The sequence below is a fragment of the Chromobacterium sinusclupearum genome, from assembly GCF_002902845.1.
Taxonomy (GTDB): domain Bacteria; phylum Pseudomonadota; class Gammaproteobacteria; order Burkholderiales; family Chromobacteriaceae; genus Chromobacterium; species Chromobacterium sinusclupearum.
This window is the reverse complement of record NZ_PPTF01000020.1, coordinates 70,454-114,641: the sequence shown is the minus strand read 5'-3', so window position 1 is coordinate 114,641 and position 44,188 is coordinate 70,454. Positions and strand designations below refer to the sequence as shown.

The window sequence follows — 44,188 nt, the reverse complement described above, 5'->3', positions numbered from 1 at the left end:
TGAGAACCTCCTGCGCAGAAAGGGAAACCGCCCTGCTAGCTACGCCAGCAGGGCGGTTGAGTCGGGCTGACCATCACATTAGCCCCCGCAGGCGGGGGCTTGGCATGGCACGCAGCGTAATGATCAGCGGGTGATCGGCTTGTAGCGGATGCGTTTGGGCTTGGCGCCTTCTTCGCCCAGGCGTTTCTTCTTGTCGGCTTCGTATTCTTGATAGTTGCCGTCGAAGAAGGTCCATTGCGATTCGCCTTCCGCCGCCAGGATATGGGTGGCGATACGGTCCAGGAACCAGCGGTCGTGCGAGATCACGAACACGGTGCCGGCGTATTCCAGCAAGGCGTCTTCCAGCGCGCGCAGGGTTTCCACGTCAAGATCGTTGGACGGTTCGTCCAGCAGCAGCACATTGCCGCCTTTCAGCAGCGTCTTGGCCAGATGCAGACGGCCGCGTTCGCCGCCGGACAGCATGCCCACCTTTTTCTGCTGGTCGGCGCCCTTGAAGTTGAAGCGGCCCAGATAAGCGCGGCTGGACATTTCAAACTTGCCGACGGTCAGGATGTCGGCGCCGGCGGCTACGTCTTCAAACACGGTCTTGTCGCCGTCCAGGCCCTCGCGGGTTTGCTCGACGAAGGCCATTTGCACGGTCTGGCCGATCTTCACCGAGCCGGCGTCCGGTTGTTCCTTGCCGGCTATCATCTTGAATAGCGTGGACTTGCCGGCGCCGTTGGGGCCGATGATGCCGACGATGGCGCCAGCCGGCGCCTTGAAGCTCAGATTGTCGATCAGCAGGCGGTCGCCGAAGCCTTTGGATACGTTTTCGAACTCGATCACTTCATTGCCCAGACGCTCGGCCACCGGAATGAAGATTTCCTGGGTTTCGTTGCGCTTCTGGGTTTCATAGCTGGACAGCTCTTCGAAGCGGGCGATACGCGCCTTGGACTTGGCTTGGCGGCCCTTGGGGTTTTGGCGCACCCATTCCAGTTCCTGCTTCATCGCCTTCATGCGGGCGCCTTCGCTCTTGGCTTCCTGCTCCAGGCGGGCTTCCTTTTGTTCCAGCCAGGACGAGTAGTTGCCCTTCCACGGGATGCCTTCGCCGCGGTCCAGTTCCAGAATCCATTCGGCGGCGTTGTCCAGGAAGTAGCGGTCGTGGGTCACCGCCACCACGGTGCCGGGGAAGCGGACCAGGAACTGTTCCAGCCACTCGACGGATTCGGCGTCCAGGTGGTTGGTCGGCTCGTCCAGCAGCAGCATGTCGGGCTTGGACAGCAAGAGCTTGCACAGGGCCACGCGGCGCTTCTCGCCGCCGGACAGCGGGCCGATCTTGGCGTCCCACGGCGGCAGGCGCAGCGCGTCGGCGGCCAGTTCCAGCTGGTGCTCGACATTGTCGCCGGCGCCGGCGGAGATGATGGCTTCCAGTTTGGCCTGTTCTTCGGCCAGGGCGTCGAAGTCGGCGTCCGGATCGGCGTAGGCGGCATACACTTCTTCCAGGCGCTTTTGCGCGCCCATCACATCGCCCATGCCGCTTTCCACTTCCTCGCGCACGGTTTTTTCCGGGTCGAGTTGCGGTTCCTGCGGCAGATAGCCGATGTTGAGGTTAGGCTGCCATTGCACCTCGCCGTCGTATTCCTTTTCCACGCCGGCCATGATCTTCAGCACGGTGGATTTGCCCGCGCCGTTCAGACCCAGCAGGCCGATCTTGGCACCGGGGAAGAAGGACAAGGAGATGTCCTTGATGATCTGACGCTTCGGGGGGACGATCTTGCTCACGCGGAGCATCGACATCACGTATTGGGCCATGGACTTATTCACATTGTTTGAATGGACTAAGCGCTGATTCTACCAAAACGGCGTGGCAAGCACAGATGGCAAAGCGGCCGGCGTGATGCCGGCCGCGCTTGAATCGGGAAAGCGCGGGTCAGAACACCAATGCCAGCACGGCGGTGGCCAGCATGGCGAAGGCGCAGGCCACCTTGGCCACGGCGCCGACGATGAAGCCGAGTAAGGTGCCGATGCCGACTTTTCCCGCCTGGAAGGCGTCCTTGCGGGCGAGGAATTCGCCGATCACCGCGCCTATCATCGGTCCCAGAATGACGCCAACCAGGCCGAGAAACATGCCGGCCAGGCCGCCGATGAAGGCGCCCCACAACGCTTGCCGGCTGGCGCCGGTGGCCTTGGCCCCCAGCAGGCCGGCTACAAAATCGACCAGCAGGCCCAGCGCCGCCAGCACAGCCAGAATGCTCAGGCTGATCGCGCCCAGATGCTGGAAGTTATCCAGCCAGGACGCCAGCAGCAGGCCGCCAAACAGCAAGGGCAGGCCGGGGATGGCCGGGATGATGGTGCCGGCGAGGCCGGCGACCATCAGTAGCGCGGCAGCCAGATAACCAAGCGCGGTCATGGCTTATTCCGCCTGCGGACCGGTGTACAGGGCCAGCAGTTCCAGCTGCGCGCAATGCGGCTTGCCGCGGCCGGAGCGGCGTTTGTAGCCGCCATCGGGCTGCATTTCCCAGCTGTTGACGTTGTCTTCCAGATACATGCGCAGCGCTTCCTTGATGATGCGGCGCTTCAGCTTGCTGTCCAGAATCGGCACGCAGGTTTCGATGCGGCGGAAGAAGTTGCGGCCCATCCAGTCGGCGCTGGACATCAGCAGGTCTTCTTTGTGGTCGTTGTAGAAGTAGAATACGCGCGGGTGTTCCAGGAAGCGGCCAACGATGGAGCGCACCATGATGTTGTCGGACAGGCCCGGCACGCCTGGGCGCAGCGCGCACACGCCGCGCACGATCAGCTGGATCTTCACGCCAGCCTGGCTGGCGCGGTACAGCGCGTGGATGACCTGCGGCTCCAGCAGCGAATTCATCTTGGCGATGATCTGCGCCGGCTTGCCGGCCTGGGCGTGCTCGATCTCGCGCTCGATGGACTGCATGATCATGCTGTGCAGGGTGAAAGGGCTTTGGAACAGGTGCTTCAGGCTGCTGGCGCGGCCCAGGCCGGTGAGCTGGACGAAGATGTCGTTGACGTCGCTGGCGATTTCCTCGTTGCAGGTCAACAGGCCGAAGTCGGTATACATCCGCGCGGTGCGCGGGTGGTAGTTGCCGGTGCCCAGGTGCACGTAGCGGTGCAGGCCGTGCGCTTCGCGGCGCACCACCATTAGCATCTTGGCGTGCACCTTGTAGCCGATCACGCCGTACACCACGTGGGCGCCGGCGTCTTCCAGCCGGCTGGCCCAGCCGATATTGGCTTCTTCGTCGAAACGGGCCATCAGCTCCACCACCACCGTCACCTGCTTGCCGGCGCGGGCGGCGGCGATCAGCGATTCCATCAGCACCGAGTCGGTGCCGGTGCGATACACCGTCATCTTGATCGCCACCACGTGCGGGTCGGTCGCCGCCTGGGTCAGGAAGTCGATCACCGGTTGGAAGCTCTGGTACGGGTGATGCAGCAGGATGTCGCCCTTGCGGATGGTTTCGAACAGCGGCGGCTTGGCTTTTTTCTGCAGCGCGACCGGCAGCGACGGCGCAAACGGCGCGAACTTCAGGTCGGAGCGGTCCACCAGGTCCGGCACCTGCATCAGGCGCACCAGGTTCACCGGGCCGTTGACGCGGTAGACATCGCGCGCCTGCAGGTTGAACTGGGTCAGCAGGAACGATTCCATGTGCTGCGGGCAGGTGTCGGCGATTTCCAGCCGGACCGCGTCGCCGAACTGGCGCTGGCGCAATTCGCCTTGCAGCGCGGTGCGCAGATTCTTGAAGTCGTCGTCTTCGACGGACAGTTCGCTGTCGCGGGTGACGCGGAACTGGTAGCAGCCCTTGACCGCCATGCCCGGGAACAGTTCATGCACATGCGAGTGCAGGATGGAGGACAGGAAGACGAAGCAATGCGCATGGCCGTCGCAGACTTCCGGCGGCAGCTTGATCACCCGCGGCAGGATGCGCGGCGCCTGCACGATGGCGGTGCCGGAGGCGCGGCCGAAGGCGTCGCGGCCTTCCAGCTCCACCGCGAAGTTCAGCGATTTGTTCAAGACCTTGGGGAAGGGGTGGGACGGATCCAGCCCGATCGGCGTCAGGATGGGCATCAACTCGCGGAAGAAATAGCTCTGCACCCACTCGCGTTGCTGCTCGGTCCATTCGTTGCGGCGCAGGAAGATGATGCCCTCCTGGCGCAAGGCCGGGAACAGCACCTCGCTCATAACCGCGTACTGCTCGCGCACCAGTTGATGGCAGGCGCGGGCCACCTTGGCCAGGGCCTGCTCCGGCGTGGAGCCGTCGGCCAGGATGCGCTCCGGCGTGGCATGGGCCGCATCCTGCAGCCAGGCGATGCGCACCTCGAAGAATTCGTCGAGGTTGGAGGAGACGATGCACAGGAATTTCAGCCGCTCCAAGAGCGGCAGATTCGGGTCTTCCGCCTGGGCCAGCACGCGGCGGTTGAATTCTATCAATCCCAGTTCACGATTCAGCAGCAGGTCTTGCGGTTGTGACATACGGTGTGAGAGCCAATATTTTCGAGAGATGGAGACAATAAAGCCCTCGCTTGGAGGGCTGGATGACAAGATTAGTTCTGCGGCGGCGTGTAACCGGCCGGGGCATCGGCGCCGGCGCCGAAGAAGTAGGCCTCCAGTTGCGACGCCAGATATTGGCGGGCGCGGGCATCAGCCAGGCTGAGGCGGTTTTCGTTGATCAGCATGGTCTGGTAGCGCAGCCAGCCTTGCCAGGCTTCCTTGGACACGTTTTCGAAAACGCGCTTGCCCAGCTCGCCCGGCAGCGGCGGGAAGTCGAGGCCTTCGGCTTCGCGGCCCAGCTTGACGCAATTGACGGTTCTGCTCATGGCTTAATCCTTGCTTGTATTCTGATTGGCACAGCGGGCTATTGTGTCACAGCGGGCGCGAGCTTCCAACCTTGGCTGCATCATGGGTGCAAGGGGTTACAGCTGTTTTACAAACACCTTGGAACGGCGCTGAAAATTGTAGAACTGTTGGCGCGCCAACGGCAGCGAGCTCTTGTCCGCCTCGGCGAAGCCGCGCTCGACAAACCAGTGCGAGGTCTGGGTCGTCAGCACGAACAGCGACTGCAGGCCGCGGGCGCGCGCCTGGTACTCCACGTGCCGCAGCAACATTTCGCCGAAGCCGCCGTCGCGTTTCTCCGGCGACACCGCCAGGCAGGCCAGCTCGGCGGTGTCGGCCTCCGGAAACGGATGCATCGCCACGCAGCCATAGACTTTGCCGTCGTGCTCCAGCACCGCGTATTCGCCGATTTCCACTTCCAGCCGTTCGCGGCTGCGCCGCACCAGAATGCCTTGCTCTTCCAGCGGCTGGATCAGCGCCAGGATGTCGCCGACATCTTCAATGCTGGCATGGCGCACCCGCACCAGAGGATCGCGGGCGATCATGGTGCCGTTGCCGCCGCGCGTGAAGTGTTCCAGCAGCAGCGCGCCATCCTGATGGCGGCTGATCAAGTGGGCGCGCGGAATCCCGTCGCGGGTGGCGCGGATGCAGTAGGGCAGGTAGGCGGCCACGTCCTCGGGCAGGCTGCCCGATTGCAGCATTTCCTCGGCCTGCTGCGCGGTCAGCGAGCTGATCAGCTGGCCGTCGCGCTCCACCACGCCGCGGCCTTCCACCACGTAGATCAATTTTTCCGCCTTCAGCGCGATGGCGACGTGGGTGGCCAGCTCTTCCATGGTCAGGTTGAAGCTCTCGCCGGTCAGCGAATAGCCTACCGGCGTCAGCAGCACCAGCTCTCCGCAATCCAGCCGCTGGCGGATGGCGGCGGCATCGACGCGGCGCACCTGGCCGGTGTACTGCATGTCCACGCCGTCCAGCACGCCCAAGGGCTGCGCCGTGACGAAATTGCCGCCGGCCACCCGCAAGTGGGCGCCATGCATCGGCGAGTGCGGCATGCCCATCGACAGCCGCGCCTCCACATCGTGGCGGGTGGCGCCGGCGGCCTGTTTGACCACATCCATGGTGGCGGCGTCGGTGACGCGTCGATCGCGGTGGAACAGGCGGGCGATGCCGTGGCGCTTCAGCAGCGCTTCGATCTGCGGCCGGATGCCATGCACCAGCACGATGCGCACGCCCAGGCTGACCAACAGGTTGATGTCCTGGGCCATGCTGGAGAAGTCGCCGTCAACCAGGCTTTCGCCGCCCAGCGCCAGCACAAAGGTCTTGCCGCGATAGGCGTTGATGTAGGGGGCGGCTTCGCGGAAAGTCAGAACGAACTCGCGGGTTGGCATGGTAAAACGGCTCCGGCGGAAACGGTGATTCAACCGGATAGCGTAGCAGGAATGACGCTGTTTTGCAGGATGGATTTAGAGCCGCTAACAAAACCTCGTGAGAGAGCCTGAGCCAAGGCGCGCCGACGCAGACAGTACTTGAGTGCGGCAAGGAGGCGCAACGCAGGATCAGGGGTTGTGTTAGCGGGTCTTACGGTATTTGGGCAAGGAAAACAAAAACGCTCCCGAAGGGGAGCGTTGTCAGAGCATGCGGGCTTAGTTTGCGCGCTTTTGCAGAATTTGCTGTACCTTGAGCACGTTCAACGCCTGCGATAGCTGGTAGTCGTTCTTCACATTCGGTTCGCGCGGGCCAAAACCGGCATCGTCCGGGTTGTCCTGCGGTTTGCCCTTGTCCTGCTGCTGAACCGGCACGGCGACCGGCTTCGGCGCCGGTTTGACTTCCGGCTTGGCGGTCTTGGCCGGTTTGTCGTCGCCATTCGGATTGGCCAGGTGGTTCTCCAGATCGGCCTCGCGCACGCGCAGCGCCTGGTCCGCGGCGGTCAGGGTGGCGTCTTCCACCACCACGTCCGGCACGATGCCCTTGGCCTGGATGGAGCGGCCGCTAGGCGTGAAGTAGCGGGCGGTGGTCAGCTTGATGCCGCCCTGGCTGCCCAGCGGCAGGATGGACTGCACCGAGCCCTTGCCGAAGGTTTGCGTGCCTACCAGCACCGCGCGCTTCTGATCCTGCAGCGCGCCGGCGACGATTTCCGACGCCGAGGCGGAGCCGCCGTTGACCAGCACCACCATCGGCACGTTGCGCGCCTCGGCCGGCAGCTTGGCCAGCGGGTCCGTGCCGTTCTGGCGGGCATAGTTCTGCAGCGTGGCCGTCAGGCGCATCTTGGCGTCCGGCGTGCGGCCTTCGGTGTAGACCACCAGCTTGTCCTTGGGCAGGAAGGCCGCGGCCACGCCGACGGCGCCGTTGAGCAGGCCGCCCGGATCGTCGCGCAGGTCCAGCACCAGGCCCTTCAGCGGCTGCTTGTTGTCCTTGTACAGTTTTTGCAGGCCGGCCGCCAGGTCTTCCGCCGTGTGCTCCTGGAATTGGGCGATGCGCACGTAGCCGAAGTCGGGCTCCAGCATCTTGTACTTGACGCTCTTGGTCTTGATGATGGCGCGCGCCAGCGTGAAGACCAAGGGTTTGGTTTCGTTTTTGCGGGCGATGGTCAGCGTGACCTTGCTGCCGGGTTTGCCGCGCATCTTCTTCACCGCGTCGTTCAGCGACAGGCCGCGCACCGGGGTGTCGTCGATCTTGATGATCAGGTCGCCGCTCTTGATGCCGGCCTTCTGCGCCGGGGTGTCCTCGATGGGGGACACCACCTTGACCAGGCCGTCCTCGGCGCCGATTTCGATGCCGAGGCCGCCGAATTCGCCCTGCGTGCCTTCGCGCAGTTCCTTGAATTCATCCGGCGTCATGTAATCGGAGTGCGGGTCCAGTCCGGTCAGCATCCCCTTGATCGCTTCGTCGATCAGCTTCTTGTCGTCCACCGGCTCGACATAGCTCTGCTTGATCAGGCTGAATACCTCGGCGAAGGTGCGCAGCTCGTTCAACGGCAGCGGAGACGCTTCCTTGTCGGCCAGCGCCTGCATGCTGAGGGTGAGGACGCCGCCTGCCATGGCTCCGGCCACCAACCAGGCGATTTTTTTCATTCTTTGGCTGCTCATGCTGTGCAAATTCTCCGTACCCGGCACCTTAGCGTGTCCAGGCCTGCGGGTTGAGGGGGCGACCCAGGTGCCGTATCTCAAAGTACAATCCGGCATCCCCGTTGTCCAGTGTACCAGTGTTGCCAAGTGTTTCACCGGCCTTGACGCTGCTGCCGGATGATTTCGCGATCGCCGACAGGCCGGTGTAGACCGTCATGTAGTTGCCGCCGTGGTCGATGACCACCGCCTTGCCGAATCCTCGCAACTGATCGGCATATACTACCGTGCCATCGGCCACGGTGTGTACTGGCTGACCAACCGCGGTGCGAATGAAAATGCCTTTCCAGGTGGTGCCTTCGCGGCGCGGCTTGCCGAAGGCGCCGGCAATCTGGCCGGCCACCGGCAGCTTCATCTTGCCCTGCAGGCTGGCGAAGGCGCGGCCGGCCGCGCTGCCGTCCGCCACGTCGTCGACCTGTTCGGCCGGCTCTTCCTTGACCACCACCTGTTTTTTCGCCTCTTCCGGCACCGGCTTGCCCTGTTTCTTGGCGTTTTCCGCCAGCTGGCGGCGGCGTTCGTTTTCTTTGCGGGCGGCTTCGCGCGCCGCAGCCTGTTTGGCTTTGCGGGCCTCGGCCGCCTTGCGCACCGCTTCCGCGCGGCGGCGCTGGATTTCGCGGTTGATCTGGGCGATCAGGTTGGTCAGGCGTTTCTCGTCCTCCTGCAACTGAGTCAGCTTGCTCTGGCTTTGCTTGATTTCGCCGGATACCTTGCTCAATTGCTGCTGCTGCTGGGTCTTGTCCTTTTCCAGTTCGTTCTTTTCCTGGGCCTTGCGGCTGGACATGCTGTTCAAGCGGGCCAGTTCCTGCTCCAGCTGCGAGGACAGGGTTTCCAGCTGCTGCTGCTGGGCTACCAGTTGCCGCACCAGCTGTTGCTCGGCTTGGGCGATGTGCTGATAGTAGGTCAGGTCGCGCGCGTTCTGATTCGGATCGTCGGCGTTCATCATCAGCTTCATCGCATCATGCTGGCCGTTCTTGTATTGACGGACCAGCATCTGGCCCACGCGCTGGCGGGTTTCGGCCAGGGTGCGGCGGGTTTGGTCGATCTTCGCGCGCAGCTCGGCCAGTTGCTGTTCGGAGCGGTTGTGTTTTTCTTCCAGCGTGGCCAGGGCTTGTTGGGTCTGGTTGATCGCCTGCTCGGATTCCTTGATGGCGGATTGCGCCTCCTTCTGCACGGACTGCTTCTGCGCCAGATCCTTTTTCAGGCTGTCGATTTCCTTGCGCACGGTTTTCAGATCCTGCTGATGCGGCGCGGCCGACAGGGCGGAAGAGGAGGAGGTGTTGGCCGCCTGGGCGGCACCGGCCAGCAGGGCCAGAAGGAGATAGCGTTTCATTCCCTTGATGTTCTTTCGCTTGAGGCAACAACGGCGGCCATGCCTGGCATGGCCGCCGTTTGTCGGGGCGATTATTGGAAGTCGATCAGCGATTGACCGGTCATTTCCACGGGTTGTTCCAGACCCATCATGGCCAGCAGCGACGGAGAGATGTCGCGCAGCGAGCCGCCGTCCCGGATTTTCGCCGGGCGGCCGATGTACAGGAACGGCACTTTGTTGGTGGTGTGCTGCGTGTGCGGCTGGTGGTGCTCGCCATCGTACATTTGTTCGCAGTTGCCGTGGTCGGCGGTGATCAGCACTTCGCCGCCGGCCGCCAGCATCGCTTCCACGCAGCGTTCGATGCAGCCGTCCAGCGCCTCCACGGCCTTGACCGCAGCGTCGAACACGCCGCTGTGGCCCACCATGTCGCCATTGGCGTAGTTGCAGAAAATGGCCTGGTATTGGCCGGACTGAATGGCGGCGACGATCTTGTCGGTCACTTCGCCGGCGCTCATTTCCGGTTGCAGGTCATAGGTGGCCACCTTGGGCGACGGCACCAGGATGCGGTCTTCGCCCGGATACACTTGCTCTTCGCCGCCGTTGAAGAAGTAGGTCACGTGCGGGTATTTCTCGGTTTCGGCGATGCGCAGCTGCTTCATGCCCTGAGCCGACAGGTATTCGCCCATGCCGTTGTTGATTTTTTGCGGCGCGTAGGCCGTCGGCAGCGCCGAGTAAGCCTCGCCGTAGGAGGTGAGGGTGGCGAAGTAGCCGAACTTGGGCTGGCGGGCCGGGAAGCCGTCGAAGGCCGGGTCGGTCAGCGCAGTGGTCAGCTGGCGCGCGCGGTCGGCGCGGAAGTTCATGAAGATGACGACGTCGCCGTCCTGCATCTTCACCGGCGCGCCGATGCCGGTGGCCTTGACGAATTCGTCGTTCTCGTCGCGGGCGTAGGCGGCTTGCAGCGCCGCGAGGCCGGTGTCGGCATGGAACAGTCCCTCGCCTTCCACCAGCAGACGGTAGGCCGGCTCGACGCGCTCCCAGCGCTTGTCGCGGTCCATCGCCCAGTAGCGGCCGGTGACGGAGACCAGGCGCGCGTTCGGGCATTCTGCCAGCACGGCGTCCAGGCGCTTGAGGTAGGTTTCGGCGCTGCGCGGCGGCGTGTCGCGGCCGTCTAGGAAGGCGTGGACGTAGATCTGGGGCACGCCGGCGGCCTGGGCGGCGCGGATCAGCGCATGGATGTGGTTTTCATGGCTATGCACACCCCCGTCGGATAACAGACCGAACACATGCAGGGCAGAGCTTTGAGCTTTGCTCATGGCTTGTTGCAGCGTGTCATTCGATGCGAAGCGGCCGTCCTCGATGTCGCAGTCGATGCGGCTGATGTCCTGCTGCACGATGCGGCCGGCCCCGATGTTGAGGTGGCCCACCTCGGAGTTGCCAAACTGGCCGGAGGGCAGTCCGACAAAGTTTTCCGACGCATTGATGGTGCCGTACGCGTACTGCTGGCGCAGGCGGTTCCAGTTGGGCATGTTGGCATGCAGGATGGCGTTGTCGTCGCCTTCCGTGCGGTGGCCGAAGCCGTCGAGGATTAATAGCAACACCGGGGTGATCGATTTCATGGCATTCGCATTCAGAATATTAGAAAACCTTGATAGTATCGAATTTTGCCGATACTATTGTCACGCAGTCAAATCAATAAAATTCAAGCTACATTAGGTTAGGAGAAACGCTTTGCTGTTCAACGACGACCAGATCGAGCAGACCTCGCGGGCGATGAAAGCCATGTCGCATCCGCTGCGTCTGAAGATCATATCGGTGCTGGAAGACCGGGAAGTGAGCGTGCAAGACATTGTCGAGCAGGTTGGCACCTCCCAGAGCAATATTTCCCAGCACCTCGCTATTATGCGGGACAAGGGCGTTTTGCGCACGCGCAAGGATGCCAACCGTGTCTTTTACCGCGTAGGCGACATTCGCACGCTGGAAGTGCTGAAGATGATGCGCGAAGTGTTCTGTGGTTTCGGGGAGTAATCCGCAGCCGGACTCGCAGAAAAAGCCGCTTGAAAAGCGGCTTTTTTGTTGATGGCGGCGGCTTCAGCGCAGATGGGGCTTCTTGCGCACGTATAGGGTCTTGTGCACCGTAGCCACCAGCTCGTCGTCGGCGTCGCGGATTTCCACCGTCATTTCCGGCAGATGTTTTTCGCCGTCGGCGGTCAGGGCGCGGATTTCCGCCAGTTGCTCTTCTTGCAGATTGAACAGCGCCCGCACCACGCCGCGGCCCGGCTTGACGTAGTCGATGCGCCCGCACTTGTCCCATACATAGTAATCATTGCCCAGCTGGCGCAGCAGCATCAGCATGTAGAATGGGTCGGTCATCGCGTACAGGCTGCCGCCGAAGTGGGTGCCGACGTAGTTGCGGTTGCCGAAGCCCAACTTCAGCCGCACCTCGGCCTGGCGGAAGTCCGGCGACAGCTTGTGGACGCGGATGCCGGCGCCGAGGAAGGGCGGCCATAGATTGAACAGCAGCTTGATCAGCCAGATGGGAAGGTTCATATTTCATTCAAACGATTGTTTGGATGCCTCATCGTCGGCAAAGCTTTGAGCCTTGTCAATGCTGGCTTTCAAGACTGCGGCAGGCGCCGGGAAATTTATCCACAATAATCGCGGAATAACTTTGTGGATAAGTTGTGGAATGGGCCGATGGGCGGGGCATTTGGCTGGTCATGCCCAAAAAAGCGGCAATGCCCGGGAATTTTTCCGGGTCTGAGGTTGCCTCAGTCCGATTGAGGTAATAAAGTCTCACGTTTGTATCGATTACGGAGAAAGCTTCGTGTGGGCTATCGTTGAAGCGGCCGGCTGGCCGATCTGGACCATTATCGCGGCCTCGGTCGTGTCGCTGGCCATCATTCTGGAACGCCTGTACACGCTGCGGCGCGGCGCGGTGGTGCCGTCTGGCCTGCTGGCCCAGACGCTGCAGGAATACCGCCGCGTCGGCGATCGCGACGAACTGCTGCAGAAGCTGCACGGCCATTCGCCGTTGGGACGCTTGTTCGCCGCCGGCCTGCGCAATGTCCATGGCAGCCGCGAAGTGATGAAGGAGTCGATCGAAGACGAAGGCCGTCAGGTGGCTTACCAGCTGGAGCGTCTGCTGACCTCGCTGGGCACCATCGCCGCCATGGCCCCGCTGCTGGGTCTGTTGGGCACCGTGATCGGCATGATCGAAATCTTTGGCTCGCAAAACGCCAGCGGCGCCAATCCGCAGCAACTGGCGCACGGCATTTCCGTCGCCTTGTACAACACGGCCTTCGGCCTGATCGTCGCCATCCCCAGCATGATGTTCTACCGCTACTTCCGCTCCAAGGTGGACGGCCTGCTGGTTGAGATGGAAGCGCAGGCGATCAAGCTGGTGGAAGTGGTGCACGGCGAGCGCAAGAACGGGAGCTGAGCATGAACTTTCGTCGCGGACGCGGCCGGGACGAGCCGGAGATCAACTTCATTCCCTTGATCGACGTGCTGCTGGTGATCCTGATTTTCCTGATGGTCACCACCACCTATTCCCATTTTTCCGAGCTGAAGATCAATCTGCCGTCCGCTCAAGGCGAGCAGCAGAAGAACAAGACCACCGAGATCAATGTCGCGGTGGCGGCCGACGGCGCGATGGCGGTCGGCGACGCCAAGCTCGCCAGCGGCGACAAGGCCGGCTTGCTGGACAAGCTGAAGGCCGCCGCGGCCGGCAAGAGCGATGTGGTGGTAGTGGTCAACGCCGACGCCAAGTCCACCCATCAATCGGTGATCACCGTGATGGAGGCGGCGCGTGAGGCGGGCTTGTCGCAACTGACCTTCGCCACCCAGAATCTGCAGTGAAGCCGAAAGCGGCATGAGTCTGATCGAACAACACTGGTACCGGCCGCGCGGCTGGTTGACAGCCCTTCTGGCGCCGCTGGAAGGGCTTTTTGCGCTGCTGGCTGCTGTCCGCCGCCAGGCGTTCCGCCGTGGCTGGAAATCGAGCGAAAAGCTTCCGGTGCCGCTGGTGGTGATCGGCAACATCAATGTCGGCGGCGTCGGCAAGACGCCGCTGACGCTGGCGCTGCTGCGCGCGTTCGCCGCGCGCGGCGTCAAGGTCGGTGTGATCAGCCGCGGCTACGGCGGCAGCGCGGCGACGCCGATCGAGGTGAAGCCGGACGGCGATCCGGCGCAAGTGGGCGACGAGCCGCTGCTGCTGGCGGCCGCCGGCGCGCCGGTGGTGGTGGGGCGCGACCGCGTTGCCGCCGGCCGCCATCTGCTGGCCCTGCACCCTGATCTGGAACTGATCCTCAGCGACGACGGCCTGCAGCACTACCGCCTGGCGCGCGACCTGGAGATCGTGGTGCTGGACGGGCGGCGCGGGCTGGGCAACGGCCGGCTGCTGCCCAACGGCCCGCTACGCGAGCCGCCGTCCCGCTTGCGCAGCGTGGACGCAGTCGTCGTGAATGGCGAGGGTGGCGATCTGCCCTTGCCGGATGGCTTGCCGCGCTTCACGATGACGCTGCGCGCGGGGCGCTGCCATGCGCTGGATGACCCCGAGCGCACCCGGGCGGCCGACGATTTCGCCGGGCAGCAGGTGGCGGCGCTGGCTGGCATTGGCCATCCGCAACGTTTTTTCGACACGCTGGCGGGGCAGGGCATCGCGGTCAGCCGCGCGCTGTCCTTTCCCGATCATCACGCGTTTGGGGCGGGCGATTTGCCTGTCGATGCCGATGCGGTGATCGTCACCAGCAAGGACGCGGTCAAGCTCGCGCGCGTGCTTCATGAGCCGGCGCAGCGTGCTAGACTATGGGTTTTGCCGGTTCAGGCCATGCTGGCGCCTGATCTGTGCGACTGGATACTAGCCCGCTTGAAGATGGAACATGGACGCTAAATTTCTGGAAATTCTGGTATGCCCGCTGTGCAAGGGCCCGCTGGTGTTCGACAAGAGCAAGGACGAGCTGATTTGCAAGGGCGACCGCCTGGCCTTCCCGATCAAGGACGGCATCCCGATGATGCTGGAGTCGGAAGCGCGCGAACTGCCGCCGGAAGAAGAAGTGAAATGAGCGGATTCATCGTGGTGATCCCGGCGCGGTTGGCCTCCAGCCGCCTGCCGGGCAAACCGCTGGCGGACATCGCCGGCAAGCCCATGGTGGTGCGCGTGGCCGAGCAGGCGGCGAGGAGCCGCGCCGCTCGGGTGATCGTCGCCACCGACCACGCCGACATCCTGGCCGCCTGCGCCGCGCATGGCGTCGAGGCGGTATTGACGCGCGAAGACCACGCCAGCGGCACCGACCGCCTGGCCGAGGTGGCCGCCAAGCTGGCGCTGCCGGCCGACGCGCGCGTGGTCAATGTGCAGGGCGACGAGCCGCTGATCGATCCGGCGCTGATCGACCGGTTGGCCGAGCTGCTGGAAGAGACCGACGCGCCGGTGGCGACGCTGGCGCACGCCATTCACGACGCGGCCGATCACTTCAATCCCAATGTGGTGAAAGTGGCGCTGGACAAGCATGGCCGCGCCCTGTATTTCAGCCGCGCGGCCATTCCGTATGCCCGCGACGCCTACGCCGCCGACCGTTCGGCGCTGCCCGCCGGTTTGCCGGTTTATCGCCATATCGGCCTGTACGGCTACCGCGCCGGCTTCCTGGCCGACTATGCCAGTCTGGCGCCGGGCCCGCTGGAACAATACGAAGCGCTGGAACAATTGCGCGTGCTCTGGCATGGTTACAGCATCATGGTGGCGGTGGCGAGCGAGGCGCCGGCCGCCGGAGTGGATACGCCGGAAGACCTGGAACGGGTGCGCCGGCTGTTCGCGGCCTGACGGGCTAACACGCTGACAACACGGTTGAGCCGATTCGCGCCGCCTGCGTGGGCGCGGCTTGGCTCGTGCGCGGTGCGAGTTTTGTCGGCGTCTCAACATACAACACATAATTCAAAACAGACTGGAGTCAAACACATGCGATTGATCCTGTTGGGCGCGCCGGGCGCCGGCAAAGGCACCCAAGCCAACTATATTCGCGAGAAATTCGGCATTCCGCAAATCTCCACCGGCGACATGCTGCGCGCCGCGGTCAAGGCCGGCACGCCGCTGGGCTTGGAAGCCAAGGCCATCATGGACGCAGGCGGCCTGGTTCGCGACGACATCATCATCGGCCTGGTCAAGGAGCGCATCGCTCAGGCCGACTGTGCCAATGGCTTCCTGTTTGACGGCTTCCCGCGCACCATTCCGCAAGCCGAGGCGATGATCGCCGCTGGCGTGGACATCGACTACGTGGTGGAAATCGACGTGCCGGATGCCGCCATCGTTGAGCGCATGGCTGGCCGCCGCGTGCACCTGGCCTCCGGCCGCACCTACCATGTCACCTTCAACCCGCCGAAAGTGGCCGGCAAGGACGACGTGACCGGCGAAGACCTGATCCAGCGCGATGACGACCAGGAAGAAACCGTGAAGAAGCGCCTGTCGGTTTACCACGAGCAGACCGCCGTGCTGGTGGGCTTCTACGGCAAACTGGCTGCCGGCGGCAGCGCCAAGGCGCCGAAATACGTCAAGATCGACGGCGCCCGCGCGGTGGAAACCGTGCGTGACGATGTGCTGAAGGCGCTGGGCGCCTGATCCGGGGGCAGTTCTGACGCGCAAGCGGGCCATGGGCCCGCTTTTTGTTTGCGCAAAACGCTGGTTTCAGGCCGGAGGAAGAGGGACAATGGAACCCGGCGGAGCCATGGCGGCTCCAAGCAATTTGCGCGACGAGGCCGGCCGAGGGGGCCGGGCGGGGATAATAATATGTATCACGGGGAACGTTTCAACGGCTATTCCCATTTGGCCGGCACGGTGCTGGCGATAGTCGGACTGGTGGTATTGGTGGTGGAAGCGGCGTCGCAACGCGATCCGTGGAAGATCGTCAGCTTCAGCCTGTATGGTGGCACGCTGGTGACGCTGTATCTGATTTCTACGCTGTATCACAGCTTCCAGGGCCGAGCCAAGGCCATTCTGCAGAAGTGCGACCACTCCGCGATCTATCTCTTGATCGCCGGCAGCTACACGCCCTTCGCCTTGGTGACGCTGCGCGGCGCCTGGGGCTGGACGCTGTTCGGTCTGAGCTGGGGCTTGGCCTTGTTCGGCATTGTGCAGGAGCTGACGCTGGGTCGGCGCACCCGCGTGCTGTCGATGATTCTATACGTGGCGATGGGTTGGCTGGTGCTGATCGCCATCGAGCCGCTGATCGAGGCGCTGGCGCCGGGCGGGCTGTTCTGGCTGGCGCTGGGCGGCGTGCTGTACAGCGTCGGCATCTACTGGTTTCTGAACGACGAAAAGATCCGCCACGGCCACGGCATCTGGCACTTGTTCGTGCTGGGCGGCAGCATCTGCCAGTATATGTGCGTGTTGAACTACGTCGCCTGACGGCTTGGCGTCGGAATCCATGAAAACGGCAGCCAGAACAGGCTGCCGTTTGCTTTGCTTGAAACCGGCTAGTCGCCAAACTTGACCGGCAACCTGTCTTCTTCCACCAGCCGGCTCAGCGCGGAGACCACCAGCGGGTCGAACTGGCTGCCGGCGCGGCCATTGATGTATTTCATGGTCTCTTCCATGCTCCACGGTTCCTTGTACGGCCGCTTGTTGAGCAGCGCATCGAACACGTCCACCACGGCGACGATGCGCGCCGAGAGCGGAATGTCCTGGCCCTTCAGCTTGCGCGGGTAGCCGTTGCCGTCATAGTGCTCGTGGTGGCCGCCGGCGATTTCCGAGCCCAAGGCCAGGTAACTGGCGCCGTCGACCATTTGCGCCGACTTGGCGAGGATTTGCGCGCCGATGGTGGCGTGCTGCTCCATGATGGCGCGTTCCTCCGGATCCAGCTTGCCGGGTTTCAGCAGAATGTGGTCCGGCGTCGCCACTTTGCCGATGTCGTGCAGGATGCTCGCCATGCCCACCATGTCCAGGAACTCGCGGGTCATCAGTTCCGGATAGTGATTGTTCATCAACATTTCCTGCGCGATGGCATCGGTCAGCTTCTGCACCCGCAGCACGTGGTCGCCGGTATCGGTGTCGCGGAATTCCGCCAGGTCCGCCAGCGCCACCACGGTAGCTTCTTGCGCGCTGCGCAACTGGTTGTACAGGTAAAGGTTGTCGTAGGCGGCGGAGATGCGTTGGCAGAACACGTCCAGCAGGTCGCATTCCACCGAATCCAGCGGCCATTGCGGCATGAAATGCACCGCGAACTCGCGTCTGTTGCGCGAGGAAATGTACAGCACATCGTAAGGATGCTGATAGATGCTGCGCTTTTCGCGGAATACCTGCAGGAAGATCGCCTGCAGCTTGGGTTCGCCGGACAGGTCGCCCTTGTCCGCCAGATATTCGTAGGCGCCGGAAACAGCCAGGATTTCCAGCTCCGGCCGGCCGATATGGTTCTCGTTGCGTACGCACAGGATGCCGTCGGTGCCGATGTCCAGCAGGGCGCTGATCTGGCGCAGCACGCCGGAGGCGAATTCGCGCAGCGAATGCAGCTGGTACAGATCCGACGCGCTTTCCAGAATCTTGGCCAGCCCCTGGCGGTTCTTTTCCAGCGACACCATGTTTTCATAGGCGCGCAGCGAGGCGATGGTGGTGGTGAACAGCTTCTGCGTGGTCAGCTCGGTCTTGGTCTTGTAGTCGTTGATATCGTAATTGAGGATGACTTCCTGCTCCGGCGCCTGGCCGGGCTGGCCTGTGCGCAACACGATGCGAACCACGCCATTCGCCAGCTCTTCGCGGATGCGATGTACCAGCCTGAGGCCGGCGTCCTCGCTTTCCATCACGACGTCCAGCATGATCAGCGCGATGTCGGCATGCTGTCTCAGCAACTGGAAGGCCTCGCCGCCGCTATAGGCGCTGAGCAGTTCCAGCGGACGCTCCTTGTAGCTGATGCCGCGCAGCGCGATGCGGGTGGCGGTGTGCACGTCCTTCTCGTCGTCGACGATCAACACCTTCCATGGCTTTCGCATCTCGGAAGGGCGGGCCGGGACGTCGCCGTCGCTGTCGTCCAGCAACCAGTTGTCTTCGTCGGGAGGCAGGGTTTCGCTGCTCATGCCACATTCTCCTTATGCTGGACTGTCGGGGCGATGCACGGCATTTCCAGTTTGAAGCGGGTGCCTTGCCCCAGCTCGCTGTGCACTTCGATGTTACCGCCCAGCCGCTGCCGAACGATGTTGTAGACGATGTTCAGGCCCAGCCCGCTGCCGCCGCTGCCGCGACGCGTCGTGAAGAACGGGTCGAAAATCCGGCCCAGGTTCTCCGCCGCGATGCCCTTGCCGTTGTCGCTGATCGTCAGGGACACATGTTGGTCGTCGTGGCGATGGGCTTCTATCAGAATGACGCCGGCTATTTCGCCGCTTTCGTAGCCGTGAATCAGGGCGTTCACAACCAGATTGGTCAGCACCTGGGCCAGGGCGCCAGGATAGCTGTCCAGCAGGATGTCTTCTTCGCATTGTATGTCGATATTGACCTTGGTGTGCTTGAAGCGCGGCTTCAAGCTGGTGATCACTTCGTTCAGGTAGTCGTGCAGGTGGAAGCTGCGGCGCGCCTCGCTGGTCTGGTCCACGGCCACCTGCTTGAAGCTGTGGATCAGGTTGGCGGCGCGCTCGGAATTGGCCAGGATCAGCTCGCAGCATTCCTGCGCCGTCTCCAGATAGCTCTGGAAATCGCTCTTCTTGATGTTGCCGCTCTCCAGCTTGCCGGTGATGTGTGACGTGGCGGTGCCCAGGTGCGAGGCGGCGGTCAGCGTGATGCCTACCGGCGTGTTGATTTCGTGGGCGACGCCGGCGACCAGGCTGCCCAAAGACGCCATCTTTTCCGCCTCCACTAGGGTTTCTTGAGTGGCGATCAGCTGGCTGTAGGCCTGCTGGGCTTTTTCCTTTTCCTCGCGGGCGATCGCCTCCGCCGCCGTCCGTTTCACCAGATCGGCGGCGGTGCGGGCCACGATGCGGTTGAAGCCGTTGACGATGCCGCCGATTTCGTCGTCCGCCAGATGGGTGATCTGGGCGCCGCTGGCGTCCGGCGCGCGGATGGCGGTGTTCAGCGCCTGCTGCAGTTTGGCCAGCGGCTGGAAGATGAAGCGTTGCAGGTTGAACGACATGATGAAGAAGATCATGCCGTCCAGCAGCAGGATCTGGGCGATGATGGTGATCAAGTGCTGGTTTTCCCGCGCGCGCAAGGCCTCGTGCGACAGGTAGACGGTGGCGGTGCCCAGGTGTTCCTTGCCCTGATAGATGATGGGAATGCCGAGCACATCGTCCGCCTTGGGATGCTCGTTGGGCAGCATGTCGCGCAGATTGCCGTTGTTGTCGCGCGTGCGTCCCAGGTTCAGGCCGCTTTCTCCCTTGACGTTGATGGCGATCACCGATGGCCAGCTCAATTCGCTGTCCAGCGCCAGCCTGACGTTTTCATCATCCAGCTGCCAGATGCCATGGGGCAGGGAGAGCGACAAACGGGAACGCACGGCTGCGCGTTGGGTTTGGAAATCGCTCTGGTCTATCCCGTAGTCGTGTAGGTAGAAATACAGGCCGGTACTGCCCAGAATGACAGTGATCCAGGCCATCAGCCATAGCATAAGCCTTGTCTTGATGCTTTTCATGGTGCCTGCTTAGTCGTGCCCTCAAAGTCAATCGTAGGCAGATCGGGCGTGAATTTCCATGAGTGATCGAATCGGAGGCCGCAACCCGTGGCGCGTTTACGCGCCGACTCAGCTCTGGCCGTCCGCCAACTGCGCGCGCGCGCGTCGGCCCAGCGGCAGTTTTTGCGCCGCCAGCCCGCCCAGTATCAATGCCAATCCCAGCAGCGTCGACGGCAGGATGGCCTCGCCGACGAGCAGGTGGATCAGCAACAGCGAGACCAGCGGCGACAGGAAAATCAGGTTGGCGATGCTGGCGGTGCTGCGCGTCAGCTTCATCGCCGTCAGCCACAGCACGAAGGTGAAGCCCATTTCCAGCGCGCCGACATAGGCGGCGCCGGCCAGCCCCTGCCAGGCGGGCAGCGCCAGTTGGCCGTGCCAGGCGCACCAGGCCAGGCTCAAGGGCAGGCTGCAGGCGAAGTTCAGCGTCAGGCCCAGCACCGGTTCCCGCGCGTCGCGGGTATTGAAGATCCAATAGCCGGCCCACAGCAGCGTCGAGCACAGCGCCAGCAGCACCCCCAACTGGTTGGAGAAGTGCAGCTCCAGCAATTGGCCGCGGGTGCCGATCACCAGCACGCCGAGGTAGCAAATCAGCGCCGCGGCGGCGTCCTGCAGCCTCAGCGCCTGTTTCAACAGCGGCACCGCCAGCAGCGTCATGGTCAGCGCCCAGGTGTAGTTGATCGCCTGCGCCTCCTGCGCCGGCAGCAGGGAATACGCCTGGAACAGCACCAGATAGTAGGCGAACGGGTTGACGGCGCCGAATAGCAGCGAGCTTTTCCAATGCGCCCGGAAAGCCGCGGCCAGTTCCGGCAGGCGGCGCTGCCAGGCCAGGATGGATAGCAGGGCCAGCAGCGAGGCGATGCTGGCGTACAGCAGCAGTTGCATCGGGCTGAGGTATTGCAGGCTGAGCTTGAAGGCGCTGGCGACGGTGGACCATGCCAGCACGGCGCCCAGGCCGAAGGCGTAGGCTTTTTTCTGGTTATGCTGGAGCGACAAGACAACTCTCCGGAGGGTGGGGGTGCCTGGTCGATGTTAACCACAAACCGCGGTCGGCGGCAAAGGCGGCGTTCAGCGCGCGGCGAGCAGCCTGTTGGCGACGCGGCTGATTCGCTCCGCCGTGGCGGAGGCGGTCAGGCCTATCGGTCCGCCGGTTTCGAGACGATAGTCGTCGCCGGCTAGCCCGTGCAGGCACACCGCCAGCGCCGCGGCTTCAAATGTCGGCAGGCGCTGCGCCAGCAGGGCCGCGAGCAGGCCGGTCAGCACGTCGCCCTGGCCGGCCGCGGCCAACTCCGGCCCGCCGCTGGCATTGACCAGGTAGTAGCCGTCAGGCCGAGCAATCAGGCTGCCGGCGCCTTTCAGGACGACGACGCAGTGGAAACGCGCCGCCAGCGCGCGCGCATGCCGCACCCGATCGGCCTGAATGGCTGTGGTGTCCAGCCCCAGCAGACGCGCCGCTTCCGCCGGGTGCGGCGTGAGGACGGTCGGGAAGGGGCGGGCGGCCAGCTTGGCGGCCAGCGCGGGACGGGCGGCCAATAGATTCAGCGCATCTGCGTCCAGCACCAGGGGCTGGGTTTGCGCCAGCGTCTGCTCCAGCAGTTGCTCGGCCCAAGGCTGCTGCCCCAGGCCTGGGCCGACGGCGATGACGTCCGCGCCCGGCAGCGCAGCCATTTCGTCGACCGGGCGTATCATCAGTTCCGGCGTGGTCGGGTCCACCGGCAGCCGGTCGTCCAGCGGGCACAGATAGACTTTGCCCGCGCCGCCGCGCAGCGCGCTGCGTCCGGCCAGCAAGACCGCGCCCAGCATGCCCGGCGCGCCGCCCAGGATGCAGACGCTGCCATAGCTGCCTTTGTGGCTGTCCCGCGACCGTGCCAGCGGCGAGGCGTCGGGCGCATTCAGCGCGCCTTCGGCCGGCGGGTATAGATTGGCCGGGCAGTCCAAGCGGGCCAGCGTCACCGCGCCGGCCAAGTCGGCGCCAGGGCCGCCAAACAGGCCCGGCTTATGGCAGAGGAAGGTCAAGGTGTGGTCGGCGCGCAGGGCCGCGCCCAGCGGCTGGCCGGTGTAGGCATTCAGGCCGCTGGGGCAGTCCAGCGCCAGCTTGGGGCAGGCCAGGGTGTTCAGCGCATGCATCAGCCGCTGCCAGCCTGCGTCCAGCGGCCGCGACAGGCCGATGCCGAACAAGCCATCGATCAGCAGGGCCGGCGCCGGATAGTCATCCGGCAGGGTAGGCCAGATGGCGAGGCCGGCCTGTTCCGCCGCCAAGCGCGCCGCGCGGCAGGCCGCGCTGGCCGGCGGCGACGGTTGCAGGACGTCCAGCCGGTAGCCGCGCTGATGCAGCGCCAGCGCGGCGTACAAGGCGTCGCCGCCATTGTTGCCGGGGCCGGCGCAAACCAGCAGGCGGGAGGCCGCGGGGGCATGCTGAGCGGTCCAGTCGGCGGCGGCCTGCGCCGCGCGGCGCATCAGGTCCAGTCCGGCGGCTTCGGCGGACTGCTCCAGTTGGCGCAGCCCTGGCAGGCTGAGGATAGGGCCGCCGTCCATGCTTATTCCCCCCAGCGCGGCGTCAGCGTCTGCTCCACGCCCAGTTGATCCAGCACGCGCGAGACGACGAAGTCCACCATGTCGTCCACGCTCTTCGGATGAGTATAGAAGCCGGGGGAGGGCGGCAGGATCACCACGCCCAGGCGCGCCAGTTCCAGCATGTTTTCCAGATGGATGGCCGATAGCGGCGTTTCGCGCGGCACCAGCACCAGCTTGCGCTGCTCCTTGATGCAGACGTCGGCGGCGCGTTCGATCAGATTGTCGCTCATGCCGTGGCGGATGGCCGCCAGCGTGCCCATGGAGCACGGGCACACCACCATGGCGTCCGGCGGGTTGGAGCCGGAGGCTGCCGGCGCGAACCATTCCTCGCGGCCGTAAACTTCCAGCAGATCCGGCGCGGCCGGATAGCGCTGCAGCAGCCAGGCTTTCATTTCCGCCGGGCGCGATGGCAGCGTCAGTTCCATTTCCTGCTTGGCCACGATCTGCGCGGCTTGCGAATACAGCACCCACACCCGGATGCCAGCGGCGAGCAGGGTTTCGATCAGGCGCAGGCCGTAGGGCAGGCCGGAGGCGCCGGTAAGGGCGACGGTGACGGTTTGGCGGCGGGACATCGGGCAGTCTCCAGGGGCGGGCGTTGCCGCCCGCGTCCTGTTCAATGGTCGGGATGCAACTGGCGGTGGCGCACCAGCACTTGCTGGTCGGCGAAGGCGCGGGCCAGGCTTTCGATGATGAAGACCGAGCGGTGCTGGCCGCCGGTGCAGCCGACGGCCACCGTCAGGTAGCTGCGGTTTTCCTTGCTGTAACAGGGCAGCCACTTGGCGATCAGCGACCGGATGTCGGCGATCATGTCGGCCACTTCGGCGTGCTGGGCGAAGAAGTCGACGATGGGCCGGTCGCGCCCGGTCAGCGGACGCAGCAGCGGATCGTAATACGGGTTGGGCAGGCAGCGGGCGTCGAACACGAAATCGGCGTCCTGCGGCACGCCATGCTTGAAGCCGAAGGATTGGAAAATCAGCGTCAGCCGGCTGCTGTCGGCGTCCACCAGTTCGCGTATCCAGCTGCGCAGCGCATTGGCCGACAGTTCGCTGGTGTCGATGCGGGTGCCGAGTTCCTGCACGCCGCCCAGCATTTCCTGCTCGACCTGGATGCTTTCTTCCACCGTGATGCCGGAGCCGGCCAACGGGTGGCGGCGGCGGGTCTCGGAGAAGCGTTTGACCAGCGTGGCGGGCTTGGCTTCCAGAAACAGCAGGCGCACGTCTATGCCTTGCCCGCGCAGCTGCGTCACGACTTGCGGCAGCGCGCCCAGCGACGGGCCGGAGCGGGTGTCGACGCTGATGGCGATGTCGCTGTAACCGAACTCTTCATACATGGCCATGGCTTCCGGCAGCATATTGGCTGGCAGATTGTCCACGCAGTAAAAGCCGGAATCTTCCAGCGCGCGCAAGGCCACGGATTTGCCGGAGCCGGACAGGCCGCTAATCAATATCAGGCGCATTTTCCTGGTCTCGCAAGAAATTGGTGTGTCGTTCGATGAACTCGCGGGTGCTGTCGATGCCGCGCAGCTGCAGGATGTAGTTGCGCACGGCGGCTTCCACCAGTACCGCCAAGTTGCGGCCGGCGGCCACCGGCAGCACCACTTTGCGCACGGTCACGCCTATGATGTCCTGGGTTTCGGACTGGATGTTCAGCCGGTCCAGCGCCTGCATGGCCTGGTCGTTGGCCTTCACCAGATGGATGATCAGCTTCAGCACCTTCTTCGGGCGGACGGCGGTTTCGCCGAAGATGGTGCGGATGTTCAGGATGCCCAGGCCGCGCACTTCGAGAAAGTCGCGCAACAGCGGCGGGCAGCGGCCTTCCAGCGTGTCCGGGCCGATGCGGTACAGCTCCACCGCGTCGTCGGCGACCATGCCGTGGCCGCGCGAGATCAGTTCCAGCGCCAATTCGCTTTTACCCATGGCCGAGTCGCCCATGATCAGCACGCCGATCTCGAACACGTCGAGGAATACGCCGTGCAGCACGGTGGACACCGCCAGCGCGCGCGCCAGATAGATGCGCAGCACGTCCATCAGGTACGGGCTTTCCAGCGTGCTGGTCATCAGCGGCACGTTGTGGCTGTGGCAGTAGTCGCGCAACAGCCGCGGCACCGGCTGGCCGTTGGCCACCATCACCACCGACATGCTCTTGTGGAACAGCTGGTCCAGCGCGGTCTTGGCGGCCGACTGCTCCAGCTTGTTCAGGTAGTCGACCTCCGCCAGGCCCAATACCTGGACGCGGTTGGGGTGGATGAAGTTCAGGTGGCCCACCAGCGCCAGCGTGGGGCGCTGGTCGTCGTTGCCGATGACGTTGTCCGAGCCGCCGGTGCCGGCGACCCAGGTCAGGTTAAGCTTCTGCTGATTTTCCTGATACAGGCGGCGTACGGTAATGCTAGGCATTAGGGGTCCAATCGCAGAGCTGCTGGTAGAGCTCGTCGCGCAATCCGATGCTCAGCATTTTCTCGCGCATCTGCCGGCTGGAGAACAATTGCGCCAATTCCGACAGCACCTGCAGATGCAGATCGGTGGCATGCTCCGGCACCAGCAACACAAACAGGCACTGCACCGGCTTGCCGTCCGGCGCGTCGAACGGGATCGGGGCCTTCAGCCGGATGAACACGCCGGTGGCTTCCTTCAGGCCGCGCGCGCGTCCGTGCGGGATGGCGACGCCTTGCCCCAGCCCGGTAGAGCCGAGCTTCTCGCGGCTGAACAGGCTGTCGAAGATTTCGCTGCGGGCGATGCCGCGTGTGTTTTCCACCAGGAGACCGACCTGCTCGAACACCCGCTTCTTGCTGGAGACATCCAGATCCAGCAATACATGGTCCGGAGTCAGTATCTTGCCGATGAGATTCATATTGGATTATGCATGCGGCTCTTTGATAAACCCGGAATTCTACGTTGCCTTGATAGTACTGAAAACCGGCAAGCGCAAAGAAAAACGGGAACCGCCCGGTTCCCGTCCTTTTCAACTAGGCGTCACAGCGAGGGCTGCTGGACTTCGCCGGAGCTTTGCACGCGGTGTTCGGTCAGCTTTTCCTTGTGCTTCAGCACTTGGCGGTCCAGCTTGTCCATCAAGAGATCGATGGCGGCGTAGAGGTCGGCTTCGGTAGCCTCGATGTGGATGTCCTTGCCGGACAGGTGCACATTGACTTCAGCCTTTTGAACCAGTTTGTCTACCGACAGGGTCACGGAGATGTCGATCACGTTGTCGACATGGCGGGTAATGCGCTCCAGTTTGTTCTCGATGTATTCGCGCAGCGACGGAGTGACTTCCAGGTGCAGGCCAGTTACTTTGAGGTTCATACCCTAGCTCCTTCTGGTGTTGACCGCCCGGGCGGGTTGTCGGGCGGCATTGTATTCTTGTGCAGGCTCTTACAGCGCCTTGCGCAGATTCACCGCCGGAATCTGCATGGCTTCACGATACTTGGCTACGGTGCGTCTGGCAACCTGTATTCCTTGCTTGGCCAGCGCGTCGGCGAGGGCGCTGTCCGACAGCGGCTTCGCCCGGTTTTCGCCTTCTATCATGCTGCGGATGTGAGCCTTGATGGCGGTGGCGGAACACTCGTCACCGCTTTCAGTCTCCAACGAACTGCCGAAGAAATACTTGAGCTCGAACAAACCTCGCGAACAAAGCAGGTATTTCTGGCTGGTGGAGCGGGATACGGTGGATTCGTGCAGGCCCAGCTCTTCCGCGATATCGCGCAGAATCAGCGGCCGCATCGCCACTTCGCCTTGTTCAAAGAACAACTGTTGACGCTCGACAATAGCTTCCGCCACTTTCAGGATGGTGTCAAACCGTTGCTGGATGTTCTTGACGAGCCAGCGCGCCTCCTGCAGCCGGGCGGACATCTCGCCGCCCTGGCCGCGGCTGTCGGCCAGCATGCGCTCGTACAGCTGGTTGACGCGCAGCCGCGGCACGGCCGAGCGGTTCAGCTCCGCCACCCAGCGTCCGCGCAGCTTGCGCACGCTGATGTCGGGGATCACGTAGTGGACATCGCCGTGATTGAAGCCGGTGGCCGGGTGCGGGTTGAGGCGGGCGATCAGCGCCTGCGCCGCGCGCAGTTCGGCGTCGTTGCAAGCCAGCAGCTTTTTCAGCTTGGCGTAGTCGCGGCCGCCGAGCAGCGCCAGATGTTCGCGCACGATGGCCAGGGCCAGCGCATGGCCAGGTTCGGCCGCGGGCAGCCGCTGCAGCTGCAGCTGCAGCGATTCCGCCAGCGTGCGCGCGCCGACGCCGGCCGGGTCGAATTGCTGCAGCAGGGCGAGGCCCACGGCCAGCTCGTCGCTTTCCAGCTGCAGCTCCAGCGGCAGATGGCTGGCCAGCTCGTCCAGGCTTTGCGGCAGGTAGCCGTCGTCGTCCAGCTCCTCGATCAGCAGCCGCACGATGGCCTCGTCGCGGCGCGGCAAGGCGATCTCGCCCAGCTGCGCCAGCAGGTGCTCGCGCAGGCTGACCGGGCAGGGCACGTTGAGCATCGGGTCGTAGTCGTCGTCGCCGCCGTGGCGGCTGCCGGCGCCCCAGTCCAGCAGCTCGCCGGCGCTGTCGTCGCGGCTGTCTGCCGCTTCGCTCTCCGTGGTTTCCCGCGCTTCCGCCGCCTCCGTGGGCGCGTCGCTGTCGCGCGGCTCGTCGCCGCGTTCCAGCAGCGGGTTGTCCAGCAAAAAGCGCTCCACTTCGGCCTGCAGGTCCAGCGTGGACAGTTGCAGCAGTTTGATCGACTGCTGCAGCTGCGGGGTCAGCGTCAGCTGTTGCGAAACCTTGAGCTGTAGTGCCTGCTTCATGGTTTACAGGTGGAAATGTTCGCCAAGGTAAACCTTGCGCACCTTGTCGTTGTTGACCAGCTCCTCCGGCTGGCCGGAGGCCAGCACCGAGCCGTCGCTGATGATGTAGGCGCGGTCGCAGATGCGCAGCGTCTCGCGGACGTTGTGGTCGGTGATCAGCACGCCGATGCCGCGCTCTTTCAGGAAGGAGATGATTTTCTGAATATCGATTACCGCGATCGGATCGACGCCGGCGAACGGTTCGTCCAGCAGGATGAAGCGCGGCCGGGTGGCCAGCACGCGGGCGATTTCCACCCGGCGCCGCTCGCCGCCGGACAGCGCCAGCGCGTTGCTGTCGCGCAGATGGCCGATGTTCAGGTCGTCCAGCAGCAGGTCCAGTTCCTTTTCCAGCTCCTTGCCCTTGAGGCCGGAGATTTCCAGGATGGCGGTGATGTTCTCCTCCACTGTCATGCGGCGGAAGATGGACGCCTCCTGCGGCAGATAGCCCAGGCCCAGCTGGGCGCGCTGGTGTATCGGATAATGGGTGATGGATTGTTCGTCCAGCCGGATGTCGCCGTCGTCGGCGCCGATCAGGCCGACGATCATGTAGAAGCTGGTGGTCTTGCCGGCGCCGTTGGGGCCGAGCAGGCCGACGACTTCGCCGCTTTCGATATTCAGCGAGACATCCTTGACCACGGTGCGCTTCTTGAAGCGCTTTTTCAGATTCGAGACGGTGAGAACGCTGTGCTTCATGGCTTGGCGGCTCCGCTGGCCGCCGGCTGCGAGGCCGTCTTCTTCGGCTGCAGGATCACCACGGAGCGGCCCTTGCCCGAGGCGGAGGGGCCGCCGCCTACGACTTCGAAGGTTTCATCGAGCGTGTTGTAGCGGATGACGTTGCCGATGGACAGGTCGCCGTTGCGCTTGACGCGGGCATTGCCCGTCAGCACCACCAGGTGTTTGGCGCTGTCGTAGTCGAGCACGCTGCTTTGGCCTTCGACCCAGCCGCCGTCGCGGTCCATTTTCTGGCGGAAGGTGACGATGCGGCCGGTGGCGTGCATGGTCTGGTTGCCTTGTTTGTCCTGGGTGACGGTCAGTTGGTCGGAGTTCAGCCGCAGCGTGCCCTGGATCACGACCACATTGCCGTTGCAGATCGAGATGCCCTTGATCTGGTCCATGGTGCAGCCGTTGTCGCTGGTGATTTCGATCGGTTTGTCGCGGTCGGCCTGTTCGGCCTGGACCAAAGCGGAAGCGGCCAGCAGCATGCCGGCCAGCAGGATTCGGGTCTTATTTGGCATAGATGATCTTGGTTGTGGACAGCAGATTGAGCAGACCCAGCGGCTCCTGGTAGGTGAAGCCGATGGAGTGGGCCACCGAGTTGCCCTGGGTGATCACGGACGGCGATTTGGAACTGGCGTAGCGCTTGCCGGTGTCCACGAACATCGCGCTGCTCTGCAGCCGGGTTTCCGGCTGCTTGCTGTCTGCGGGTTTGATCAAAAGGACTTTTTTGTCGAAGAAAGCCTGCTGGTTCTTGTTGTTGTAGCGGCCGGTCTCGCCGATCACATGGTACTGCAGCACGCCCGCATCGTATTGATACAGGTCCGGCTTCTCGAAAAATGCCTCAGGCTTGCCGGGGTACTGCCACATGCGGCTGGCGATCAGCTTGTCCAGCATTTTGCCGTGTTCGTCGTAGCGGGTGGCGATCAGATCCTCCGCCACATATTCCGGCTTGTCCGGGTCCAGCTCGCGATGGCGGGTGTCCCAGCGCGAAACTTGGTCCAGCCACAGCGTCAGCATGGCGGTCAGGCCGATCAGCAGCACCGGGAACAAGCGGTGGGAACGCAACAGGCGCATCATGCCAGGTATTCCTCGACAATGGCGTCGAAGGTGCCTTGCGCCTGCATGATCAGCTCCACCAGCTCGCGCACCGCGCCATGGCCGCCGGGGTTGCCGGTGACGTAATGGCAGTGCTGGCGTACTTGCGGCGGCGCTTCCGGCACGGCCACCGCCAGCCCGACGCGAGTCAGGATGGGCAGGTCGATCAGGTCGTCGCCGATGAAGGCGCATTCCTCGGCTTTGAAGCCGGTTTTCCGCAGCAGGTCAGCCAGCGCGACTTTCTTGTCGTGCACGCCGCCGTAGTAGTGGTCGATCTTCAGCGCGCGGGCGCGGTGTTCCACGCAGCGGTCGGCGCGGCCGGAAATGATGGCCAGTTGCACGCCGGTGCGGCTGAGCAGGCGCAGGCCTAATCCATCCTGCACGTAGAACGATTTGCTCTCTTCGCCCTGGGCGTTGTAATAGATGCGGCCGTCGGTCATGACGCCATCCACATCCATGATCAGCAGTTTCACCTTGCGGGCCTGCTCGGCAATCATACGCATACTTATGTCCTGTAAGCCGTCCGCCATCTGGCGAAAGGCGGAATCAGAATACTCCGGCGCGCAGCAGATCGTGCATGTGCAGCACGCCCGCCAGCTTGCCGGCATTATCGACCACGGCCAGGCTGGTGATCTGTTTTTCCTTCATCACGAAGCCGGCTTCGGCCGCCAGCTTGTCCTGATGAATGGTGCGCGGGTTGGCGCTCATCACTTCGTCTATTTTCAGACGGTAGACGTCGGCGGCTTTTTCCAGCGTGCGGCGCAGGTCGCCGTCGGTGTAGATGCCGAGCAGCGTGTTGTCCGCAGCGCAGATGGTGATCATGCCGAGGCGCTTCTGCGACATCTCCAACAGCGCGTCCTTCAACAGGGTGCCCGGCGCGACGCGCGGCAGATCATCGCCGCCGTGCATCAGGTCGCGCACATGCACCAGCAGGCGGCGGCCCAGGCTGCCGCCCGGATGGGACAGCGCGAAGTCGCTCTGGCCGAAGCCGCGCACCTCCATCAGCGTCACCGCCAGCGCATCGCCCAGCGCCACCTGCACCGTGGTGCTGGTGGTGGGCGCCAGGTTCAGCGGGCAGGCTTCCCTTTCCACATGGGTATGCAGCAGGATGTCCGCGGCCTGGGACAGAGACGATTCGGCGCGTCCGGTGATGGCGATCAGCTTGCTGCCCTTCAGCTTGAGCGCTGGCAGCAGCGACACCACTTCGGCGGACTCGCCGGAATTGGACAGCGCGATGACCACATCGTCGCCGGTGATCATGCCCAGGTCGCCGTGGGCGGCTTCGGCGGGGTGGACGAAGAAAGCCGGCGTGCCGGTGCTGGCCAGCGTGGCGGCGATCTTGCGCGCCACATGGCCGGATTTGCCCATGCCGGTGACGATCACGCGGCCTTTGCCGGCAAGAATGATTTCAACGGCGGCCAGAAAGTCGCCGTTCAGACGCTCGGCCAGCGTGTTCAGCGCCGCAGCCTCGGTTTGCAGGACTTCGCGCGCCATTTCCAGGCGGCGGGTGTCTTGTATTTTTTCCATAAGGCAAAAGTATATCAAAGGTTATAATCGATTGACGCGCGCGCTGGTGCAACTTTTGCTTGGGCGCGTCGTTTTTCGTCGCTTCCTTCCCCTGCCACCACCCCCGGAGACCCCGCCGCCGATGCATTCCATGGCCCCCATCGTTCTTGTTTTGTTGGCCGCCGTGTTGGTGGTGACCTTGTGCCGCAGCCTGAGGGTGCCGGCGATGCTCGGCTATCTGGTGGTGGGCTTTCTCGCCGGTCCCGGCGTGATGAAACTGATTCCCGAGGGCGAGGAAACCGCTTTTCTCGGCGAGATCGGCATCGTCTTCATGATGTTCACGATAGGCCTGGAGTTTTCGCTACCCAAGTTGAAGGCGATGCGTCAGCTGGTGTTCGGCGTCGGCTTGGCCCAGGTGGTCGTCACCATGCTGCTGGTGGCGCTGGCGATAGGCTGGATCACCGGCAGCCCCTTGATCGGCCTGGCGACGGGCGGCGCGCTGGCGATGTCGTCCACCGCCATCGTCAGCAAGCTGCTGGCCGAAAGACTGGAATTGAACCAGCCGCATGGCCAGCTGGCGATAGGCGTGCTGCTGTTTCAGGATATCGCCGTGGTGCCGCTGCTGATCCTGCTGCCGGCCTTCGCCGGCGGCAGCGACACGATGTGGCTGGACCTGGCCAAGGCCGGCGGCAAGATCGTGGTGGTGCTGGCGCTGTTGCTGTTCTTCGGCCAGCGGCTGGTGCGGCCGTGGTTCCATCTGGTGGCGCGGCAGCGTTCCGGCGAGCTGTTCATGATCAATGTGCTGCTGGTGACGCTGGGCGTGGCGTGGCTGACCGAGATGTCCGGCCTCAGCCTGGCGCTGGGCGCTTTTGTGGCCGGCATGCTGATTTCGGAAACGGAATACCGCTACCAGGTGGAAGAAGATATCAAGCCGTTCCGCGACATCCTGCTTGGCTTCTTCTTCATCACCGTGGGCATGCGGCTGGAGCTGCCCATTCTGTTCGATCACCTGGGCGTGGTGCTGCTATTGCTGGTGCTGCTGCTGCCGCTGAAGATCGCCGTGGTGTTCGGCCTTGGGCGTTTGTTCGGCCACCGCTCCAACGACGCGATGCGCGCCGCGCTGGCCTTGGCGCAGGGCGGCGAATTCGGTTTCGTGCTGCTGGCCTTGGCCATGAACTTGAAGCTGGTGCCGATTCCGGCGGCCCAGGCGGCGATCGCGGCCATCCTGATCTCCATGCTGATTGCGCCCTTCCTCATCATGCATGGCGAACGCATCACCCGCCGCCTGATCAAGCAGGACTGGATGCTGCAGTCGCTGGACCTGCATCAGATGCTGGTGGCCAGCATGAGCAAGAACGAGCACGTGCTGATCTGCGGCTACGGACGCAGCGGCCAGGCGCTGGCCCGGTTGCTGGAGGCCGAGAACATCAATATGTTCGCGCTGGACATGGACCCGGAGCGGGTGCGCGAAGCCGGCGAGGCGGGCGACCAAGTAGTCTTTGGCGATGCCGGCAAGAAAGAGGTGTTGATCGCCGCCGGCCTGATGCGGGCCAAGGTGGTGGTGGTGACGTTTGCCGATACCCACGCCGCCTTGCGCATTCTGCACGCGGTGCGCGAGGTGCGGCCGGAGTTGCCGGTCATTGTGCGCACCGTGGATGACAGCGAAATGGATGTGCTGCGCCAGGCTGGCGCGGACGAGGTGGTGGCCGAGGTGATGGAGGGCAGTCTGATGCTCGCTTCGCAGGCTCTGCTGGAAGCCGGCGTGCCGCCCAGCCGTGTGCTGCGGCGCATCCGCGCGGTGCGCGAGGAACGCTACGATCTGTTCCGCGGTTTCTTCCGCGGCGCCAGCGACGAGGTGGAGAGCCTGGAGGAGGCGATGGTGCCACGCTTGCTCAGCGTGCAAGTGTGCGGCGGCGCCTTCGCCATCGGCCAGCCGCTGGGCGCGCTGCGGCTGGAGGATGCCGGGGTCGAGGTGAAGGCGGTGCGGCGCCAGCGGACGCGGCGCACCGATTTCGATGACAGCTTTGAACTGCAGGCCGACGATATCCTAGTCTTGTTGGGCACGCCTGACCAACTGGCGTTGGCGGAGTCGCGGATTCTGCAGGGCGAGTGAGTCGCTGCCGCGTGCGGCATCCATTCAACAAAAAAGCCCCGTATATACGGGGCTTTGTCTTGCGCGCAGGCTGCGCTGTTTACGGCAGGATGGTGGTGATCTGCTTCTGCAGTTGCTGCTTCAGCGCCTGCTGCTTTTCGCCTTCCGTCTTCTTGCCCTTGACCAGGGCGTTGAAGTCCAGCGCGTAGACCGGCGCATTGATCGGTCCGGTGATTTTCAAGGGCACGTTGACGCCTTTCAAGCGGGCGAACTCCATTGGGTTAGCCTGCACATCCATCGCGTAGTCGACAATGTTTTGTTTCAAGTCGATCTTGCCGCCGCCATTGACGTTGACCAGCTGCGAGGCGAGCTTCAGGTCCTGGCTGCGCGCCACGCCCTTGTCCAACTTGAAGCTGGTGGACAGGGTGGAGAAGGTGGTCTTTTGGTCGTTCTGCGCCGCGCTGTTCCATTCCTTTAACTCCGCCGGCAGATTCTTCAATGCCGCCACCAGGTCGATGCCGGTCAGCGCGCCGTTGTTCAGGCTGAAGGCGGCATCGCCGCTGAGGGTGTTGCGCAGCTCGGCGAAGGATTTGCCGTCGGCGCTGATGTCGATCTGGCCATTGCCCTTGCCGTCCAGCCGGCCAAAGTTGAACAAGTCCACCAGCAGCGGGCGGATCTTCATGCCCTGCAGCGTTTGCTTCACCGCCAGATGCGGCACGTCGCGCCGGCTCAGCGAGGCATCGCCCTGCAGCCGGCCGTCGTAGATGTCGGCCGACATCTGGTCCAGTTCGAAGGCGCGCGGATTGATGCGCACATTGCTGCTGATGTGGTTGATGCGGAAGCGGCCCATTTCCAGCTCGCCGATGGCGATCTTGCCGTTCAGGTCGAAGAAATCCAGCCAGTCCAGCGGGATCTCGTTGGTGTTCTGGAAGATGGCCACCGGATCGCCCTGGGTTTCCGGCAGGTAGCGGTTCAAGTCCAGCTTGCCGATGGACAGCATGGCCTCGTGCCGCGGCCGGATCAGGCCGTACTGGCTGAGCGTGGCGGACACATCGGAGCCGTCCAGCTTGCCGCCGACCCGCAGGTTGAAGCGCGGTTCGTCGATATCGCCGTCCAGCATGCCATCCATGCTGGCCACCAGCTGGCCGCGCGGCAGGGCCGGCGTGGTGATGGTGCTGGTCAGCTTCAAGGGCTGCATGCGCAGCTGGCTCAGCCCGGCCAGCGACAGCGGCGCGTTCAGTTTGACGTTGACCTTGGTGGAGCCGGCCAGCCAATTGAACTCGCCGTTCAGCTTGTCGGCGTACAGCCCGCCTTCGCTCAGCTTCAGATTGTCCAGCGCGGCTTGCAGCTGGTATTCGCTGCGGGCGTAGCTCAGCTTGGCGCTGAGGCTGCCGGACGGCATGGTCAGCTCATGCAGGCTGGCGTTGACCTGCGGTAGCGTCAGCTTGACTTCGCTGGTCGGGCGGTCGCTGTTGAAGCTGATCGTCACGTCGTTGCCGGTGGCCTGCAGCGAGGCGAAATTGAATTTGTAAGAGCCGGCGATGCCGAGCTTGGTTTCGCCCAGCCCCTGGATGTTGCTGATGGCCACGGCGTCCAGTTCCGGCAGGCTGACTTGGTCATCCTGGATGGTCAGCGGGGTGTTCAGCGCCAGCCGCACCGGGCGCTTGTCGTCATCCAGCACGGCGCCGGCGCTAACCTTCGCGGTGCTGCGTAGGCCATCGGCATCCAGGCTGATGCTGGAGAAGCGCTTGTCGGTATGCGTCATCTGGTCGGACAGCAACAGCGTGCCTTCGCGGATGTGCAATTGGTCCAGTTTGAAGCTGTAGCCGTTCTGGTTGTGGCGCTGAAACAGGTCGGCGATGTTCAACTGTCCATCCAGTCCTCGGCTGATGCTGGCGCTGGGACCGTACAACTCGACTCCCTTGATTTCGCGGTTGCCCAGCAACAGCGGCATCCAGGCCAGCGACACGCGCAGCATTTCCACGCGGGCGAAGACGTCGGGCTTGCCGGCTTCGCTGATGCTGACGCGCTCGATATCGAGTCCGGGGGAGGGAAACACATTCGGGGTGATGCGGCCTTCAATGCGCACGGTGCGGCCGCTGTCTTGCAGCGCGTGGGTCAGGTTGCCGCGCACCGCGGCTTCGTCGAACTGCCAGTAGATCAGGGCGCGGATCAGCACCAGCGCGGACACCACGGCCAGCAGACCGTAGGTCGAGATTCTTAGCCACAGCCGGCCTGAGTTCCATTTCATCTGATTTCGCTCGGATAGGCTATGCATGCGGGATTGGTCTTGAGGAATGGGAGGGCGCTGGAGCGGGTGAAGGGAATCGAACCCTCGTCGTAAGCTTGGGAAGCTTCTGCTCTACCATTGAGCTACACCCGCGCGCTTCGCTAGAGCACCCGAATTTAGCGGGTTTCGCCGGGGTTGGCAAGGTTTTGCGGCGCAGCAAGATTAATCGCTGAAGCGGATTTTGAAGTGGCTACGGATTTTAGTCCACTAAGTCATTGATGTGAAAAGGATTGGAGTCTTTTGGTGATTTTGAGCTGGATGTCATTGGGGGAGTCCAACTTGGCAGATGAGATTTCAGCCACTTTTGGACTGACAGAAAGATCAGGATTCAGTGATTGAGACGGTGCTAAAGGTATGCAGTGAGCAAGACTTTGTTATGATTTTGAGTATTTGTTTTGGTCGTATTTAAATTTTCCTTGTAAATTTTGTGTTTTTGTTTATTTTCACAGCAGAAGTAGTTCTAGATTATTTTTTACGTGTTTGTATATTTGATGCTGGCTTATAAAGCTAAAGGTATATTATGAAATATATATGGATGCTGGGTTTGGGTTTGATATCTTCGGCGGCATTTTCACAAGGTACGCCAGCGCCGAGTACATTTCCTATTGTCGCTTTCTAGGAGCTTGAGCCTGTTCCCTCTCCAATTGCTGCGGCAGCAAGTAATGCTGGTGGTAAGTTTAGGCCATTAGATGCCGCAAGTCCATTATCTTATGTTGGGGTTCTTGCTGTTGGATCGACGCTATATGGTGGCTGGGAAATTTTGCAGGCTAATCAGCCTTCCACTGCAGGTAATCATGGAGGATCGCAATTGAGAGTAGTAGTTGATACCATAGGGTATGGTCGGGCACCTATTGCAAAGATTAATGGAATTGTTTTACCTACTTCTGCTCTGTATCAAACGGAGTCGCTATGTAATGTCAATGGCCGATATGCAACTCCTTGCCCTGTCGGTTCTACCGTTGCAGGGTTTCGTCAGTACTTTAATCTTGATGGGCAAAGTACTCCAGGAACATTTTTTTACCAAAATACATCACAAAACTACCCTTGGAATTCCTTGAGTACGCAAGTTTATATTAAATAGGTGATGTATTGTAGTTGTGATTTTAAATATGGTTGATGTGCATCATATGGGCATTCACGGACCTCTGTGGATGCCCATTTTTATCTCCTGCAATGTTTTATGCTAGTGTATCTATGTTTTCGGTTTGATTTTGAAATGATTTGATTAATTGTAAGGTTTTTTCAGCTTGTTGTGCACTTTTGAAGTTTTCACGATATTTGTCGCCGTCAATTAGGGTTTGTAGGGATGTTAGCACATTTATTGGTTAATCGTATGTGTTGGAAAAGTTTTGCGAAAATTGTTCGTTAGAGATGTTTGGTGGAATAAGTGCCAGTAAGGGGCCGGAGTCGTCAAAGGATAATTTTCCATTTTTAATTAGATTGTTCATTGTTGAAACAATTTTATTCGGCGACATGTTGGTAAAGTCATAGTTGTTTGATGTTTCTGGGGTGGGTCGAGTTGAGTAGGCCGTAGCCTGTCTTTCCTGGCTCGCAGGACTTGGGCGGGCACTGTTTTGGTTGCTAGGCGTTGTGGTCTTGAAAGTGCTGTTGTTAATTCCAGTAATCATTTTCTTCTCCAAAAAAATTGGTCAATATATGGAAGTCAGTTCGCCTTGTTTATGATAGTTTCTATGCTTTTACCACTGAGTATGTCAAAGCAAACTATGTGCCACTTGGCTAGGTAAGGTGGCATGACTAGGATAAATCTGTACTTTGTACTGTTTTTTCAGAGGGGCTGTCGCAATGAAAAGGGCTATAGGGGGTTGGGAACACTTAGCTGATTGAGGCTCGACGCAATGTGTGGGTGTTGGGCAGAGACGATCGTTTGATGATAGTGGGAAGGAATTGCCGCTATCGTGGCAGATTTTACTACGTCTCAGTTTTTTTCGATGTTTTTAAAAGATGCTACGGATCTAGCGCACCGGCCATCTTGGCCAGCAGTTCATAGTTTGCCACCTGGGCTGGGCGTATGACCTGATTGCGCAGCTCCTCCGCCGATGGCTGGTTGTCGAGGTCGAAGACGTCCTTCAGCTCGAAGTCCATCGCCGTAGCCATCTCCTCCAGCGGTCTTATGATTTTTTTGCATAGTCTCCGTCTAATGCCAATGACGTTCACATTGAAGCGTTAGCTTATCAGTTTAACCCCGAATGTGATGGATTCCTGTCATAACGCTGTCATCGTCTTTTGAAAAAATGGTTCGGATAATTATTTCAAAGCAGACTGTTTAAACATTAACAATCTTTTGCGTTGGGCAGGCCATGAATATACGTAATAGGATTCTCTTGCTGGTATCGGTCAGCTTCTTGTCCATCCTCGCCGTCGGCGGCTATGCGGTATGGAAATCGCATGCCAATGCCGCGGCCGTCAAATCGGTGACCGAGGGCGAGGTGCCCAGCGCGCTGGCTTCGGCCGACCTGCTCTCGTCGCTGAAGGACGTGCAGCTGGGTATGATGACTTTCCTGCAAGCCTCCGACGCCAATCTGCAGTCCCAAGCCAAGGAGCAGCTGGCCGCCAGCGAGAAGGCGCTGCAGTCGCAGCTGGCGTTGCAGAAGAGCATGGCCAGCAGCCCCACCCAGCGCGGTCTGGCGGATCAGGCTCAGGAGGTGTACGACAACTACGTCGGCGCCATCAACGATACCATCAAGTTCAAGCAGGGCGGGCAGAGCGACTTGGCCGACGCCACCTACGCCGGCGGCGTGCTGCAATTTCATGACAACCTGCAGCAGATCGTCACCACGCTGCGGGTGGAGAAAACCCGCAACAAGGACGAGGCGATCCTGACGCTGAACCGCAACCTGTCCGGCGCCGCGATGACGCTGACGCTGGTGACGGTGGCGACGCTGCTGGCGCTGGGCGTGCTCGGCTGGCTGCTGTACCGCCAGATCGTGCTGCCGATCCGCCACATGCAGGACACCATGAGCGAGATCGCCGACAGCCAGGACTTTTCGCGCCGGGTGCCGGTGGAGCGCGAGGACGAGATCGGCAAGTCCATCGTCGCCTTCAACAGCATGGTGGCGCGCATCGAGGAGAGCAGCGCCCTGGTGCGGCAGAAGAGCAACGACATCCAGGCCATGCTGCAGAACATCCCGCAAGGCATTCTCACCATCGTCGACGGCATGGCGGTGCATCACGAGTACTCCGCCCATCTGGAATCCATCCTGGGACACGGCGACATCGCCGGCCGCAACATCATGGATGTGCTGTTCGCCGACGGCAAGCTGGGCGCCGACGCGCTGTCGCAGGTGGAGGCCGCCATCGCCTCCTGCCTGGGCGAGGACAGCATGAATTTCGAATTCAACCGCCACTTGCTGGTGGGCGAGCTGGAACGCCAGGGCAAGGTGCTGGATCTGAGCTGGTCGGTGATCGTGGACGAGCAGGACCGCGTGGAGCGGCTGATGCTGTGCGTGCGCGACGTGACCGAGCTGAAGGCCCTGGCCGCCGAGGCCAACGAGCAGAAGCGCGAGCTGGCCATCATCGGCGAGATCCTGGCGGTGAGCCAGGACAAGTTCCACGACTTCATTGCCGGCGCTGTGCGCTTCATCGGCGAGTCCGAGCAGTTGATCCGCCAGTATCCCAACGGCGACCGCGAGGCCATCAATCAGCTGTTCCGCAATCTGCACACCATCAAGGGCAATGCCCGCACCTACGGCTTGTCGCAGCTGACCGACATCGTGCACCAGGCTGAGCAGAGCTACGAGCTTTTGCGTCAGCCCAAGCCGGAAATCGTCTGGGACCAGACCCAGCTGCTGCGCGAGCTGGAAGCGGTGCGCGACAGCGTAGAGCACTACGCCCGCGTCAACGAGGTGAGCCTGGGCCGCAAGGGGCCGGGCCGCGTGGGCGGCGCCGATTTCCTGCTGGTGGACCGCGACCAAGTGCGCGAGATGCTGCAGCGCCTGGAAACCGTCAACACCGGCAATCTGCACGAGCTGATTTCCGTCCACAACAGCGTGCGCCATGTGCTGAGCCGCATGGGCACGGAGCCGGTAACGGAAATCCTGGCCGGCGTGCTGGATTCGCTGCCCTCGCTGGCGCATGAGCTGGGCAAGGACGTGCCGCAGGTGCGGGTGCGCGACAACGGCTATGTGCTGCGCAACCAGGCCTCCGCCACCCTGAAGAATGTGTTCATGCACCTGATGCGCAACGCGCTGGATCATGGTTTGGAAGCCCCGGACGAGCGCGTGGCGCTGGGCAAGAGCCCCCAGGGCGCCATCGTGCTCGACTTGCGTGTGGCCGACGGCCGCCTGGAGCTGGCTCTGGCGGACGACGGCCGCGGCCTGGCGCTGGGGCGCATCCGCGAACGCGCGCTGCAGCAGGGGCTGATCGCCGCCGACGCCGAGCTCAGCGACGAAGAGACTGCCCAACTGATCTTCCGCCCCGGCTTCTCCACCGCGGCCAAGCTGACTGCCGTGTCCGGCCGCGGCGTGGGCATGGATGCCGTGCAGTCCTTCATCAAGCGCGAGCAGGGCAGAATAGAGCTTCGTTTCCTCGACAACGAGCGCGGCATGGACTTCCGCCGTTTCGAGACGGTGGTGGTGTTGCCGGACAGCCTGGCGGTGGCGGTGGAGCCGCGCGCGGCCATCAGCGATGTGGCGCACGTTGCCGCTGAAAACGCCCTGAATCCGGTGTGAGCGCAGCGATGACCGATACCCTGCAAACCTGCCTGCGCACCAAGATGCTGGTGCTGGACGACGGCCAGACCTATTCCGGCAGCCTGAAGCACTTCTGCCGCGACAATGAACTGATCTGCATCCGGCCGCAAAAAGCCGGCGCGGACAACGTGATGGCCATCTTGCGCTCCAATGTGGACTTGGGCGGCATCATGCTGTTCGAACACTACGACGGCCGCAAGGCCGGGCTGGAGCTGGCGCGGCAGATCCACACCGCGCGGCCGGAACTGCCGATTTTCCTGCGCCGCGAGCAGACGCCCAGCCTGGCCGGCCTGTCCGAACGCGACGCGCTGCGTTTTTGCTGCGGCTATACCCTGAACGATCTGCATATTCTCAGCGACGCGCTGGCTTCGTCCATCTTCAGCCGCATCTATCCCAACCCGCTGGTGCGCGGCATCACAGAGATGAGCCGCGACGCGCTGGCGCTGCTGTTTCCGCGCTGCGAAGTGACGGTGCAGGCGCCGTTCCTGGCGGTCAAGGACCGCCTGGTCTACGGCGAGATGTTCACGCTGATCGCCATCGAAAGCAGCTGGTGCCGCGGCTACATGATGCTGCAGGCGGAGGAGTCGCCGCTGATGGCGCTGCTGGAGCCAGAGGGTGATGCCGATCCCGATTTCCGCCAGCTCAACGCCGCATTGGGCGAGGCCACCAATCTGATCTGGGGCTCGTTCAAGAACCGTTACGCCGGCAATGGCGCGCAGCATCCGGCGCTGCTGACCCAGGTGCCCATCATCGTCAACCACCAGCGGCGTTATATCTCCTTCGGCTCGGAAGATCCGCAGCTGTGCATCAAGTACCAGCTGCGCGACCGCGACGCCGCCGACGGGTATGAGGTCACGCTGGTGCAGCGCTTCGTATTCAACCTGTGCTGGTCTCCGGACGAGTTTCAGGAGACGCCTAGTGTCGAATCGCTGGTGGAATCCGGCGAGCTCGAACTGTTTTGAAACCCAATGATAAAGAGGAAGTGAAATGGCTCAAGTTCTGATGGTGGATGACTCCAGCACCGTGCGCAATGAAGTGGCGGATTTCCTGAAGGCCAACGGCATCGCCGTGGTGACCGCGGTGGACGGCAAGGACGGTCTGGACAAGTTGCGCGCCAATCCCGGCATCAAGCTGGTGGTCAGCGACGTCAACATGCCCAATATGGACGGCCTGACCATGGCCGAGAAAATCCGCAGCGAGCTGAAAAACGCTGCGGTCAACGTGATCATGCTCACCACCGAGAACAGCCCGGCGATGAAGGAGCGCGGCAAGGCGGCCGGCGTCAAGGGCTGGATCGTCAAGCCGTTCAACGGCGCGGCCGTGTTGCCTACCTTCAAGAAGCTGGTGACCGGCTGAGCCACGCCGCCGCGCGGACGCGGTACGGAAAGAACGAGATGGACGCAGTAAGCATGATCGCCTTTGTCTGCGCCGGCCTGTGCCTGGCGCTATCGGTCGTGGTTGGCGCGCTGGCTTGGCGCGCCGCCGCACGCCATCGCTTGCAACTGAGCGAGCGCGATGCCCGCATCGCCGAACTGGAGCGGTTGGAGCCTCCGGAGCGGGTGGCGGAGCGTTACCGGCAGCAGCTGGAGGCGGCCGAGGCCGCGCATGGCCGAAAGCTGGATGAGATGAAGGCGCAGTTGGCGCAACTGGAAGCGGAGGCGCAGCGCCTGGCGGAAGCCGCGCGCGAATCGGCGCGGCGCGAATCCCGCGACGAGGCCTTGCAGGCGCTGCAAAGCGTGCGCGCCGAAATGCGCCAGGAGCAGGCGACGCTGGCCGGCGACGTGGAGCTGTTGCTGGGGCTGGTGCAGACCATAGAGCGCTGGCACGAGGAAATGCAGGCCATTCTGGTCAATAACCGCCGCCTGAAAGAACAGAACGAAGACTTCTCCACCATCGTCAAAAACGTGGTGATGCTGGCGCTGAACGCCTCCATCGAGGCCGCGCGCGCCGGCGAATACGGCCGCGGCTTCTCGGTGGTGGCCGACGGCGTGCGCCAGTTGGCGAGCAACGCCGCCGACCTGTCAGGCGAATACAAGAAGAATCTGGAGCGCAACGACCTGGTGACCACCACCACCTTCCAGGATCTGCAGGCCTGCGGCAATATGATCCGCACCGCGGTGTTCGGCCTCAAGGCCTCCAGCGAGCGCATCCTGGCCAAACTGGAAAGCGGGGAGACGGTATGATCAGCCCGGTTGCGGTGGAGTCGCTGGAAAAGATTTGCGAGCAGGCGCTGCGCGAGGGTTGCGGCGTCGGCGAGGACAGCCCTTGCGTGGTGTCGCCGCTGGGCGAGCAGCTGCCGCGATTGGATGTCGTCGGCGACGAACTGATGCTGCTGAATATTTCCTCCTACCATTTCCGTTTCGCCATGTTGTTCCAGTTTGCCGACGATGCCGCGATGAAGGACAGGCTGGCGCGCTGGGTGCGCAGCAGTTCGCCGCTGACGGCGGCCGCGCTGCGCGACGCGCACGGCGAGCTGGCCAATATGATTTGTGGCGCGGTCAACCGTGCGCTGTGCGCCGTCTTCCGCCATGTCGGCATGTCCACGCCGCTGGGAGTGGGCGCCAGCAGCCTCCAGCATCTGGAATTGCTGAACAGCGCCTTGCGCCGCAGCTGGCGGGTGGACATGGGCGGCGGCGCGCATTTTTGGCTGACCACCTGCCTGACCCTGTCGAGCGGCGCCAGCCTGGATTTCCGCTACCAGCCGCCGATGGCTGCCGTAGCGGAGAGCGTGGGCGAGCTGGAGTTGTTCTGAAAACCGTTCAGCCAATCCCTGATCCGGCGTTGCGCTTGCTGCGCTCAGCGGATTCGAGACGATAGACAATCAAGCAAACAGCCCGCGCAGGAATTCCTCCGTCAGCATGCGCGCCTCCGGCAGGTTGTACAGCGTGTGCGGGGCATTCGGCAGCAGAACCAGCCGCGCCTTGGGCATGTCCGCCAGCGCGCGCCGGCTGTCGCCGTCGACTTGGCGGCCGCGGTTGTATTGGCTGTTGCGGCCGAAGAACGGGTCGGCGTCCGACAGCAGGTTCAGCAGCGGGCAGTCGGCATCAAAGCCATTGTCCGCTTTCTCCACAAAGTAATTGTCCTCGCAGCTCCAGCCATAGATGATGCGGCCGGCGAATTCCTGGCCGCGCCAACGGGCGGCCGCCACGCCGCCCTCGCTGCTGCCTGCCAAGGCCAGCCGCTGGCTGTCCACCCATGGCAGTCGCGGCAGCGCTGCCAGCATCATGGCGATCTCTTCTTGCCGCAGCGCGTGCACCGCCTCATATTGCTCCACTGGGGCTGGGCTTTGATAGCGCGGACGCTTGGGGCGGGCGAAGCTGTCCGGCGCCAGCGCGGCGATGCCGAGGGTGTCGCTGGCCCAGCGCTGAAACGCCAGCGTCTGTTCATTCAGGCCGGAGGAGCCGTGCAGGAACAACAGCAGCGGCAACGGCTGGCCTGGTCTTGCTGGCGGAAGCGCCGCCAGCCTGCCTTGCCAGGGCGCATCGCCGCAGACGCCGGCGGGCAGCGTCAGCATCGCTTGGCGTATCGGTTCGGGCAGGTAGGCGGAGTCAGTGCGGGGCATGGTCTTGGTTTGGGGGCGGGGGCGCAATCGATTGTGCCTGCCGCCCTGCGCGGCGGCAACGGGGTCAGTCTTCTTCGGGCCGTAGCCAGACGGATTTGAAATCGAACCAGCCCATGCTGTTGAGACGAAAGTCCTCGATCTGCCCCGGCCCTTTCAGCCGCAGCCAGTTGTGGAACAGCGGCAGGATCCAGTGTTGGCGCACTGTCTGCGCCGACAGGCTGGCCGCGCTGTGCTCGCCGCCGCGCCAGCCGCGCAGCCAGTCTGTCAACGGCAGCGTTGGTTCCAGGCAACGCCGCAGCAGCGGCGTGCCCAGCAGCCAGGCGGGCACGGCGTAATCCGTGCCGCTGCTGAAGTTGACGGTGCCCAGCCACAGGTCCGTTTCGGCCAGTCCCAACTCCCAATCGCTATAGCGATGGACCGCGCACTCCAGCGCGATGCCGTGCGCGGCGAGGCAGCGCGCGATGGCGTCCGCGATCTGGCGGTATTCCGGATGCTGTTCGTAATAAGCCAGCCGCAGCCGCGTCAAAGGCGGGGCGGGCGGGACAGGCTCGGGCTGGACGTGGTGCCAGCGCGGCAGCAGGCCGGAAGCGGCCACCCAGTACTGTCGGGTGGTCGGCGGCGTTTGCTGCATGATGGCCAGCGGCGACAGCGCCTGGGCCAGCCACAGGCGGACGGCATCATCGCGCATGATCGGGGAGCGGCCATCGCACAACAGAAAATAAACGCCGGTTTCCAGCGCCATCTCGGTTTGCTCCTCCACCGGCAAGGGATTGATTTCCACCGTGAGATTGCAGGTTTCCTGCACGTTCAGCGACAGCTGGTCTCCGAGCTGCGGCATCATCCAGATATCCACCTGGTCCAGCAGCGCGCGGAAGCCGAAATAATCGTCGAAGGCTTGCAGCGACAGCCGGTGCGCGTCGTTGACGGCCACTCGGTACGGGC

44 protein-coding genes and 1 tRNA gene are annotated in these 44,188 nt (G+C 62.9%); 15 read left to right on the top strand and 30 right to left on the bottom strand.

Annotation, left to right across the window (positions count from 1 at the left end; all coding sequences use genetic code 11):
- Positions 1 to 123: 123 nt before the first annotated feature.
- From ettA to gpmI, 8 genes are all read right to left on the bottom strand, one after another.
- Positions 124 to 1,791 carry an energy-dependent translational throttle protein EttA gene (ettA, locus tag C2134_RS06895; protein ID WP_103318668.1) on the bottom strand — a complete coding sequence of 556 codons (1,668 nt, stop codon included), beginning with the start codon at positions 1,789 to 1,791 and terminating at the stop codon, positions 124 to 126.
- A 118-nt stretch (positions 1,792 to 1,909) separates the two neighbouring features.
- A complete protein-coding gene (locus C2134_RS06890; RefSeq protein WP_103318666.1) occupies positions 1,910 to 2,389 on the bottom strand; it encodes a DUF456 domain-containing protein in 480 nt (159 codons plus the stop codon).
- A gap of 3 nt (positions 2,390 to 2,392) precedes the next feature.
- Entirely contained in the window at positions 2,393 to 4,468 is a 2,076-nt protein-coding gene (ppk1, locus tag C2134_RS06885; RefSeq protein ID WP_103318664.1) for a polyphosphate kinase 1, read from the bottom strand.
- A 71-nt stretch (positions 4,469 to 4,539) separates the two neighbouring features.
- The gene (locus tag C2134_RS06880) at positions 4,540 to 4,812 is read right to left on the bottom strand and encodes an oxidative damage protection protein (protein WP_103318663.1); all 273 of its coding nucleotides are present in this window, start codon (positions 4,810 to 4,812) and stop codon (positions 4,540 to 4,542) included.
- Positions 4,813 to 4,908: 96 nt separating this feature from the next.
- On the bottom strand, positions 4,909 to 6,216 hold the full coding sequence (argA, locus tag C2134_RS06875) for an amino-acid N-acetyltransferase (RefSeq protein ID WP_103318661.1): 1,308 nt from the start codon (positions 6,214 to 6,216) through the stop codon (positions 4,909 to 4,911).
- A gap of 255 nt (positions 6,217 to 6,471) precedes the next feature.
- Positions 6,472 to 7,899, bottom strand: a complete 1,428-nt coding sequence (locus C2134_RS06870; RefSeq protein WP_103318659.1) for a S41 family peptidase — start codon at positions 7,897 to 7,899, stop codon at positions 6,472 to 6,474.
- Positions 7,900 to 7,942: 43 nt separating this feature from the next.
- Positions 7,943 to 9,280, bottom strand: a complete 1,338-nt coding sequence (locus C2134_RS06865; RefSeq protein WP_103318657.1) for a murein hydrolase activator EnvC family protein — start codon at positions 9,278 to 9,280, stop codon at positions 7,943 to 7,945.
- A gap of 71 nt (positions 9,281 to 9,351) precedes the next feature.
- Positions 9,352 to 10,875 carry a 2,3-bisphosphoglycerate-independent phosphoglycerate mutase gene (gpmI, locus tag C2134_RS06860; protein ID WP_103318656.1) on the bottom strand — a complete coding sequence of 508 codons (1,524 nt, stop codon included), beginning with the start codon at positions 10,873 to 10,875 and terminating at the stop codon, positions 9,352 to 9,354.
- Between the two features lie 112 nt (positions 10,876 to 10,987).
- On the opposite strand from gpmI, the gene C2134_RS06855 reads away from it, so the two are divergent.
- The gene (locus C2134_RS06855; protein ID WP_043620752.1) at positions 10,988 to 11,284 is read left to right on the top strand and encodes an ArsR/SmtB family transcription factor; all 297 of its coding nucleotides are present in this window, start codon (positions 10,988 to 10,990) and stop codon (positions 11,282 to 11,284) included.
- Positions 11,285 to 11,347: 63 nt separating this feature from the next.
- Here C2134_RS06855 and C2134_RS06850 read toward each other — a convergent pair whose 3' ends face one another.
- Positions 11,348 to 11,806, bottom strand: a complete 459-nt coding sequence (locus C2134_RS06850) for a DUF4442 domain-containing protein (protein WP_103318654.1) — start codon at positions 11,804 to 11,806, stop codon at positions 11,348 to 11,350.
- A gap of 277 nt (positions 11,807 to 12,083) precedes the next feature.
- On the opposite strand from C2134_RS06850, the gene C2134_RS06845 reads away from it, so the two are divergent.
- From C2134_RS06845 to trhA, 7 genes are all read left to right on the top strand, one after another.
- Positions 12,084 to 12,698 carry a MotA/TolQ/ExbB proton channel family protein gene (locus C2134_RS06845; RefSeq protein WP_103318652.1) on the top strand — a complete coding sequence of 205 codons (615 nt, stop codon included), beginning with the start codon at positions 12,084 to 12,086 and terminating at the stop codon, positions 12,696 to 12,698.
- A 2-nt stretch (positions 12,699 to 12,700) separates the two neighbouring features.
- Positions 12,701 to 13,117, top strand: coding sequence for an ExbD/TolR family protein (locus C2134_RS06840; protein WP_103318650.1), 417 nt, complete (start codon positions 12,701 to 12,703; stop codon positions 13,115 to 13,117).
- 13 nt (positions 13,118 to 13,130) lie between these two features.
- On the top strand, positions 13,131 to 14,150 hold the full coding sequence (gene lpxK / locus C2134_RS06835; RefSeq protein WP_103318649.1) for a tetraacyldisaccharide 4'-kinase: 1,020 nt from the start codon (positions 13,131 to 13,133) through the stop codon (positions 14,148 to 14,150).
- A complete protein-coding gene (locus tag C2134_RS06830) occupies positions 14,140 to 14,322 on the top strand; it encodes a Trm112 family protein (RefSeq protein WP_071109009.1) in 183 nt (60 codons plus the stop codon). Before lpxK ends, C2134_RS06830 begins: the two co-directional genes overlap by 11 nt.
- On the top strand, positions 14,319 to 15,077 hold the full coding sequence (kdsB, locus tag C2134_RS06825) for a 3-deoxy-manno-octulosonate cytidylyltransferase (protein WP_103318647.1): 759 nt from the start codon (positions 14,319 to 14,321) through the stop codon (positions 15,075 to 15,077). The genes C2134_RS06830 and kdsB overlap by 4 nt, the downstream gene beginning before the upstream one ends.
- Positions 15,078 to 15,212: 135 nt before the next feature.
- Positions 15,213 to 15,869: an adenylate kinase gene (gene adk / locus C2134_RS06820; RefSeq protein ID WP_103318645.1), complete on the top strand. Its 657-nt coding sequence runs from the start codon at positions 15,213 to 15,215 to the stop codon at positions 15,867 to 15,869.
- Between the two features lie 168 nt (positions 15,870 to 16,037).
- The gene (gene trhA, locus C2134_RS06815) at positions 16,038 to 16,655 is read left to right on the top strand and encodes a PAQR family membrane homeostasis protein TrhA (protein WP_103318643.1); all 618 of its coding nucleotides are present in this window, start codon (positions 16,038 to 16,040) and stop codon (positions 16,653 to 16,655) included.
- 68 nt (positions 16,656 to 16,723) lie between these two features.
- On the opposite strand, the gene C2134_RS06810 is transcribed toward trhA, so the two are convergent.
- The 15 genes from C2134_RS06810 to C2134_RS06740 form a co-directional block, all read right to left on the bottom strand.
- A complete protein-coding gene (locus tag C2134_RS06810; protein ID WP_103318641.1) occupies positions 16,724 to 18,316 on the bottom strand; it encodes a DUF3369 domain-containing protein in 1,593 nt (530 codons plus the stop codon).
- Positions 18,313 to 19,860, bottom strand: a complete 1,548-nt coding sequence (locus tag C2134_RS06805; protein ID WP_103318639.1) for a sensor histidine kinase — start codon at positions 19,858 to 19,860, stop codon at positions 18,313 to 18,315. The genes C2134_RS06810 and C2134_RS06805 overlap by 4 nt, the downstream gene beginning before the upstream one ends.
- A gap of 108 nt (positions 19,861 to 19,968) precedes the next feature.
- The gene (locus C2134_RS06800; protein ID WP_103318638.1) at positions 19,969 to 20,892 is read right to left on the bottom strand and encodes a DMT family transporter; all 924 of its coding nucleotides are present in this window, start codon (positions 20,890 to 20,892) and stop codon (positions 19,969 to 19,971) included.
- Between the two features lie 72 nt (positions 20,893 to 20,964).
- Positions 20,965 to 22,431 carry an NAD(P)H-hydrate dehydratase gene (locus C2134_RS06795; RefSeq protein ID WP_103318636.1) on the bottom strand — a complete coding sequence of 489 codons (1,467 nt, stop codon included), beginning with the start codon at positions 22,429 to 22,431 and terminating at the stop codon, positions 20,965 to 20,967.
- A 2-nt stretch (positions 22,432 to 22,433) separates the two neighbouring features.
- Entirely contained in the window at positions 22,434 to 23,042 is a 609-nt protein-coding gene (locus C2134_RS06790; protein ID WP_103318635.1) for a flavin prenyltransferase UbiX, read from the bottom strand.
- A gap of 41 nt (positions 23,043 to 23,083) precedes the next feature.
- Positions 23,084 to 23,926: an RNase adapter RapZ gene (gene rapZ, locus C2134_RS06785; RefSeq protein WP_103318633.1), complete on the bottom strand. Its 843-nt coding sequence runs from the start codon at positions 23,924 to 23,926 to the stop codon at positions 23,084 to 23,086.
- Positions 23,907 to 24,863: an HPr(Ser) kinase/phosphatase gene (gene hprK / locus C2134_RS06780; protein ID WP_043627218.1), complete on the bottom strand. Its 957-nt coding sequence runs from the start codon at positions 24,861 to 24,863 to the stop codon at positions 23,907 to 23,909. Before hprK ends, rapZ begins: the two co-directional genes overlap by 20 nt.
- Positions 24,856 to 25,317: a PTS IIA-like nitrogen regulatory protein PtsN gene (gene ptsN, locus C2134_RS06775; RefSeq protein ID WP_043627216.1), complete on the bottom strand. Its 462-nt coding sequence runs from the start codon at positions 25,315 to 25,317 to the stop codon at positions 24,856 to 24,858. The genes hprK and ptsN overlap by 8 nt, the downstream gene beginning before the upstream one ends.
- Positions 25,318 to 25,439: 122 nt before the next feature.
- A complete protein-coding gene (hpf, locus tag C2134_RS06770) occupies positions 25,440 to 25,766 on the bottom strand; it encodes a ribosome hibernation-promoting factor, HPF/YfiA family (protein WP_103318631.1) in 327 nt (108 codons plus the stop codon).
- Positions 25,767 to 25,835: 69 nt separating this feature from the next.
- Positions 25,836 to 27,236: an RNA polymerase factor sigma-54 gene (locus tag C2134_RS06765; protein WP_103318629.1), complete on the bottom strand. Its 1,401-nt coding sequence runs from the start codon at positions 27,234 to 27,236 to the stop codon at positions 25,836 to 25,838.
- 3 nt (positions 27,237 to 27,239) lie between these two features.
- Positions 27,240 to 27,968 carry an LPS export ABC transporter ATP-binding protein gene (gene lptB / locus C2134_RS06760; RefSeq protein ID WP_103318628.1) on the bottom strand — a complete coding sequence of 243 codons (729 nt, stop codon included), beginning with the start codon at positions 27,966 to 27,968 and terminating at the stop codon, positions 27,240 to 27,242.
- A complete protein-coding gene (gene lptA, locus C2134_RS06755; protein ID WP_103318626.1) occupies positions 27,965 to 28,510 on the bottom strand; it encodes a lipopolysaccharide transport periplasmic protein LptA in 546 nt (181 codons plus the stop codon). Before lptA ends, lptB begins: the two co-directional genes overlap by 4 nt.
- Entirely contained in the window at positions 28,500 to 29,069 is a 570-nt protein-coding gene (lptC, locus tag C2134_RS06750) for an LPS export ABC transporter periplasmic protein LptC (RefSeq protein WP_103318624.1), read from the bottom strand. The genes lptA and lptC overlap by 11 nt, the downstream gene beginning before the upstream one ends.
- Positions 29,066 to 29,590: a KdsC family phosphatase gene (locus C2134_RS06745; protein WP_103318622.1), complete on the bottom strand. Its 525-nt coding sequence runs from the start codon at positions 29,588 to 29,590 to the stop codon at positions 29,066 to 29,068. Before C2134_RS06745 ends, lptC begins: the two co-directional genes overlap by 4 nt.
- A gap of 43 nt (positions 29,591 to 29,633) precedes the next feature.
- Complete coding sequence (locus C2134_RS06740) at positions 29,634 to 30,614, bottom strand: KpsF/GutQ family sugar-phosphate isomerase (RefSeq protein WP_103318620.1); 981 nt, start codon at positions 30,612 to 30,614, stop codon at positions 29,634 to 29,636.
- Positions 30,615 to 30,735: 121 nt separating this feature from the next.
- On the opposite strand from C2134_RS06740, the gene C2134_RS06735 reads away from it, so the two are divergent.
- A complete protein-coding gene (locus tag C2134_RS06735) occupies positions 30,736 to 32,706 on the top strand; it encodes a monovalent cation:proton antiporter family protein (protein WP_103318619.1) in 1,971 nt (656 codons plus the stop codon).
- Between the two features lie 79 nt (positions 32,707 to 32,785).
- On the opposite strand, the gene C2134_RS06730 is transcribed toward C2134_RS06735, so the two are convergent.
- Positions 32,786 to 34,936 carry an AsmA family protein gene (locus C2134_RS06730; protein ID WP_103318616.1) on the bottom strand — a complete coding sequence of 717 codons (2,151 nt, stop codon included), beginning with the start codon at positions 34,934 to 34,936 and terminating at the stop codon, positions 32,786 to 32,788.
- Positions 34,937 to 34,994: 58 nt separating this feature from the next.
- A tRNA-Gly gene (locus C2134_RS06725) sits at positions 34,995 to 35,068 on the bottom strand.
- Positions 35,069 to 35,618: 550 nt separating this feature from the next.
- Between C2134_RS06725 and C2134_RS22155 the strand changes: the two genes are divergently transcribed.
- Positions 35,619 to 36,056 (top strand): DUF4879 domain-containing protein, encoded by a 438-nt coding sequence (locus C2134_RS22155; protein WP_103318614.1) that lies wholly within the window; start codon positions 35,619 to 35,621, stop codon positions 36,054 to 36,056.
- A gap of 244 nt (positions 36,057 to 36,300) precedes the next feature.
- Here the strand turns inward: C2134_RS22155 and C2134_RS21165 are convergent, their stop codons facing one another.
- Together C2134_RS21165 and C2134_RS21500 are read right to left on the bottom strand one after the other, a co-directional pair.
- Positions 36,301 to 36,603 (bottom strand): hypothetical protein, encoded by a 303-nt coding sequence (locus tag C2134_RS21165; protein WP_146042106.1) that lies wholly within the window; start codon positions 36,601 to 36,603, stop codon positions 36,301 to 36,303.
- Between the two features lie 337 nt (positions 36,604 to 36,940).
- Positions 36,941 to 37,090 (bottom strand): hypothetical protein, encoded by a 150-nt coding sequence (locus C2134_RS21500; protein WP_158248709.1) that lies wholly within the window; start codon positions 37,088 to 37,090, stop codon positions 36,941 to 36,943.
- 203 nt (positions 37,091 to 37,293) lie between these two features.
- Here C2134_RS21500 and C2134_RS06715 point away from each other — a divergent pair, with 203 nt between their 5' ends.
- Genes C2134_RS06715 through C2134_RS06695 form a run of 5 tightly spaced genes read left to right on the top strand, consistent with a single transcriptional unit; the run spans position 37,294 to position 42,436 of the window.
- Complete coding sequence (locus C2134_RS06715; RefSeq protein ID WP_103318612.1) at positions 37,294 to 39,663, top strand: Hpt domain-containing protein; 2,370 nt, start codon at positions 37,294 to 37,296, stop codon at positions 39,661 to 39,663.
- A gap of 8 nt (positions 39,664 to 39,671) precedes the next feature.
- Entirely contained in the window at positions 39,672 to 40,646 is a 975-nt protein-coding gene (locus tag C2134_RS06710) for a chemotaxis protein CheX (RefSeq protein ID WP_103318610.1), read from the top strand.
- A 25-nt stretch (positions 40,647 to 40,671) separates the two neighbouring features.
- Complete coding sequence (locus tag C2134_RS06705) at positions 40,672 to 41,040, top strand: response regulator (protein WP_103318609.1); 369 nt, start codon at positions 40,672 to 40,674, stop codon at positions 41,038 to 41,040.
- A 38-nt stretch (positions 41,041 to 41,078) separates the two neighbouring features.
- Positions 41,079 to 41,867, top strand: a complete 789-nt coding sequence (locus tag C2134_RS21820) for a methyl-accepting chemotaxis protein (protein ID WP_103318607.1) — start codon at positions 41,079 to 41,081, stop codon at positions 41,865 to 41,867.
- The gene (locus C2134_RS06695; RefSeq protein WP_103318605.1) at positions 41,864 to 42,436 is read left to right on the top strand and encodes a hypothetical protein; all 573 of its coding nucleotides are present in this window, start codon (positions 41,864 to 41,866) and stop codon (positions 42,434 to 42,436) included. Before C2134_RS21820 ends, C2134_RS06695 begins: the two co-directional genes overlap by 4 nt.
- A 69-nt stretch (positions 42,437 to 42,505) precedes the next feature.
- Here the strand turns inward: C2134_RS06695 and C2134_RS06690 are convergent, their stop codons facing one another.
- Together C2134_RS06690 and C2134_RS21495 are read right to left on the bottom strand one after the other, a co-directional pair.
- Positions 42,506 to 43,246 carry a dienelactone hydrolase family protein gene (locus C2134_RS06690; protein ID WP_146042105.1) on the bottom strand — a complete coding sequence of 247 codons (741 nt, stop codon included), beginning with the start codon at positions 43,244 to 43,246 and terminating at the stop codon, positions 42,506 to 42,508.
- A gap of 64 nt (positions 43,247 to 43,310) precedes the next feature.
- A partial coding sequence (locus C2134_RS21495; protein WP_500778648.1) for an SgrR family transcriptional regulator occupies positions 43,311 to 44,188 on the bottom strand: 878 nt, incomplete at its 5' end.

What these genes read in the sequence shown, in the direction of transcription:
- ettA (WP_103318668.1), bottom strand. Translation starts at nt 1,791, where the DNA reads ATGGCCCAATACGTGATGTCGATGCTCCGCGTGAGCAAGATCGTCCCC.
- C2134_RS06840 (WP_103318650.1), top strand. Translation starts at nt 12,701, where the DNA reads ATGAACTTTCGTCGCGGACGCGGCCGGGACGAGCCGGAGATCAACTTC.
- lptA (WP_103318626.1), bottom strand. Translation starts at nt 28,510, where the DNA reads ATGCCAAATAAGACCCGAATCCTGCTGGCCGGCATGCTGCTGGCCGCT.
- ppk1 (WP_103318664.1), bottom strand. Translation starts at nt 4,468, where the DNA reads ATGTCACAACCGCAAGACCTGCTGCTGAATCGTGAACTGGGATTGATA.
- C2134_RS06810 (WP_103318641.1), bottom strand. Translation starts at nt 18,316, where the DNA reads ATGAGCAGCGAAACCCTGCCTCCCGACGAAGACAACTGGTTGCTGGAC.
- kdsB (WP_103318647.1), top strand. Translation starts at nt 14,319, where the DNA reads ATGAGCGGATTCATCGTGGTGATCCCGGCGCGGTTGGCCTCCAGCCGC.
- C2134_RS06740 (WP_103318620.1), bottom strand. Translation starts at nt 30,614, where the DNA reads ATGGAAAAAATACAAGACACCCGCCGCCTGGAAATGGCGCGCGAAGTC.
- C2134_RS06705 (WP_103318609.1), top strand. Translation starts at nt 40,672, where the DNA reads ATGGCTCAAGTTCTGATGGTGGATGACTCCAGCACCGTGCGCAATGAA.
- C2134_RS06695 (WP_103318605.1), top strand. Translation starts at nt 41,864, where the DNA reads ATGATCAGCCCGGTTGCGGTGGAGTCGCTGGAAAAGATTTGCGAGCAG.
- ptsN (WP_043627216.1), bottom strand. Translation starts at nt 25,317, where the DNA reads ATGAATCTCATCGGCAAGATACTGACTCCGGACCATGTATTGCTGGAT.
- C2134_RS06690 (WP_146042105.1), bottom strand. Translation starts at nt 43,246, where the DNA reads ATGCCCCGCACTGACTCCGCCTACCTGCCCGAACCGATACGCCAAGCG.
- gpmI (WP_103318656.1), bottom strand. Translation starts at nt 10,875, where the DNA reads ATGAAATCGATCACCCCGGTGTTGCTATTAATCCTCGACGGCTTCGGC.
- lpxK (WP_103318649.1), top strand. Translation starts at nt 13,131, where the DNA reads ATGAGTCTGATCGAACAACACTGGTACCGGCCGCGCGGCTGGTTGACA.
- argA (WP_103318661.1), bottom strand. Translation starts at nt 6,216, where the DNA reads ATGCCAACCCGCGAGTTCGTTCTGACTTTCCGCGAAGCCGCCCCCTAC.
- hpf (WP_103318631.1), bottom strand. Translation starts at nt 25,766, where the DNA reads ATGAACCTCAAAGTAACTGGCCTGCACCTGGAAGTCACTCCGTCGCTG.
- C2134_RS06850 (WP_103318654.1), bottom strand. Translation starts at nt 11,806, where the DNA reads ATGAACCTTCCCATCTGGCTGATCAAGCTGCTGTTCAATCTATGGCCG.
- C2134_RS06745 (WP_103318622.1), bottom strand. Translation starts at nt 29,590, where the DNA reads ATGCGTATGATTGCCGAGCAGGCCCGCAAGGTGAAACTGCTGATCATG.
- C2134_RS21165 (WP_146042106.1), bottom strand. Translation starts at nt 36,603, where the DNA reads ATGATTACTGGAATTAACAACAGCACTTTCAAGACCACAACGCCTAGC.
- C2134_RS06795 (WP_103318636.1), bottom strand. Translation starts at nt 22,431, where the DNA reads ATGGACGGCGGCCCTATCCTCAGCCTGCCAGGGCTGCGCCAACTGGAG.
- C2134_RS06880 (WP_103318663.1), bottom strand. Translation starts at nt 4,812, where the DNA reads ATGAGCAGAACCGTCAATTGCGTCAAGCTGGGCCGCGAAGCCGAAGGC.
- trhA (WP_103318643.1), top strand. Translation starts at nt 16,038, where the DNA reads ATGTATCACGGGGAACGTTTCAACGGCTATTCCCATTTGGCCGGCACG.
- adk (WP_103318645.1), top strand. Translation starts at nt 15,213, where the DNA reads ATGCGATTGATCCTGTTGGGCGCGCCGGGCGCCGGCAAAGGCACCCAA.
- C2134_RS06710 (WP_103318610.1), top strand. Translation starts at nt 39,672, where the DNA reads ATGACCGATACCCTGCAAACCTGCCTGCGCACCAAGATGCTGGTGCTG.
- C2134_RS06735 (WP_103318619.1), top strand. Translation starts at nt 30,736, where the DNA reads ATGCATTCCATGGCCCCCATCGTTCTTGTTTTGTTGGCCGCCGTGTTG.
- C2134_RS06805 (WP_103318639.1), bottom strand. Translation starts at nt 19,860, where the DNA reads ATGAAAAGCATCAAGACAAGGCTTATGCTATGGCTGATGGCCTGGATC.
- lptB (WP_103318628.1), bottom strand. Translation starts at nt 27,968, where the DNA reads ATGAAGCACAGCGTTCTCACCGTCTCGAATCTGAAAAAGCGCTTCAAG.
- C2134_RS06890 (WP_103318666.1), bottom strand. Translation starts at nt 2,389, where the DNA reads ATGACCGCGCTTGGTTATCTGGCTGCCGCGCTACTGATGGTCGCCGGC.
- C2134_RS06790 (WP_103318635.1), bottom strand. Translation starts at nt 23,042, where the DNA reads ATGTCCCGCCGCCAAACCGTCACCGTCGCCCTTACCGGCGCCTCCGGC.
- C2134_RS21500 (WP_158248709.1), bottom strand. Translation starts at nt 37,090, where the DNA reads ATGGCTACGGCGATGGACTTCGAGCTGAAGGACGTCTTCGACCTCGAC.
- C2134_RS06730 (WP_103318616.1), bottom strand. Translation starts at nt 34,936, where the DNA reads ATGAAATGGAACTCAGGCCGGCTGTGGCTAAGAATCTCGACCTACGGT.
- rapZ (WP_103318633.1), bottom strand. Translation starts at nt 23,926, where the DNA reads ATGCGCCTGATATTGATTAGCGGCCTGTCCGGCTCCGGCAAATCCGTG.
- C2134_RS06715 (WP_103318612.1), top strand. Translation starts at nt 37,294, where the DNA reads ATGAATATACGTAATAGGATTCTCTTGCTGGTATCGGTCAGCTTCTTG.
- C2134_RS06765 (WP_103318629.1), bottom strand. Translation starts at nt 27,236, where the DNA reads ATGAAGCAGGCACTACAGCTCAAGGTTTCGCAACAGCTGACGCTGACC.
- lptC (WP_103318624.1), bottom strand. Translation starts at nt 29,069, where the DNA reads ATGATGCGCCTGTTGCGTTCCCACCGCTTGTTCCCGGTGCTGCTGATC.
- C2134_RS06870 (WP_103318659.1), bottom strand. Translation starts at nt 7,899, where the DNA reads ATGAAAAAAATCGCCTGGTTGGTGGCCGGAGCCATGGCAGGCGGCGTC.
- hprK (WP_043627218.1), bottom strand. Translation starts at nt 24,863, where the DNA reads ATGCCTAGCATTACCGTACGCCGCCTGTATCAGGAAAATCAGCAGAAG.
- C2134_RS06830 (WP_071109009.1), top strand. Translation starts at nt 14,140, where the DNA reads ATGGACGCTAAATTTCTGGAAATTCTGGTATGCCCGCTGTGCAAGGGC.
- C2134_RS06865 (WP_103318657.1), bottom strand. Translation starts at nt 9,280, where the DNA reads ATGAAACGCTATCTCCTTCTGGCCCTGCTGGCCGGTGCCGCCCAGGCG.
- C2134_RS21820 (WP_103318607.1), top strand. Translation starts at nt 41,079, where the DNA reads ATGGACGCAGTAAGCATGATCGCCTTTGTCTGCGCCGGCCTGTGCCTG.